The following is a 44,195-nucleotide window of genomic DNA, read 5'->3' on the forward strand; positions in this document are numbered from 1 at the left end:
ACACCACCTGTATTTGCACCATTGTGCATGATAATGGTAGCTGTAACCATACCCATACCAACCATACGTCCAATCGAAAGATCGGTACCGGTCAGGAGGATAAGTCCCGCAACGCCGAGTGCCAGGAACATTCTAGGTGATGCCTGCTGAAGTATGTTCAGTATATTGGTAACTGTGAGGAGCTGTGTGTTCTTCACAATTGGAGTGATGATACAAAGTGCAATGAATATCAACACGATTACTATATACAGACCGTTCTTGTAAAGGAACTGTGTTGTGTTGAATGTGTACTTGTAATTCTCAAATTTCTGTGCTCTGCTCTGCATGAATGTGTACTTGGACATTCTAAGGAGATCTATCAGATGATACTTGTGTGAAAATGCATCATGCTTTCTGTCCTTAATCTCCTGAAGTCTTGACTCATGTGTCATCTGTGCATCAAAGAGCTTGTTCTTGTATACATATTTCTCGTCCTTGATCTCCTCCGGATCAGAGAGTTTTGCAAGTGTCTGCTCATGCTCTGTCTTGAGTGTTGCCTTTACTCTCTCATAGGACTCATTTTCTGCTGCCTTCTCAGTCTCGCAGCTTGCCACTACTTTGCTGTAGTACTCGCTGTCATAATGCTCCTTAAGGTATCCCTCTGCGTCAGCGATAAGCTTTGCAACCTTATCCTTATTGGCTGCCTCAACTGCCTTTGCCTTCTCCAGGGCTGCCTTATCCTTTGCGATTATGCTATCCTTTTCTTCCTTTGATAAATTCTTATCTTCCTTTGCGATAGCTATATGGTTCTTCAAACTACGAACCTTGTCAGATCCATCAACTCGAAGTTCATCGATCTGAGCCTGTATCTTTCCAACATATTCATCAATCGGCTTGAGGAGTTTTTCCTCTGCATCAGCCGAAAGGATCATATTTTTATCTGCCATATCCATGCTCCTCTCTATTACAAATATTTAGCACTAAGTCTTAACAATTCTTCCTGATTAGTCTCCTTGGTATTTACAATTCCGGCAAGGTGTCCATTTGACATAACACCTATACGGTTTGTGATACCCAGGATCTCCGGCATCTCAGAGGAGACAACTATGATAGTCTTGCCCTGCTTTGCCATGTTGATTATAAGTTCATATATTTCATACTTGGCTCCTACATCGATACCTCTTGTAGGATCATCCATCATGAATACATTTGGTGAACGCTCAAGCCATTTTCCGAAGATAACCTTCTGCTGATTACCACCGGACAGGTTGGCGATCATATCGTCAGGTCCCATACACTTGGTGTGCATGACCTTGATCTCCTCAGCTGTGGCACGAACCATGCTGTCATGTGACAGTGCCACGCCGCTCTTGTAGTGGTTCATATTTGCAATGGTGGTATTGAAGGTGATATCTGCCTTGAGGAAGAGACCATTTGCCTTTCTCTCCTCAGTGATGAGGGCAAATCCGTGATCCATAGCATCCTTTGGACCGGTGAAGTTCATGATCTTGCCACCATACATTACATTTCCTGCTGCTCTTGTACGAATACCAAATATAGTTTCCAGGAGCTCTGTACGACCTGCGCCAACCAGACCATAGAGACCGAATATCTCACCCTTCTTCACATCAAATGTGATGTTCTGGAGCTTCGGTGCATACTTTGTGGAGAGTCCCTGTACTGAGAGGATCGTCTCACCCGGCGTATTGTCGACCGGTGGGAATCTGTTATCAAGTGAACGACCAACCATGGCTGATATAAGCTCGTTCATGTTGGTGTCCTTGCTGTCCTTTGTCATGACCAGACTACCGTCTCGGAGAACTGATATCTGATCACAGATCTCGAATATCTCATCCATCTTATGTGAGATGTAGATCAGGGAAATTCCCTGCTCCTTGAGCTGTCTCATCATCTTGAAAAGCTTTGCAACCTCAGGTGCTGTCAATGATGATGTAGGCTCATCAAGTACGATTACCTTGGAATTGTATGAGATAGCCTTTGCGATCTCACACATCTGTCTCTGGGAAACTGACATCCTCTTCATCGGCTGTGTAAGATTGACCGTTATACCCAGCTTTCTGAACAAGTCTGAAGCTTCCTTCTTCATACGGCCCTCATCGATGACTCCAAGAGAGTTCTTTGGATAACGTCCAAGGAACAGGTTGTCAACAACGCTTCTCTCAAGACACTGATTTAATTCCTGATGAACCATCGCAACTCCATTCTCGAGTGCATCCTTAGGGCCAGAGAAATTTACTTCTTTTCCATCTAATATTATTGTGCCTTCGTCCTTCTGATAGGTTCCGAAGAGACACTTCATCATTGTCGATTTACCGGCACCATTCTCACCCATAAGTCCCATGATCGAACCAGGTTTAACATTCAAATTAATATGGTTAAGGACCTTGTTTCTGCCGAATGATTTGCTCATGCCTTGAATCGATAAGATGTATTTATTCTTATCTTCTGCCATATCTCTACTTCCTTTCATTGAACATCAGCCCATTAATAGTCGCCTTCGGCGAGGGCTGATGCTACATATCAAGTTTTCATAGAAAACTTGATACATGCTCTTAGTAAAAGAAGGGTATCAAATGTTTAGTCTGACACCCCTCTGAGTTAAATCATTTCCTATTGATCAATCATCCAGGTAACTTATATTACTTAGAGAGAATTGATGTGTATGATGCTGCATTGTCTGTCTTAACCATGTTGATTGCAAATGCATCGTACTCGCCTGGGTTACCAAGACGGTTTGTGATGTTAGACTCTGTCTGTCCATCACCACCGATGTAATCTACATTCAGGTTAAGAAGGTCATCGTAGTTCTGAAGAAGTGGCTGGTATGTTGAGCTCAGGAAGTTATCTGAAGCGTTGTAGATATCAAGCCATACCTTCTTGCTTGGGCTCTTGCTTGAGTCAAGCTGCTTTGAAACCTTGTCATAAACCTTTGTTGAATCTGTGAAATCCTGATAGTTGTCTGCTGTTACTGCCACATTCAGTGCGTAGTATGATCTCTCGTCTGCGCTGTATCTGTAGTCAACACCTTCCTCAAGCTGGTTTCCAGCCTCGTCTGCTGTACCGATACCAGTATCAACATCTACACCATCAAGTGCGTTACGGAGAACTCTCAGTGTCAGGTAAGCCTGAACATCTGCATGCTGTGAAATTGTTCCGCCGTAGCCCTCTGCAATTGCTGCAACTGCATCGCTGTTAGCATCGTATCCAAATGTAGGAACCTTGTTGTCCTTTGCCCAGGCATTGAACATTGACATTCCCATACCATCGTTATTTGAAACAACTACATCGATCTGATCACCAAATGATGCTGTCCATGTTCCTATTGCATTACCAGCTGTAGCTGCATCCCATGTAGCTCCTGCTGAGTTCTTCATCTCCTGTGATGCAAGCTCTCTGATCGTATATGTCTTGCCATCAACATCAAGCTTAGCATCCTGTACTACTGTTGCCTTACCATCTACGTTTGTTCCGGCTGGTGTTGAATCAACTGCTCCGTTTGCATCAACTCCTGTGCCAAGTGCTGAACGAACACCTCTTGTACGTGCGATTGAATCATTGTGTCCGATATCACCGATTGCAAGTACATATCCGATGACTCCATCACCGTTACGATCGATCGTTGCTGCATTTGCCTTGATGTAATCAAGAACCATCTGGCCCTGGAGCTCAGCACCCTGATTAGCATCAAATCCTACATAATATGTGTCCTTGTTGTAGCTAAGAGCGTCCTTGTCAAGCTCTCCTGTTGAACTGTTAGATGGCTGACGGTTGAACCAGCAAAGTGGCTTGTCCTTGTTGGCTACTCCACTGCTTGAGCTTCCGCCACTTGAACTTCCGCCTGATCCACATCCTACCATTGATAAAGCAAGTGTTGCAGCTGCTGCTACAGCTAAAATTCTTCTTTTTCTCATATTACATTCCCTCCTGTTCTTTGAACATCAGCCCATTTGTAATTGCCTTCGGCAAGGGCTGATGCTGCATGTTAAGTTTTCTGAAACTTAACACATCCTTTGGCTTTGTGTGTTTTATTTTTTTGTCTTGCCTCATTGACTGTACTCATTATAAGTTGATACGGGATTTGAAAGAATAGAATATTTTTGGATTAATTAGCAAAATTTTGCGATTTATTGATTTCTTTATAGATATTTTTACCAATTCACACTGGTTAATAGTTATATGTCAAGTGTATTTTTTGCTTAACACGGGTAAAATTGCATATTGAGTTGGGCAGTTTTGACTCATTCTCGGCATTTTAGTGGAATCTTCTATAACGGCTTGTTTTTATCTTTTTGTTGTTGTTTCGTAGGTTTGTGCATAAAATTATCTCCTTTTTGCTAGAGCGTGGGTTCGACTCACCCACGCTCTTTTTCAGGATTACATATTCACATTCAAGTAATTTCCACAATAAGGACATTTGCTGGAATATCCAGTCGCTGCACGGAAACTCGAACCACAATTCGGGCATCTGACCGCCACAAGTCTCAGCTTATCCGGTGCCACCGGCTTGTCGTCCATGAGCTCTTCCTCACCAGGAAGCCTCTCATCCCTTACTGAATCCGGATCATAGCCGTATTTGCCGTTGTACTCAAATATATCTATCGTCAGACCTATCGGGTACATGCCGGCACCCCTTGTGAATCCCGTTGGTATTATAGCCTCCCGCTCAACATGGTAGCTGTCAAAATAATGCACGATTGTGTCCATCATATATGTATTGTTCACCCTGACAGAAGTATTCTCCGTGTATCCATATATCTTTGCAGGGTACCTCACGCCCTTTTTCACTATCATCTTCTTGTTGTGAACCAATATCGCCACCACTATGTCCATTCCCCCACCGATCAGTAAGAAACTTCCCGGAAGGCTCAGCATAGCCAGGGGGAATTTGCCAGGCTCCGCCACAATTGCAAATATAATTCCCACGAAAACACCGACAGCAAGGAATATACTGCCAACCAAAACCACTATCTTATGAGCTGCATTCATCTTATTTCTCCTTTTCCCCAATATCTGCAAAAACCACCGATTCTCTGCTCATACAATGTCTACATCACCATCTGCCAGATTATGTACAATACAAGCAAGTGTCCCGGATAAAATGCATAACAGAAGTATTTAAACCACTTCTTATGGTATCCCAGTTTTCCATTGTATAGCCATATCACCGGCAATGCGATGAGCGCAAACGCCTGCTGCGGGAATTCAAAGCTATGTCCCGCTATACTAAATGTATAACAATATCCACTAAGCAACTGTGCATTGATATAATACATACACACGAGCTGTGCTATCAATTTCCATGGTTCCTTGCCCCGGAACAGATAGAACATTATAACCATGACAACTCCCGCTCCATAGAAATCAACCATGGTGATCGTTCCTATCACATATCCCACAAGAGTCACAACAATCGCAACCGGGATCCACAGCCATACCTTGCCCGTTTTCCTCACCTTGTCTATCAATGCTATCAGCAGCAATCCTATGAGAAATGTCCAAAGTACATTCTGATGAAACAGATACAGGACACTGTCTCCGGACACAAGATCAAACGGAACTTCAGATATCACCGCAAATATCAGCATTCTGCACAGATATCTGCGGAAATTACTGGTGTGATAAAATCCCTCAACTATCATGAAGGCAAATATCGGAAATGCTATTCTTCCTATGCACGTAAGTATATCCACATACGGAAACAACGTTGCCCACATGTGATCACTGAGCATGCATGCCATCGCAATGATATGCAGCATACAGGAGCTGAATACTCCTGCCTTTATATTCCAGGACTGTTTCCCCGGATCAATCATTTTACCATTCTGTATATCCGTCATATTGATTCCTCCTTTTTATATGACTTCGTCATATTGGTTCCTAATATGTGCCGCCAACTCCTTCGCCCTTGTTAAATCCGAATATGGCGCAGCATATCAGATCTATGATAAACAATACCGACAATGTGATACATATAATGTTCTGCACTTTTTTGCTCTTGGAATTCAGAAATTCACTGAGCTTCGGTGCCGCTATATACACTCCAAACAGGCTGCCCAAACCAAATGCAAGAAGTCCCACCAGACATATTCTTCCATTTACATTAAGAAACTCGTTCTTGTAGTCCCAATACTGTGAATTAAAGAAGAAATCCAGTGCCCAGCTTGCTATGAATTCTATGATTCCACATACCACCATCGCCATAGCAAACAGCTTTGCCTTATCTGCCTTGAAGCGGTCAAGCAGGAATATGATAGCAACGCCGCCGACTCCGTACACAGGCAGCCACGGTCCATACATGGTTCCACGGTTTACAAGAACATGATCCATAACTATATAGAGTACGACCTCCCACAGCCATCCTATAAAACAGAACACAAAGAAGAAGAAAATGAAGTCCCTGAGACTGTATTCACTCTTCACCTTCATTCCCTCAGGCACCTCGACCGCGACATCCTGGAGAATATAGGCCGGTTTAGTCCATACCTCAGCAACTCCCGCGTCTCCTGCCGACTGATAAGCAGCCTCGATAGCCTTTTTGTTATATGGTGCAGCATTGAATGCTTCCTCGACAAAATTTTCCACACCTATATTCTGTCTGAACCAGAAGTACATCTCCACATCAAGCTCCATCTGAAACGGTAATGCTACCAGAAGTCCTGCAACCGGTATAGCCTTGATCATCCACACGTGGATGCACGACAGATCCGTCAGGAACATTTTCCACTTATAGCCTCTCGTCATCTCCCTTGACATGTTCTTCGCATCTCTCCACTTGAGTCTTGGATTCTCCGCCAGGAGATATGGAACCATCCTATACTGATAATACTTGTACACACCACCGATTATCGTGAGCCACCAGAGTGTCATAACAACATTGTAACAGAACATGACCCACATAAGTCTGAGTAAATAATGTCTGTGGAAAGGTGCAAACATCCGGTTGACGGACACCTTGTCACTGTATCTGCACTCCATGGCATAACGGCATTTGCCCACTATCGCCGCACTCTGTATAAAGAAATGGACAACAGCCATGATAAGAGCAGATATCAGGAGCATCACTATGACCTCGCCGGGATTTCTCTCCACATATGCCGTGTTGGCGCCTAAAAGCTTGATGATCCAGGTCTGCTTCGCCGTCACCGAGTCTATCGCACGGGCTACTGTCTCGGCTTTTTTCTCCGACATATGCTCAATCATCGGCATATTCTTTACATACTCCTTGAGTATGGTCACATTGTCAGCCTCATGCTCGGTCTCCTGTCCAAGCACCTGATCTATTCCCTTCACGAATTTTGTCTGGGAAGAATCATCTACCCCAAGATAAGAGAAAATAAAACACACAGCGACCATAGCCATCCAAGCCATAAGTCCACGTTTAAATACCGTGTTCCACGCTCCCTTTTTAAGCTGTTTCCTGTTCCAAGTCATTATAATACATTCTCCCTTATAGAATTTTAAATGTTATCATCTTACGTCTATATCCCGCATTTTTAATGTCACATCACTCAGGCAAACTGTGAAACTCATAACCTGAATCCCCCTAGATGAAGTCGAAGGTTGCCTGCTCATAGGAAAGTTCCTGATATTCCAGTTCTTCCTGATCCGTCTTACTGGTGTAGTCCACCACTACCGTCTGCTGCTTTCCGCCCACCATCTGCTGTCCCAGGATATAGTTCACATCAAAGCGTCCTGTGATGGCCGGTGTCGCGCCACGGGCAGGTACGATGAGCTGCACATGATTAGCTGCCAGCATGGCAAATATAGGCTCCCATATGTATATATCCTTCGCCGCACCAAACGGGTTGTCAATAAATATTGTTTTAGACTGTACCGACTCCTCCGGTGCCAGGCTGTACATTCCTGCAATGTAGTTGATGACAGCAACCAGAAACTGAATGTAGATACCCTGGGACTGTCCCGTACTTCCAACAGCCTCCTCATACCTGAGATACCGGCTCTGCTCCTTTATCCTCTCCCTCTTGTAGAGATTGAGTCTGATGGCATTCATATCTGTGACCATGACACCGAACAGCTTCTTGAGTCCCAGACAGTCACGGATGTACTTGATCCTCTTTCGTTCATCCTCGTAGGCATCCGCACCCTTCACTATGTCATCTATATAATCAGACATCCTCTGCTTTACAAATTCATCCTTCACGTAAGGTATGGTGAGATCGACCATCTTGATCACATCATCGCCCACCGTGATACGTGACAGCTTTGGAAGCTTCTCAAGCTCAGTCTTCACATCCATACATCTCTGTACACACTGATTCTCGAAGTTCTCCTTGATGGCAACCATATCCTCGATACCCTTCTCAACGCGCTCCTTCTCCAGCTTGATGAACTCAATAATCTGAAGAAGATTTGCCAGAAGTTCCTTTGCCTGACTGTAGGTATCCGGAACCTGCACATCCTGTCTGATCGTATTGGCCATCTCGAATACACCCATCTCCACTAGTGTATCCGCCGTCTGTCCCTTGAATCTCATGATTTCATTCTTCGCGCGGTCAAGGGCTTTCATGCTCCTGTCGTACTTCATGAGACTTGTCTCAAATAACTGTCTGAGGGTATCCATGTCTTCATCCAGTACATTTCCACCGGACACATCTATGTCATTTGTATCGACTATTCTCTTTACATCCTTGTACAGATCCACCATGAAACCATACTGCTTATAGTAATCGCTGTACGCCTTCTCAGCTTCTTTGAATATGCGGTTCATATCCGCAAGCACCGCATCGCCATTGGCTATGGCTGTATCTGCATCGGCTGCAGATATCTCCTCACGTACATAGCTGCTATCGCCGTATGTGCGGTTGATGTTCTCTATCGCATACTCTATGCTTCCCTCAAGCTTGCTATACGCCTTCTGGTCAGCCTTCTGCTGCTGCATCAGCGACGCCTCTATCAACGTGAGCCTTGCCAGCTCATCGTCCATCTCCCTGAGATTGTCCTCAGACGTCGGATAGAGCTCTCCTGCCTCGGCAAATACCGCCATGTCAAAGCCTCTCTTCTCTATGGTCTTCTGTATTCTGTCCATTGACTTCTTCAGCGCATCCATGAGCTTCTTCTTGTCCTCAAGATCCGGCGCATGCTCCTTTGAAACCGCCAGCATAGCCATAAATTCCTGTTCAAGCCGTTCATCTGAAATGTCCAAAGTCTCCTTGTATTCCTCCGGTATTCCGTCCTGCCATGCCGCAGCAGCCACGCCTACACCATCTGTATTTTCAGCAACTCCCGCATTCTCAGACTTCGGCAGATACGGTTCGAAATACTCCGTCCACTTGTACTGGATATCCTCTATATTCCTTGTAAGCCCCGCAAGCTTTGACTCAGTCTCTCCAACCGTCGTCGACCACTTCAGCACATCGCTCTGAAGTCCTGACAGCTTTGCCACAAGGTCAGACTTCCTCTGCTTATACTCGGCAAGTCTCTGCTCCTCCGGTCTTGCAAGATCCGACAGCTGCTCTATCATGACAAATGTCTGTCTTCTGTCAGATTCCTTCTGCTGACTCTGCTGCAGGTCTCCATATCTCTCAGTGTTATTATTAAGCTCCGTCTCTGTAACCTTGATCGATGTCTTAAGCTCCTCAAGCTCATCCTTCTTATCGAGCAGTGCCTGGTTCAGCTCTCTCTCCCTGTCCTCGGCACCTGTATATCTCGCATCCACAAGCCTTGTGACAAATGCAAGATCCTCCTGATAAGTCGCAAGCTTCTCATTTATCAGACTGATCTCCTCCGTGAGACCTGCTATCTTATCAGCATTTGCCTTTCTGGCGTCCTCCATGGAGTCCTTAGACATGAAATATTTCCTGTCTCTTCCTATGATAAGCATGTTCTCGGCGGGAACTATCGCTGAGTCTGAAAGCTTATCCATATCGTACACCATTACACATTCGCTGCCGGTGTCTATCGAACCGAGATTTATATCATCCTCCAGACTATCAAATCCCTTTGTCACAACACTGTACGGCAGGTATGGATTTGCCTGAAGCAGCTCCTCCTTTGTATCACCCGGGAGTGCCGACAGATAATCCGCACCATGCATGGCCATGAGCCCATGTCTGGTGGAGATGTAGTTTATCACAGTCTCAGCCCCCTCCGACGGCGGAAATGGTCTGCCATCCTCATAGCATTTCGCAAGCTTTGTCAGTCTGTCGATCTCCTGCTGGCGCTTGATCGTCTCTGTTATGGTGCCCCTAATCCTGTCATTTATAACACCTGTTATATCCTGTGGATTCTCCACAGAGTATACTGCCATGATGCTGTCGAGCTGGCTTCCCGACTGCCTGTACGCCTCGGCGTCAAGCCTTGCATCCTCGCAGCTTCTCTCCAGCGCATCATACTCAGCCTGCACAGTCGTCAGTCTGTATCTGTCATCGTACAGCTTTGTCCTGCCATCTGCTATGGCTATCTCCAACTCTGTCATCTCAGCAAGTATCCTGTCAGACTCCTCCTGAGCCTTGTTCATCATATCCTTCACATCACCCACTACGAGCAGGTTGACCGATGCTGCCAGCTCACTTATGCGGGCACTTATCTCATCAATCTTGGCTGTGGCATCAGCGATATTGTTCTCCGCCACCGCCTGGGCGATCTCGCCCTCCCTCATGACCTTTCTGCAGTACTCCGCCTCCTCAAGTGCGTGATCATAGCTGGTCTGGGCCTCTTCCCTTGCCGCCATGAGCTCTGCAAGCTTCTTCTCATCACGGATGCGTCTGTTGTACGCATACACCGCCATCTTCTCACTGGATGATCCGATGTTGTTTCTTATATTGTCGACTATCAGTCTGCTCTCTTCGTACTGTCGCTTGTTCTCCCTGTATACAAGGTAGTCATTTGCACTCTCCTTGTAGCCGATCTGGTTTTTTAGCTCCGCAAGCTTCTTCTCATTGTCCTCTATCTGCGTGGCAGTGTCATCCATCTTGCGGTTCATGTCCTCAAGGCGCAGATAATCCCTGGTGACCCTGAGATTTGCCAGACGCTTGTTCTGCTGTTCCATCTGCTCCCCGGCGTCAGCCTTTGCCTTCGCCAGCTCCTCCATATGGGTGTCGCCCTCCTGTGTACACGCCCTTCCTGTGGCATACACATCGGCCAGGCCCTTACATATCCTGTCGTTGTCCTCGTAGAGACCTACGCATGAGTTCACCTTGCCCTCGAGCACATTTATCAATTCTATCTGGTGGTCATAGTTGGCTATGTCACGCTTTCTCTGTGCCAGAACGTTCAGCTTGTCCTTGATGTCGAGAAGAGTCTCTGCCATGGTGTCTTCCTCACCGTTTCGTCCTGTCTTTGTGGCAAATGCCTTCTCTATGATCTCCTCTATAAGCAGATCCTCCACGACCTTCCTTGTGGTCCTGTAATTTGTCTCAAAATACGTTCTTACGTGCCCCTCTGTCTTGTTGATTCCACGTATGATTTCCCAGTGGCTCTCGTGGAGACCATAGCCACTTATAAATCTCTGGTACTCGCCCTTCTTGTCAAATACCCTGATCTCCAGGCTCATATCCCTGTGTCCGAGATCCTTGAGATATGTCTTTAAACCGTTGAATGTGATCCTCTCATTCCCCTCCGACAAAGGAAGGTTCACTATGTCATTCTTGTTATATTCCCTGTAGAAAATGCAGTAATTAAAATACTCTATGGATGCAGTGTCCTTCTGTACCTCCCCGGCATCCGCCGTATCCTTTGCCTTTCTGGCACAGAATCCGGTGGTCATGTATCTGTAGCCATCCTTTATATCCGCCTCGTCAAGCTTCCACTCGATCAGCGAATGGATGACTGTGTTGCCGCCGCCCGCACGGAAAAGCTTCTCCACAGGCTGCTTCTCATCCAGAGTACAGTTCGGTATCAGGTTCTGAAGGAGCAGAAGCATGAGAATACTCTTTCCTCCTCCATTTGCCAGATCATACAGCGTGTTCTTTCCATACATTCTCATGGTGAAGTCATCGTACTGCTGTGTACCAAAGTTATATTTTACATTGTTGACCCTTATCCTGTTGATACTAGGCATCCTCTTCTTCACCTCCAAGCAGCTGATACAGCCGTCCTCTGTATTCCTCAAAATAGTTCTCCGACAAAGCTTTCATCCTGTCTGTCGGATAGTACCTGTCCGCATTCTCCACAAATAACCGCTGGGCCGACATGAAGTTGAACACCAGCTTCACATAACCCGCCCGGGATGCCTTGGACGCCCTGGCGCTGTCGCCCTCCTGATTGCCCGTCACCGCCGGGAGCTCATCCCACAGAAGCGCTATCGCCTTGAAGCTGTCCTGCTCCACCTCATCAGTTGACAGAACATCAAGCTTCTTCGTTATGTCCGCAAGATATTTGCTTGTCTCATCTATAATGTTCTCTGACTTCACATACTCCCTGAACTGATAGCTGGATGAATCCTTGTAAAAATAGAGAAGTGTCATATACATAATGAAGTAACACAGATAGAGCTCCTTGTTCAGACGAAGTCCCAGAAGCTTCTTCATGTCGTCATTCGTATAGCCAAATACCCTGTTGCCCTCTCCGGCTGTTATATACAAGCTGTCATTGTACTCGTACAGTGACAGGTTCATCTTCTTCATCATATTCATGACAATATCGTACACCTCGGCATTGCCGTAGAACTCATCGTACAACGGGCCATTGTCGGGATGCTTCTTACAGATCTCCTCACCTGATATTAACTTGGAATATATCTCTATCGCCTTGTCCAGATTCTTACTTTCCATCTTTTTCTCCTATTCTCCGTACAATCACTCTCAGCTGGTTTTGTTAAACTGAATTCCCGTAACGTACATGTCCTCGCCAATCTGTATCTCTTCGTCTGGATGGAATTCCAGTGTAAATGTCATGCCTCTGAACGCATCCAATGTGAGTTCCGGTGCATACATCTCACGGGAGAGACCGGATCTGCTGCCACCAGCCTGATCTCCAGATACAGATGCCGCCAGCGTTTTTTCGTCAACTTTCTTTATTCTCTCTATGTGATCTACCAACATTCCCTCCAGCATAGTGTCCGGCTTTGCCAGTATCTCATCCACGCTGTACCTGTCCTTCTGAGCCAGGTGTGTGAGGAAGGAATAGTAATCTTTGTTGTCGTAGATTTCTTTTCCAAACTTAACTTCAAGTATTCCATTGAATTCCTTGAGACTCAGGTGTCCCCATTTGTTCAGCTGGTCAAGAAGCTCGTGGAACAGCTTTGTGAAGTTGGCACTTATCTGTTCATCGAGCAGTTCATCTTCGTAACGGAAGTTCGGATCAAGCTGCTCCTTCTTCACCTTTGTGGTCTTCGCATTGTCCTCGGACTTCAGCGTGAGCATGTGATCTATGGATGTCATGCTGAACGTTTTCACGATCCTCGGAGCGAAGAGAGGCGCAAGTATGGTGAGTATCTTATCCGGTCTGTCCTCTTTTATGATACTCTGAAGCTGTCCTGCAAAGTCAAATGCAGGTCTAAGCTTCTGCAGCTTTGCCTTGTGTATGATATTGTCCGATATGTTCTGCAGCTCCATGGTGCTGCTTATCAGACTTCCGTGCTTGATGATGGTCCTCTTGAGTTCAAGCTCAAGCTGGCTTATCTCCTCCATAGCTTTCAGGTTGCCCTTGCCCATATTATCATAGCTCGCCTTAGTGATCGCTTTGTCCACCAGAGCTTTGTTCTTGGCAAAGAGCTTCTGCTCGTCAGCGAACCATTTGCCGACGGTCTTCATATAATTCTCGTACTCCTCCGCGCCCTTGAACACGTCGATGGACAGAAGATTTACTATCTCATCCTTCTCGCGGATCAGCCTGTTCACCTCGCTATTGATCCTGCGCACGACCTCGATACCGCCACGGAAGTTCTCTCCAACGATCATCTTTTCCAGAAGAAGCTGCTGCACGTTGATCTTGCTCTCGTCCTTGATCTCCTTGGTGTCCAGATAGAATTCGATTCCATCCGCAGTAATGAAATACAGAACCTTGCCATCCACTATATGGCTGTCTATCAGCTTCACTCGTCCCGTCTTGCGCTGCTTCTTTCCCGGATCATAGAACGTGAATTCAAATGCTCTTCCGTCGTTCTTGATCTTGTCAAATATATACATTATCAGGTCAGCCCTGTCATCTCCCGCGATCTCCACATCGAAATCACGGTCAAGGAGCTGTCCCATGAATTCCTCATATTCATCGTATGACACTTCACGCTCATTGAAGCTGTTCTCCTGAATAAAAAAACGCAGAATCGCCATGGTTATATAACCCATGTCCAGCTGTGCATAACGACCTTCCTTATACTGCGCAAATGTGGTCTCAGCCAGAACAAAAAACGGGTAATATTTCCTCAGATTCTGCATTCTTGCATTATGTTCTTCAATTATGTCATTTATCATCACGTATTTGAGTGCCATGTTTTCTCTATCTCTGTACTTTCCTGATTATAATAGATCTTATACCATATACTTTTCCTGATATATCTGCCCATATTCTGAGACACATATCTTCTCTATCCGCATATGGATATACAGATTTAGTATACCATGACACATTTGTTCACACAACGATATTTATCTTCCGTACTTCAGCTCATTTATCGATCTTCCACACACTGTCAACATGAATTCCGTGGCACTCTCACTGTTCTGTCCCACATCATTCAGCCCGACATATCCCGGCTGATAGCCCTCGCAGTCACCCTCTATCTGAAACTGGACTGTGACCGTCACCTGCTGCCCCTTATATGTGGCATTCCCTTCAAACTGCACTATCTGACTTCCGTCCGTCGCGACAAATGCCTGCCAGTGTTCATCGCTGCAATAGGCATCCAGACCATCCCCATAGGTTGTGTCTCCATCCGGGAATATCTTCTGTTCCTTTATATAATCTATCCTCTTATCCGGAAGATCGGCTGCATCTTTGCCGATCCCCGCCTCACCGATACCTGTCACGCACATTGACAATGTGAGTATGACTGCCAAAAGCTTGCAGAATTTGTTCTCCCTAAACTTCTCCCACCGCTTGATATTCAGTGCAAATGCAAGGATTCCTCCCACGATCGCACCACCCACATGCGCATAGATATCTATATTCTTCTCATTTGTATACAGAGCATATATGACCACAACAACTATGGATACCATCATATCTTTTCTGCTTGCTTTCCTGTTGCCCATGAATGTCAGGAACACAGCAGCACATATGATTCCGAACACCGCCCCTGATGCTCCTATAGAGAAATGCATTCTGTCAGGATCAGTCATATGATACACATTCATGGATATGATCCCGGCAACAATTCCTGATACAAAGTATATGATAGTCGTCCTCAGGGAGCCAAGTTTTCTCTCCACCGTGGAGCCAAACATATATAGTGCAAACATATTGCCAAAGAGATGATCAAAGCCAGAATGCAGGAACATCGCCGATATAAGTCGTCCATACTCGCCATTCAGCTTCACGTACTGATAGTTGAGTCCACCGGTTCTGGAGTAATTGTCCACACCGATACACATGATGCCAGCTATGACATTTGCCACTATCAATGCAATCGTAACTATAGGGATCGTCCTCTTTATCTGTGGCTGCGGGGAAGCTCCACCGCCCATCTGCTCAGGTCTGATCACATAAGCTGTGTCCTGGTCAATATCCTGCTCAAATCTCCCATAGTCATCATGTTCAAAGCCATAGCCGAAATTGTTTTCTTCCATATAATACTCTCCTGACAATGCCCTCCACGGCTGGCATCCACATACTGTTCATTGTTTTACACGATACACTGTTTTTCCACCTTGCAGTACCATTCTTCACACCTTTTTTCTTAGTCGAATACTCTCTTAAGTACCTCGTCCTCATACAGAACCTTCTTGGCAAGTTCTCTGTAGTTCTCCTCGTGAAGGTATGTGTGTCTGTGAGGCTTGATCTGTGGTGCCATGTCTATCGCCTTTGCAAAATCCTCTCTCTTGAGGTCAAGTGTGGCTACATAATCCCAGAAACCAGTCTTTTCAAATATTGCATTTACCCTGACATATCTGTGATCCTGGACAACAGCCATGATATATGTGGCAATTCCCACCTGGATTCCATGGAGCTGTGGCTGTTCAAGCATCTTGTCAAGTGCATGTGAGATCAGGTGTTCACTTCCGGATGTCGGTGTGCTTCCGCCTGCAATCTCATTAGCAACACCGCTCATGGCAAGGGAATCGAGAAGCTCCTTCAGGAAGAGGTCATCCTTGATCGTCTCAAATGGTGTTCTGACGAAACTGTTCACTGCCTTCTTCGCTATCATAACTGCAAAATCGTTCATCTCAGAGTATCCCAGTTCAGACTCGAAGAGCCAGTCATAGAGGGATGTGATCTTGGATACCATATCTCCGATTCCCGAGTAAAGGAATCTCTCCGGTGCAGACTTAATGATCTCCGTATCCGCTATGATTCCGTATGCCATCCTTGCAGGCACCGATGTACGCCGTCCATTTACCATAAGTTATGCGCTGGCACTTGAGAATCCGTCCGATGACGCCGATGTCGGAATACTTATAAAAGGAAGCTTTCTGAGATATGCCGCATACTTTGCCACATCAATAACCTTTCCTCCGCCGATACCCACGATCACCTGGGCCTTCGCATCTATATCAAATGCCAGCTTGATTATATCCTCTATATTGGTGGAATCCAGCTCTCTGTACTCCACAACTGTCACATTTTCTTTCTTCAGAGAATCCATGACCTGCTGTCCAAACATGTCTATGAGTCCATTTCCAAAATAAATAACAGCATTCTTCATCCCGGAAGCACTTATATATTTGCCCAGATCATTCAGGGTTCCCTTTCCGATCTTAAGAATGGTTGGTATTGCTATATGACTTCCTGCCATCTGTTTATCCTCCTAAATACATTTCTACCATTATACATTATATGATCAGCAAAAATAAACAAGACAATACACATTTTGTCTCATACCTTTACTTACCTTTCTAATTTCTAACCATGTCTGCCTTATGCTGTTTTCATATCCTTTAAATTTCTTACAGCATCTTCATATTTTTACCCGAAAAACACATTTTCTACACAACTTCTCCAAAATTAGAACACATTTTCTCGGTATATTATTAACTGTAAACAGCGAGAGCGTAAGCGAGTTGTTTACATCCCCTTTTTCATAAACGACTGCAACACCCTCCCCTCACATAATGTAGTTGCAGTCACTCCCTTTTAATACAAAAAGAAGAGGCTGCCAGAGATGGCAGCCTTTTCTTTTTGTATTCAGATAATTTATAATTACTCACTTCTGAGCGCTATAACAGGATCCTTCTTAGCTGCAAGTCTCGATGGGATAAGTCCTCCGATCAATGTCAGTATAACGCTGATGATTACCAGCATCACTCCACCCTTCCAAGGAAGCGCCGATACACCGGCAACGTTGATATAACTCTCTATCACCTTACTGATCGGTATATTGATCAGCACCGTCACGCCGATTCCTATGAGTCCTGAGAAGAGACCTATTATAAATGTCTCCGCATTGAACACTCTTGAGATATCCTTCTTTGAAGCTCCTATGCTTCGCAGAATACCGATCTCCTTTGTTCTCTCAAGAACTGAGATATATGTGATTATTCCGATCATGATGGATGAAACTATCAATGAAATTGCCACAAATGCAATGAGTACATAGGTTATCGCGTTGATGATCTTGGTCACCGATGACAGCATGATTCCGATGTAATCAGTGTATGTGATCTCCTTGTCAGGATAATCCTCGTTGTACTTGTCTATAAGCTTTGTTATCTCGTCCTTATCCGCAAATTCTGCACAGTAGAGGTTGATGGAAGCCGGCTTTGCAAGCTCTGCATATCCAAGCTTTGACATGTTATCCTCATAAGTAGATGTTGACTCCTGGAAGAAACCGTAACCCTTGAGCATATCGAAGAGCTGATCCTTGGTCATGGACGCCATCTGTGCCTGCATGTCCTCAGTAACCTGACCTGAAGCCATAAGCTGCTGCATAACAGAATCCATATCCACATCATCCGCTGTCAGTTCCTTGCCATCTGAAAATGGCATTCCTGTAAATATGTCAGTATCAGGATTATCCATCTGAGCCTTGAGTACATCTGTCTTCTCGTTCTCTGAAACTATGTAATTGGCAAGCTCCGATGTGTAACCTATATATCCCGGCTGCATGGTAGTTGCATACGCTTTATCCGAAGCCCTGATTACTGCCGACACCTTTACTTCAAGGCCCCCGGCCACGGCAGACTTCAGAAAATCAGCATCAGAACTCATATCTGTGTATGTTCCATCATCATTCTTCTTGTACAGATCGCCCGGAAGCACAACCTTGAACTTGAGATTAAGAAGGTCATCGTATGTAAACACCATCTGCTCAAGCTCCGGTACCTCTCCGCCAGCAAGTATGGTTGAAACCATATCGCTCAGTTCCTTTGAATCCCTAAGTCCAAGAGTATACAGTGTAAAATCACTTATCTCATTGTTCTTGTCGACGACAAGTACAACCTCGTTCTTATTCTCAGGCCAGTGTCCTGCCAGCACATCGTACTGCTGCTTGAGCAGAGTGTCGTTGTCAAGCATCTGTGTCCACATGTCCATTGACGATGAACCGTAGCTGAATGCCGACATGAAATCTGCCGTTGACTCCTGTGCCTCCGCCATACCTCCAAATCCCATATCTGTCATTGTGGTGCTTGGATTTACCTGGGCAACACCGCCATTTGCACTGTTCTCGTTAAACACATATAATGGTGTATCATATGTGTATGTTATATCACTTGTATACTTGGTGAAACCGTTTGCATCGTCTTCTATATAATTCTTAAATGACTCAAGGTCGTTCTCCTTCACATCTGACACCATGGACACGAGCATGTCTCCCATGATATCTCCCGAATATACCTTGTCCTCGCCAGCGTGATTGTGATCTGAATCCTCCTCGTTGTTACCTACCATCTTTGAGAGCAGCTCATCGTAATCCATCGCTTTCTTCGTTATCTGCACCGGATACGTGGCAAGCGTCTCCTCCTGCACATCGTTGATATACTTCTGAAATCCGGATGAAAGCGACAAGATAAGCGCTATTCCTATGATTCCTATACTTCCGGCAAATGCTGTTAAGAATGTCCTTCCTTTCTTGGTCATGAGGTTGTTCAGACTCAGCGAGAACGCTGTGAACATACTCATGGATGTCTTTCTAGGTTCATAACTTCCGTCATCCTCCTTTGCTTCATCCTCATCTGAGAATGGATTGGAGTCATCTATTATATTTCCATCGAGGAGCTTTACGATTCTTGTTGAATACTGCTGTGCCAACTCCGGGTTGTGCGTGACCATAATAACCAGCTTGTCCTTGGCTATCTCCTTGAGCAGTTCCATGATCTGAACACTTGTCTCTGTGTCAAGTGCACCCGTTGGCTCATCCGCCAACAGAATATCCGGATCGTTTATGAGTGCTCTGGCGATGGCAACTCTCTGCATCTGTCCACCGGACATCTGGTTTGGTTTCTTGTGAATCTGATTTTCCAGACCGACCTTCTCCAGAACCTCCTTCGCTCTCTTTCTTCTCTCTGCCTTTGATACTCCTGACAAAGTGAGCGCAAGCTCTACATTTGACAATACCGACTGGTGCGGTATCAGATTGTAGCTCTGGAATACGAATCCGACTGAATTGTTTCTATATGAATCCCAGTCTCTTGACTTGAAATCCTTTGTCGACTTGCCATTGATAACCAGATCTCCACTGGTGTACTGATCCAGTCCGCCCACTATGTTCAGAAGCGTTGTCTTTCCACAACCCGACTGACCAAGTATGGACACGAACTCATTTCTTCTGAAGTTCACAGATACACCCTTGAGCGCCTGAACAACTTCATCACCAGTATGGTAATCCTTCACGATGTTCTTAAGCTGAAGCATTACGTCCTCCCTTTTTAAGATTATATTGTGCAAAAGCATAGTAAGGTGCTTTGCGCCACGTCTGTGTGCATACACATAACGTATTATGTTCTATATGCATTACACTTTGATAGTTTTGTCATTATTACTGGCAAATCATAGCATTTAATTTTTTTCAATGCAATTAAGGCGGGCTATTCTTTATAAATGTTTTATTTTTTTCATTTCTATCGATAAGTTCAAACTAACTATATGTTGAACTTTTGGCTAAAAATTCTTTTATTTTCTTATTATATGGGGTATAATCAGCGTAAGTGGGTACGTTGTATCCAAATATAATTTTACGGAGGATTTTACAAATGTTAGTTTCAGCAACAGAAATGTTAAAGAAAGCTAAGGCTGGTCACTACGCAGTAGGTCAGTTCAACATCAACAACCTTGAGTGGACAAAGGCTGTTCTCCTCACAGCTCAGGAGCTTCAGTCACCTGTTATCCTTGGTGTTTCAGAGGGCGCTGGAAAGTATATGACAGGATTTGAGACAGTTGCAGCAATGGTTAAGGCTATGCATGATTCACTTGGAATCACAGTTCCTGTAGCTCTTCACCTTGATCACGGAACATACGAAGGATGCTACAAGTGTGTTAAGGCTGGTTTCACTTCTATCATGTTTGATGGTTCACACTATCCATTCGAGGAGAACCTTGCTAAGTCAACAGAGCTCGTTAACGTAGCTCATCAGCTTGGCCTCTCAATCGAGTGTGAGGTTGGTTCCATCGGTGGTGAGGAAGACGGAGTTATTGGTATGGGCGAGTGCGCTGATCCAGATGAGTGCAAGACTATCGCTGATCTTGGTGTAGATATGCTTGCTGCTGGTATCGGTAACATCCATGGTAAGTACCCAGCTAACTGGAAGGGACTTAGCTTTGAGACACTTGATGCTATCCAGCAGAAGACAGGCGTTATGCCATTAGTTCTTCACGGTGGTACAGGTATCCCAGCTGACATGATCAAGAAGGCTATTTCACTTGGCGTTTCAAAGATCAACGTTAACACAGAGTGCCAGTTATCATTCGCAGATGCTACAAGAAAGTACATCGAGGCTGGTAAGGATCTTGAGGGCAAGGGATTTGATCCTAGAAAGCTTCTCGCTCCTGGTTTCGAGGCTATCAAGGCTACTGTTAAGGAGAAGATGGAACTCTTCGGATCAGTTGGTAAGGCTAACGACTAATTAACAGATCTTTAACAGAACAATTAACAAATGTAACGATAAACTGTTCGACAGCTTTCGGACAAGTATCGCTCACGTAAACTTAAAGGAACCCCATCACAGCTTGTACAAGCCATGATGGGGTTCTTATTCTTACTTATTTTTCTTTTATATTATTTTTTATCTTCACTAATATAAATTTCTAAATTCTAATCTTGCTTCTCTGCCTTATCCTTTTTTCTGCTGATTGTCCACCATATAGGAACTGATATCAGCATGAAAAGTGCCGCTGCCACGCTGATCCATGCACCGACTCCGAGTCTTGCACTTGCCGCTGCATCTAGCTTTCCAAGATCTATCAATGACAGAACAAATTCAAATATCAATATTCCGCCAACAACTATAGATATAACAAGGTCTGCTATATAACAGCCTGCCTTGTTGATAAATGCACAGATCACGTCTGCTATGATAACTACCGCCGCAACAAGCATTGACAGTACATTTATCCCAAACACTCCAACTATACTTCTGGCATCTGTCCCCATATAAGCATAAGGAATAAATACTGATACAACAGCCATGATAATGCCGATCAGGTTTAACATATTAGGTACATGTGTGGATCCCTTCTTAACATCATCAGGTATGTTCTGCCTGTTCTCATATCCCATATAACCCATAGGGTTGTTGTATGGCGTTGGCTGTACCGGCTGGCCGTACTGCGACTGTGGCTGGTATGGCTGCTGGGTTGGCTGGCCATACTGCGGCATCTGCTGGTATGGTGTCTGCATTGGCTGTGCTCCCTGGCTATACTGTGACTGTGACTGTGGCTGATATGGCTGCTGGGCTGGCTGACCGTACTGCGGCATCTGCTGGTATGGTGTCTGCATTGGCTGTGCTCCCTGGCTATACTGTGACTGTGGCTGATATGGCTGCTGGGCTGGCTGACCGTACTGCGGCATCTGCTGCACCGGCTGGCCATACTGTGGCATATGCTGATACAGTGACTGAGCTGGCTGTGCTACCTGACTATTCTCAGCCATCATAGCCTTTTCCTGCTCCAGATTCTGCTCAGAAGTCGACCCGCCATCAACTCTGTCAATATCTTCTACTCTATTCTGTTCATCCATGTTCGTCATCTACCTCCGATGTAATTATTCGACACATCCCTTACATATCGAGATACCTCTTCAAATACTGTCCTGTATAGGACTGAGGTATCTTCGCAACTTCCTCAGGAGTTCCTCTGGCAATGACCGTTCCACCGCCAGCGCCTCCTTCAGGTCCCATGTCAATAATATAATCTGCGGTCTTGATAACGTCAAGATTATGTTCGATAACCACAACTGTGTTGCCGCCCTCGCTGAGCCTTCTGAGTATATCCACAAGTCTGTGCACATCAGCAAAATGAAGTCCCGTGGTTGGCTCATCAAGCACATATATCGTCTTTCCCGTTCCTCGTCTCGAAAGCTCTGTTGCAAGCTTGATTCTCTGCGCCTCTCCGCCCGACAGAGTGGTGGATGGCTGACCCAGCTTGATATATCCGAGTCCCACATCGCGGAGAGTCTCTATCTTCTTCAGTATCCTTGGCACATTTGCAAAGAACTCGCATGCCTCGTCAACTGTCATGTCAAGGACTTCATTGATACTCTTGCCCTTGTACTTGACCTCCAGAGTCTCCCTGTTATATCTCTTTCCTCCGCACACTTCACATGGCACATATATATCTGGCAGGAAGTGCATCTCTATCTTGATTATTCCATCTCCACGACACGCCTCGCATCGTCCACCAGATACATTGAAGCTGAATCTTCCCTTGCCGTAACCTCTTGCCTTGGCATCCTTGGTTCCAGCAAACAAATCCCTTATCAGATCAAATGTACCTGTATAAGTAGCCGGATTGGATCTCGGCGTTCTACCTATAGGTGACTGGTCTATATTGATAATCTTATCCAAAGCATCATAGCCAATGATATGGTCGTGCTTTCCTGCTTTAATCCTGCTCTTGTTGAGTCTTCTCGCCAGCTTCTTGTACAAGATCTCATTTACCAGAGAACTCTTTCCTGAACCAGACACACCCGTCACACATGTCATGATTCCAAGTGGTATGTCCACATCTATATGCTTGAGATTGTTCTCATAAGCATTCTTGACAGTGAGCCATCCGGTTGGCTTTCTCCTCACATCCGGAACCTCTATCTTCTTCCTGCCACTTAAGTAGTCACCGGTGATAGAATTCTCACATTTCATAATATCATCAGCCGTACCCTCAGCTACCACATATCCACCATTTGCACCGGCTCCCGGTCCTATATCTATAATGTGATCCGCCGCCCTCATGGTATCCTCGTCGTGCTCTACAACGATAAGCGTATTTCCAAGGTCTCTCAGATTCTTGAGCGCTGCTATCAGCTTGTCATTGTCCCTCTGGTGAAGTCCGATACTTGGCTCATCCAGAATATATGCAACTCCGACCAGACCTGAACCTATCTGCGTGGCAAGTCTTATTCTCTGTGCCTCTCCACCTGAGAGCGTGCTTGTACCTCTACTCAGACACAGATAGTCAAGTCCCACATCAATAAGAAAATGCAGTCTCGACCTGATCTCCTTGAGTATGGCCGCACCTATCATCTTCTGTCTGTCAGTGAGTTCCAGATCTTTCATGAACTTTGCAAGTTCTGTGATAGGTAGTTCTGTAAGTTCGGCAATATTCTTATCTCCAACTGTAACAGCAAGGGCTGTCGGCTTAAGTCTCTTGCCACCACAGACCTCACACGGAGTTACAGTCATGAATGTCTCATACTCGGCCTTTGTGGACTCCGCAGATGTCTCCCTGTATCTTCTGGCAACACTCTTTATGAGTCCCTCAAATGTTATATCATACACTCCCTCCCCGCGCTGTCCTTTATAATGCACCTTAACCGGTCGTGAGTTCTTTCCATATAATAAGAGATCTTTTATATCCTGTGGATAATCCTGAAATGGCGTATCAAGAGAGAATCCATACTCCGCACTGAGTGCCCTGAGTATTGCATTTGAATAGCTCTTGCCATCATTGCATGACTGCCATCCCAGAACCACTATGGCTCCATCATTTATCGACAAACTCTGATCGGGTATCATAAGATCCGGATCAAATTCCATCTTGAAGCCAAGACCTGCACATGTCGGGCATGCGCCAAATGGATTGTTGAACGAAAAGCTTCTCGGCTCTATCTCATCTATGCTGATTCCGCAATCCGGGCATGAAAAGCTGTCTGAGAAATTGATAATGGTATTCTCCTTCTGAACACCATTCTCATCCCTCTCCCCGATCACCTCAATCTTCATAAGCCCCTCTGCAAGCTGAAGTGCGGTCTCTATGGAATCTGTGAGTCGCCTCTCCACATCCTGTCTTACAACCAGACGATCGACAACTATATCTATACTGTGCTTCTTGTTCTTATCGAGCTTTATCTCCTCCGACAGCTCATACATGCTGCCATCGACAACCACTCTGACAAATCCGCTCTTCTTTGCCTTCTCCAGCAGCTTTACATGCTCTCCCTTTCGGCCTCTGACCACAGGCGCAAGCACCATGAACTTTGTCCTCTCAGGTAGTTTCATGATCTCATCCACCATCTGGTCAACCGTCTGTCTGCTTATGACCTTACCACAGTTCGGGCAGTGTGGTATTCCCACTCTGGCATAGAGAAGTCTGAAATAGTCGTATATCTCAGTGACAGTGCCAACTGTGGATCGAGGATTTCTGTTTGTTGACTTCTGATCTATGGAGATTGCAGGGGAAAGTCCCTCTATCTTGTCCACGTCCGGCTTCTCAGCCTGTCCAAGGAACTGTCTCGCATAGGAGGACAGCGACTCCATGTATCGTCTCTGTCCCTCCGCATATATCGTGTCAAATGCCAGTGAAGACTTACCTGATCCCGAAAGTCCTGTCACGACAACAAATTTGTCCCTTGGAATCTTGACATTGATATTCTTCAGATTATTTTCACGTGCGCCCTCAATAGTAATATACTTCCTGTCAATATTCCTGCTGGCGTTGAAATAATCATCATCTTTCATGCTCGCATCCGTTATATTCTCCAGATGCTCACCACGTTCATAATTCTTATTGTCTTCCATCTTGATCTAACCTTTTCTCTTTATTATTTATATTTGTTATATCTTAATTATCTACCCTGCATCCATCTATTCTTTATCATAATCTCTCAGTGCCGCCTTATACACCTTGAGCTGATCCCTGATCTCTGCCGCCACCTCAAAGTTGAGGTCTGCTGCCGCCATATTCATCTTCTTGGTCAGCTTGGCGATAACCTTCTGAAGCTCCTTCTTCGTCATGGACTCAGCGTCCTTATCCTCATCTGGAAGTTCCTCCTTCTTCACCTCTATGGTTATGAGATCCCTTATGCTCTTCTCTATAGTCTTAGGGGTTATTCCATGTTCCTCATTATACTTCTGCTGTATCTCACGACGTCTGCTCGTCTCATCGAGGGCATACTTCATAGAACCCGTGATAGTATCCGCATACATGATGACATGTCCATCCACATTTCGGGCTGCTCTTCCTATGGTCTGGATGAGTGATGTCTCCGATCTCAGGAAACCTTCCTTATCAGCATCCAGTATTGCCACCAGAGTGATCTCCGGTATATCAAGTCCCTCTCTCAGAAGGTTGATTCCAACAAGCACATCAAATACGCCAAGACGGAGATCTCTCACTATCTCAACCCTCTCCATAGTGTCTATATCCGAGTGCAGATATTTCACCTTTATATCATTATCCCTCATATAGCTGGTGAGATCTTCAGCCATACGCTTGGTAAGTGTTGTTACAAGCACCTTGTGTCCCTGCTCAGTCTCCTTGCGGACCTCTTTCAGCAGATCATCTATCTGTCCCTCAACCGGTCTGACCTCAACCGGCGGATCCAGAAGTCCCGTAGGTCTGATGATCTGTTCAGCCATGAGCATCTGGTGTTCCTCCTCGTATTTGCCCGGTGTGGCAGATACGAACATGACCTGATCCAGCTTCTGCTCAAATTCCGAGAAGTTGAGCGGCCTGTTGTCAAGTGCAGATGGAAGCCTGAATCCATAGTCAACCAGATTCATCTTACGGGATCGGTCTCCCGAATACATCGCGCCAACCTGAGGCACAGTCATATGTGACTCATCTATAATAAGAAGAAAGTCATCATCAAAGAAATCCAGAAGTGTGCTCGGCGTCTCTCCGGCTGATCTTCCAGCCAGCGGACCGGAATAGTTCTCTATACCAGAGCAAAATCCAGTCTCTCTCATCATCTCCATATCAAAGTTAGTTCTCTCCTCGATACGCTGTGCCTCGATGAGTTTATCCTTTGACTTGAAGTAAGCAACTCTGTCCTTGAGCTCCGCCTCTATCCTCTTCAGTGCCTTCTCCATCTTCTCCTGTCCAACCACATAGTGGGACGCCGGGAACAGACAGGTATATGTCAGATCCCTCTTTCCCTCTCCAGTGAGCGGATCAAACTCTGTGATCCTGTCTATCTCATCACCAAAAAACTCTATCCTTATTCCATCGTCAAATGTTGACACAGGAATTATCTCAAGTACATCCCCACGCACTCTGAATGTGCCTCTCTGCAGATCCATGTCATTCCTGTCATACTGTATATCTGTCAGTTCATCGATGACCTGATCTCTGTCCTTTATCATGCCAACTCTAAACGACAACATCTGATTCCTGTACTCGTCCGGATCACCGATGCCATATATACACGATACAGATGCAACCACTATGACATCCTTTCTGTCTATGAGTGCTGCTGTGGCGCTATGTCTCATCCGGTCAATATCGTCATTAATAGACGAATCCTTTGCAATATAAGTATCCGTAGACGCCACATATGCTTCCGGCTGATAATAATCGTAGTATGATACAAAATACTCCACCGCATTGTTCGGGAAAAATTCTTTCATCTCCCCATAAAGCTGCGCCGCCAGAGTCTTGTTATGTGCAAGTATAAGCGTGGGCTTATTCAGCTGCTGTATGACATTCGCCATGGTAAAAGTCTTACCAGATCCGGTTACACCCAGCAGCGTCTCAAACTGATTACCTTCCTGAAAACCCTTTACCAATTTTTCTATTGCCTCCGGCTGATCTCCGGTGGGCTTGTATTCCGATACCAATTCAAAATGATCCATAAAAGTCTCCTACTCTAGGCTAAAACCTGCATCTATTATATCGAACATTAGTTCCCATATCAAGTAAAAACACGGCAGTTGCTCAAGTTTATTTATGCCCTGAACAACTGCCACTATACTTCATCTGTTTGCTCACAACACCTTCTATACCGCTAGTTCATCCCTACCCAGGCTTATCTCATAGCAGCCTTTCTCATCGACAGTCACCACGACTCTCTCAAATCCTGTGTAAAATCTTAATATATACAGATCATCTGCCCTTGAGATAACCACCTCAGCATTCATCTCCGCAAGATCTGTCATATTGTCTTTCAGCACACCCTCGCTGACTCTGATGATCTGTCTCTCCTTCTCCACCTGTCTCTTCTCCTGAAGCTCCTTATAATAAAGGAAGAGATTCTCCTCCAACGCCTTTGATCTGCAGCTGCATCTGTGAAAATAGCTGCCGATGATCATGTAAAGCATGTATGCTGTCTCCTGCTGTCTGTGTGATGTCTTTTCTGTAAATGAATATCTCATAATCGTTACCTCCATAATGAAAAAATAAACCTAAAATAAATCTACAAAATGTTGTCAATGTGTTATCTGAAGCTTCACCAGCTCACACCTCCATGGTGCCTGCTCCTCGGTCTGTCATTTTTCAGCCGACGACAGTCGCTGTGTCCGTATTCTTTGCTGCCCCGGATACCGGGCAGATGCATATTCAGTTTTCATTTGAAATCTGCCCCATGCCCAAAAGGCAACAAAAAAAGAGTCATGATCGCAGACTTGTAGCACTTGCTACTCATCATGTTTTCAAACTCTTCTACTTATTAAAATATGATTTATTCAATTTTCATTATGGATATCAGCAATCGCTGATGTATATGTTATATCAAAAACTAATTGTGGTGTCAACATATTTATAAATATATCTATAAAACACAAGAGAGCCAGATTTCTCCGACTCTCTTAAATATGCATCCACAAATGCATACCCCATATTAGTATCTATAATTTCCTACCTTATCGCATCCTTCATGCTCTTCACATAATCTGTCACATAAGGCACACAGTCCTTGCCATACTGGGCACACAGCTTGACGATGGCTGAACCGACGATGACTCCGTCTGACTTCTCCGCCATCTGCTTTGCCTGCTCAGGTGTGGATATTCCAAAACCTACAGCGCAAGGGATGTCCTTTGCCTTCTTCACCAGATCGACCATTGCTCCTATGTCTGTGGTGATCTTGGTTCTGGTTCCGGTTACACCGAGTGATGACACGCAGTATACAAATCCACTCGCATCATTTGCGATCATGGATATTCTCTCATGGGATGTCGGTGCGATGAGTGAAATGAGATCCACATCATACTGCTTGCAGATTCCGTCAAACTCATCCTTCTCCTCGTAAGGAATGTCAGGAAGGATCAGTCCATCTATGCCGATCTCCTTGCATGTGCTGATGAATCTCTCCGAACCGTATGAGAACACGACATTTGCATATGTCATGAACACCATAGGTATTGTCACTTTCTTGCGGAGCTTTCTCACAAGGTCAAATACCTTGTCTGTCGTCACGCCGCCTGCAAGCGCTCTTATATTTGCGCCCTGAATAACCGGGCCCTCGGCTGTCGGGTCTGAGAATGGGATTCCCAGCTCTATAAGGTCTGCACCGGCCTCAACCATTGCGTATACTACCTCCTCTGTCACATCCAGCGACGGATCGCCACATGTCACAAATGGTATAAATGCTTTTCCATGTTCAAATGCTTTTGCTATATTACTCATGAAGATCCTCCCCTCTGTATCTTGCGATGGCTGCAACGTCCTTGTCACCACGTCCTGATACATTGATCACTATTATCTTATCCTTGTCCATTGTAGGTGCCAGCTTCATGGCGTAAGCCACAGCGTGGGCGCTCTCTATCGCAGGGATGATTCCCTCGATCCTTGACAGATACTCAAATGCATCCACAGCCTCGTCATCTGTGATCGCCACATACTCTGCACGTCCTATGTCGTGAAGGTACGCGTGCTCAGGTCCGATTCCCGGATAATCAAGTCCCGCTGAGATAGAATATACAGGTGCGATCTGGCCATATTCATCCTGACAGAAGTAGGACTTCATGCCATGGAATATACCAAGCTTTCCAGTTGCGATAGTTGCCGCTGTCTCAAATGTATCAACACCTCTGCCTGCTGCCTCACAGCCGATCAATCTGACACTCTCGTCAGGTATGAAATCGTAGAAAGCTCCGATGGCATTTGAACCGCCGCCCACACATGCCATGACGACATCAGGAAGTCTTCCCTCCTTCTCCATGAGCTGTGCCTTGATCTCTTTACTGATCACAGCCTGGAAATCACGGACGATCTCAGGGAAAGGATATGGTCCCATGACTGAGCCGAGTACATAGTGTGTGTCATCAATCCTGCTTGTCCACTCACGGAATGCCTCAGATACAGCATCCTTCAGTGTGGCTGTTCCAGTCTTTACCGGATGAACCTTTGCTCCTAAGAGTCTCATTCTGTACACGTTGAGAGCCTGTCTGATCGTGTCCTCCTCACCCATGTATATCTCGCACTCCATGCCCATCATGGCTGCAACTGTAGCTGTTGCAACTCCATGCTGTCCGGCACCGGTCTCCGCGATAACTCTTGTCTTGCCCATTCTCTTGGCAAGGAGCATCTGTCCGATTACGTTGTTGATCTTGTGCGCTCCTGTGTGGTTCAGATCCTCTCTCTTTAGGTAGATCTTTGCACCGCCCAGATCCTTTGTCATTCTCTCCGCATAGTAAAGTCTGCTAGGTCTTCCCGCATACTCGTTGAGCATCTCTGTGAGTTCTCTGTTGAACTCCGGATCATCCTTATATTTCTTGTATGCCTCTTCCAGCTCCAGCATCGCATTCATCAGAGTCTCTGGAATATACTGGCCGCCGTGAACGCCAAATCTGCCTTTTGACATATGTTTTTCCTCCTGTTTTTGTCTTCTCAGATATATTTTCAAATGTAATTTCTACACTTTTGTATTGTGTTTCTTCTATATAATATGTTACTCGCCTCTAAGTTCCGCAAACAACTTCTTCTTGTCGGGACTTCTCATAAATGTCTCACCTATGAGCACCGCATCAGTTCCATTTGCCTTGAGCCTGTCTATGTCCTCTTTTGCCTTGATTCCACTCTCAGACACATACACCATCTTCTGGGGTGCTAAAGTGTCAGCCGCAGCTCCTGTACCAATGACAGGTACCTCCGTCCCCATATGGGTGGCTGGCACCGTATCCGGTATCAGCTTTCTAAGACGAACGCTGTTCATGATGTCCACCGTAAATGTTCTGAGATCTCTGTTGTTCACTCCGATGATGCCGGCTCCGCAGGCTATCGCCCGTCTGACCTCCTCCTCATCGTGAGCCTCAACCAGAGCAGACATTCCAAGTTCATGTGCAAGCCGAAGATATGAGACAAGCTGCTCGTCATCCAGTATTGCGCAAATCAAAAGCACCGCCGAGGCTCCTATGACCTTTGCCTCATATATCATATACTCGTCAACTGTAAAATCCTTCCTCAGCAGCGGTATATTTACCTCCTTCTTTATATCCATCAGGAACTGATTGCTTCCCTGGAAATAAAACGGCTCAGTGAGCACCGATATGGCTGAAGCACCAGCCGCCTCATATTCCTTTGCGATCTCAACATAGGGAAAATCCGGTGCGATAAGCCCCTTGGAAGGCGATGCCTTCTTGACCTCACAGATAAACGATATTCCATCCGCTGCCAGATTATCCCTAAATGGGAACTTACTATATGGGCTGCTGCCGTTATCCGTCTCTCTGGCAACTATATCAAGTGCATGTCTCTTCATCTCCTCAAGAGGAACTTTTTTCTTCTGCTCCGCCACACGTTCCTTTGTCTTTGCAGCTATCTCATCTAATATCATCTCTTACCTCTCTATACAACTTTCTATCATAGTCTGCGATAAAACTTATCTACTCATTTGTCAGTCTTACAAATGCATCAAGCGTCTCAGCAGCCTTGCCACTGTCGATCACGTCCTCTGCAACCTTGATTCCATCCGCTATGGAATCTGCCTTGCCTGCGATGTAGATACAAGCTGCTGCGTTCAGTACAACTGCATTTCTCTTGGCTCCTTTGATCTTGCCTGACAGGATATCGCGGGTAATCTGCGCGTTTTCCTCAGGATCGCCGCCCACCAGATCCTCCTTGCTGCATCTCTCAAATCCGAAATTCTCTGGCTTGATCTCGTACTTTGTAATCTCGCCATCTTTGATCTCTGCAACTGTTGTAGGTGCGCTCATGGATATCTCATCCAGACAATCCTGTCCGTATACGACAAGTCCCCGTTTTACACCAAGACCAACAAGTACAGGAGCCATCTGATCAACAAGCTCCTCCTTGTATACTCCCATGATCTGCATCTGAGCCTTTGCCGGGTTGGTGAGAGGTCCAAGGATATTGAATACTGTCGGTATTCCAAGTGCCTTTCTGACCGGACCTGCATATTTCATCGCCTTGTGATAAACCTGGGCAAACATAAAGCTCATGTTGCACTCAGCAAGAACCTTGCCCATCTTTTCAGGTGATATGGAGATATTTACACCAAGGGCCTCAAGGACATCCGCTGCGCCACTCTTGCTCGATACGCTTCTGTTGCCGTGCTTTGCGATCGGTACTCCGGCCGCTGCTGCAACTATACCACTCGTTGTCGATATGTTAAATGAATTCGCACAATCTCCGCCTGTTCCCACGATCTCAAGAACATCTATTCCGTCATGTGGAAGAGACTCCGCATGGTCTCTCATTCCATTTGCACTGGCTGTTATCTCGTCAAGCGTCTCGCCCTTCATGTGAAGAGCTGTGAGATATCCCGCCGTTGTCTCTCCCGGCACCTGGCCACTGAATATCTCATCCATGCTGGCATATGCCTCATCGTATGTAAGATCCTGTCCTGCTGCTACCTTCTTAAGAGTTTCCTGTATCATCGCCATATCCTCCTTATTTTATATCAATTTATATCTCTAAAAAATTTCTGAGCATTATCTTGCCCTTCGGTGTCAGTATCGACTCCGGATGGAACTGAACTCCATATACCTCATAATTCCTGTGTTTCACCGCCATGATCTCTCCATCCTCCGTCCTGGCTGTGACCTCCAGGCATTCCGGGAAATTCTCATCGGCTGCTGCCAGTGAATGATATCTGGCAATCTGTATCTTGCTCTGAAGTCCTCTGAACAATCTGCAGTTCAGATCCACATCAACCAGCGACATCTTTCCATGCATAAGTTTCTTTGCATATGTGACTGTCGCACCATATGTCTCACAAATCGCCTGATGTCCGAGACACACGCCGAGGATTGGTACTTTTCCTGCAAAATATCTCACCGCTTCCTCACACATTCCCGCATCCGAAGGTCTTCCGGGTCCCGGTGAGATGATTATGTGATCAGGATTCATCGCTTCAATCTCCTCACAGGTGAACTCATCATTTCTTATAACCTTTATATCCGGATTTATTGCCCCCACAAGCTGATACAGGTTGTAGGAGAAGCTGTCATAATTATCTATAAGTATTGTCATTTGTTTTGTCCTCCTTGTATTTATTGTGCATGCGCATGAAAAGCGCTCATTGTGAGTGCTGTTGTAACTGCCTTTGCCTTGTTGATACATTCCTGGAACTCATTTGCCGGAACACTGTCCGCCACGATTCCTGCTCCGGATCTGACAAATACCTTGTCACCCTTTTTGTATGCGATCCTTATGGCTATACATGTATCAAGATTCCCTGTGAAATCTATGTATCCTATGGCACCGCCATATATTCCTCTCTTGTTGTCCTCCAGCTCATTGATGATCTGACACGCTCTGATCTTCGGTGCTCCTGAGAGGGTTCCTGCTGGAAGTACCGCATCCACGGCTGACAGCTCATCATACCTGCTGTCATCGATCTCTCCTTTGACCGTTGACCCGATATGCATTACATGTGAGTACCTCTGAACCTTCATGTACTGCTCAACCTCAACAGTTCCGAACTTGCTTATCTTACCAAGATCATTTCTTCCGAGATCCACCAGCATGTTGTGCTCCGCCAGCTCCTTCTCATCCGCCATAAGTCCGGCCTCAAGTCTCATATCCTCTTCCTTTGTCTTTCCCCTCGGTCTCGTTCCAGCAAGAGGAAATGTGTGGAGCACGCCATTCTCAAGCTTTACCAGTGTCTCAGGTGATGCGCCCGCAACCTCTATCTGGTCGCCGCTGAAGTAGAACATATATGGAGAAGGATTTGTGCTTCTGAGAACCCTGTATGTATTGAACAGTGAACCCTCCATCTCAGCCTCAAGTCTGTTGGACAGAACCACCTGGAAGATATCTCCCTCGAATATGTACTTCTTTGCCCTCTCGACCATGCTGCAATATTTTTCTTTATTGAACAGAGGCTTGAAATCACTCTTCATCTTAACCGGCTCTATCTCAGCCATCTCTCCATCGAGGATTAGCTTCTTCATATCTTCTATGTCAGCAAGTGCCTTTGCATATCCGGCTTCTATATCGGACGTGTCAGCATTTGCAATGAGGATCAGCTTTGACTTGAAATTGTCAAATGCTATGACCTTGTCAAAGAGCATGAGATCCAGATCCTGAAATTCCTCATCGTCATCGGCATCGATCACAAGCTTCTTCTCGCTGTACTTTATATAATCATATGAGAAGTAACCGACAAACCCGCCTGTAAATGTTGGAAGTCCTTCTATTTTCGGACTCTTGTAATCCTTGAGAATCTCTCTTATGAATACCTCAGGATGAATGTCATCCGCTTCCTTTATCACATTTCCATCTATATCCTTGAGCTGTATGTGCCCATTCATGCATGTGACATCAAGCTTTGGATTATAACCAAGAAATGTGTAGCGTCCCCACACCTCCTGATTCTCCACGCTCTCAAGTATGTAACAGTGCTCATTCGCCGCTTTCAGCTTTCTGAGTAAGTTGATAGGTGTGATCACATCCGATAACATCTCACAGCACACCGGAACCATCCTGTATCCGTCTGCCGCATATTTCTTTGCCTCGCTAAGTTCTGGTCTTATCATGTCTCATCCTCCTTATTTTTGAACACTATCATGCATTCAATAAATTTCCCTGTGCTCATCTCTTTCATATATGTCTATCAGGCTATCGTCAAAGGATCTATCAAATGTCACATGTCTTTCTGCAAACTAAAAAAGCACCACAGGACATAAAAAAAATTCCTTATCCTACTAACATTAGGACAAGAAATCTAATCTCCTGCGGTGCCACCTAATTTCATCAATAAATAAAAAAAAATATATATAAATAATTTATATATATTTATATATATCGATGCCCTCGACCATATACAATCATATATGTACCTTCTATAACGGTAGGTCTCCGTCTCCCCTACTTGAATCTCAAATCTTTCGGTTTGCCCTCACAAGTCCATTCACCTGCACTCCCATCGCTGCAATCACACCACCTGCAACTCTCTGAACATGTTATATGCCGCTACTCCTCTTGATCAACGGTTTATCTTATATCTGTAACCATAATGCGCTTTCCTAGTAAATTTGTCAAGATTAAATTTTCAAGTTTCTGCCATATTTTCACTTGTTTTTTACTGTTTGCCGCATATTTACTGGACTTTTTCCACTTATCATTTATTTTATACTTTCTTAATTATTTCCTGATTGACTACTTCACCCAACTGAAATATCCTAGGGGACGGAGGGGACAGGTATCTCCGTCCCCATGATGAGCGACGAAGTTTTCAGCAGATTTTATAAAGTTATCAACATTAAGGAGTAGTTATGAACACAAGTACAATTTCTTCAAATTCCGAAGAGAGGATGGGCACGGCGCCGATATTTAAACTTATGCTCTCCATGGGCATTCCGACATTTGTGGCGCAGCTCATCAATCTCTTATACAACATAGTGGACAGAATATACATAGGACATATCCCGGAGATAGGCGCAGCATCCCTCACCGGAATCGGACTGTGTCTCCCGATCATCACCCTTGTAAGTGCATTCAGCGTGTTCGTGGGCGCGGGCGGAGCACCTCTGGCTTCCATTGCTCTCGGTAAAGGCGACAGGGACAAGGCACAGCGCATCCTGTCAAATGGCGTAACCCTGCTCATCATATTTACAGTTATTGTTATGGCTGTCATCTACACATTGAAGAAACCGCTTCTGTATTTCTTCGGTGCCAGCGATGCCACCTATCCACATGCCGATGACTATCTGAGCATTTACCTTATAGGCACTATATTTGTCATGATCACCACCGGACTGAACACATTTATCACAGCCCAGGGACAGTCAAAGACCGCCATGTTTTCTGTGCTCATAGGAGCCATATTCAACATCATCCTCGATCCGATATTCATATTTGCACTGAACCTCGGAATCAAGGGTGCGGCCATAGCGACCGTCATATCCCAGGCGATAAGTGCGGCATGGGTTATCAGATTTCTGACATCCGACAAGGCTAGTCTTCGCATATCAGCGCAGATGATGCGCCCACAGGGCAAATTGATACTGTCCATCGCAGCTCTCGGTGTGTCACCATTTATCATGCAGGTCACGGAGAGCCTTATAACCATCGTGTTCACACATGGACTCCAGAAGTACGGCGATGACCTGTACGTGGGATCGTTCACCATACTTCAGAGTATCATGCAGATTATATTTATCCCGATGAGCGGCTTCTCACAGGGAGTCCAGCCCATCATCAGCTACAACTACGGCAAGGGCAACGTGGACAGAGTGAAGAAGACATGTACCATACTGATAACCATGTCCATCATAGTGTCATTTGTCCTGGCTGGGGCCGCATTCCTGTTTCCGTCCGTGGCAGCCGGAATATTTACCTCGGATGAATCCCTCAAAGCACTCTGTGCAAAAGTTCTTCCGATATACATATTCGGAATGATGTTCTTTGGCATACAGAACGGATGTCAGCAGTCCTTCATATCCATGGGACAAGCAGGCAAATCCCTTATATTTGCACTGCTGAGAAAGGTCATACTGATAATCCCACTCGCGATCATCCTGCCATACTGCACGCACTCAGTCATGAGTATTTACTACGCCGAGCCTATCAGCGACATAGTGTCCGCATTCTCATGCGGCGCAACATTCATGCTGACATTTAAGTCAATGATGAAAGGTGCAGGGAAGAAGTAACCCTCCTCATTTTCCTTCTCAGCAACACCATGCCCACCACGCACGACACGATCTCCGTGATCGGGAATGCCCACCATATCAGTGATACATCCGCCTGACCGCCTCTGACCAGAGCCGCAAATGCTCCGGCAAGCGGCAGGATGATTATCAACTGTCTGAGCAGCGATATCACAAGCGATTCCACACCGCCTTCAAGGGCCTGATATATTCCCTGAAATGCAACATTTACCCCGGCAAATACGAAACTTAGGGAGATTATCCTCATGGCGTCTATAAAATACACTCTGGACTGTCCCGCATTAAAAAGTCCGGCAAATGCAGCTGGAAACAGCTCTGTCACAGCCATTCCAAACACCATCAGCACTATTGTGTAGATTATTCCATACTTAATCGCATCATTTATCCTCTTTCTGTCACCCATTCCATAGCTGTATGCCGTGATCGGGGTGATCGCATCCCTGAGTCCAAATGCGAGAAACAGCACAAACTGCTGAACCTTGTAGAACAGACCATATGCAGTCTGCGCCGACTGGTTAAACTTGAGAATGAGATTCAGCGCGTATACCATGATGGACATAAGTGCCTGGGCTATGATGGCCGGGAGTCCTATGGCATATATTCCCCGGATGATTCTCCAGTCAGGCTTCATGTATGCACATCCATGTTCAAATTCCTTATTAAGTCTCAGATGGAACACGCACAGCAGAACCGCAGACGCTATCTGACCTATAATAGTCGCATAGGCGGCTCCTCTGACACCCATCTCAGGAAATGGTCCCACTCCGTATATGAGAAGCGGATCAAGTATGATGTTTATGACAGCTCCCATCACCTGACCTATCGTTGAATACATGGATCTGCCAGTTGCCTGAAGCAGCTTCTCAAACAACGAGAAGAATATTATTCCAAATGAATACACACAGCATATTCTTAGATAATCCACAGCCATCTCTGTGACCTGCGTGTCCATAGTCTGTGAGACTATATAAGTCCTCACTCCCAATATTCCAAATAACAAACACACCACATATATTACAGCACCGAGAAACAGACTGTTGCCAGCCACCTTGGCAGCTCTTTCCTTATCACCCTGACCAAGGGTTCTGGCAATAAACGCATTTGTGCCGACTCCCGTGCCTATGCCCAGAGCAACCATGAGCATCTGCACCGGAAATACCAGCGTGAGGGCATTTAACGCAGCCTCACTTCCCACCTTCATATTTCCCACAAATGCGCTGTCTACGATGTTGTACACCGCCTGAAGCGCCATGGAAAGAATCATAGGAATACCCATCTGGATCATCAGCTTTCCAACTGGCATATCTTTCATCTTATTTCTCTCTCTGTTTTCCTCTTTGTTCTTATCCATTTCTTCCACTCTTCAAACTCCTTTCCCTGAACAAAAAAAGCAGCTATCGCCTAAGTTAGTTGGACTTACGCTGAATAGCTACACACTAGAAAATTATTATATATACACATAAAAAGCGAGTGACAAAACTGGATTTACGCAATCTTTGCCACTCGCTTTCGATGTGTATTATACTTTTTGTTTTTGAAAAAGTAAAGTTGTAAAATTTATAATGGACTGAACATGTTATCCAGAATATCCTGATAATTTCTGTCACCAAGTGTCTCTATAGCTATTATCATCGTATACTTTCCGTCATCTGATCTTACTATTACATTTGTCAGAGAGTACTCAGTTCCAGACATATCAGCCGTTGCTGTACATATGTAGTGCTCTTCGCCAAATACTGTACACTTGGAATAATCAGTCTCAATATTGCTTGCTTCAGCGCCAATTCTACTTGCTGTAGATGTAATAACAGTATCCATCTGAGCAACAGTTGCCTTTGCTACTGTATTCTCATCAGCCCACACATCATAACCGTAATTTCCACCACCCTTAGGGGACTTTATTTTGAGCAGAATATAGTGTGTACCATCATTTGCACAGAATGCATAATCGTTTCCTACCGTAAAGCTATTGTCCAGATTATCCAATGCCCTCTGTACAGTCTCATCGCTATTGGAATCCTCCACAACCTCAGAGATATCGGTGGCAGTCAGTAATGAACCTCTTGTCTGAATTCCATAGCTTCCTTCAAGGTTGATCTTAAATCCAAAATACGAATTCTCATAACCATTCTTGGTGTATACACCTACTATTGAAGGATCAGCTTCTGCCTCTTCACTGTCCTCTGTATCTTCCTCTGTGTCCTCCTCATCAATGGCGACCGAACTGTCCTCAGTATCATCTGCAGTGTCCTGTGTTTCAGTATCCTGCTTCTCTGTTGCTGCTTCTGTCTCAGCTTCAGTTGTAGCCTTAGTTACAGAATTGTCATTGCCCCCACAGCCTGTCAGCATCAATCCCATCATCATTGCAGCCACTACAATATAACTTGTTCCCTTTTTCATATTGTTCATTTCCTCCTAAATGTATAAAATTAGCAACATCTCTATTATAAGGTAACTATTATATTATGCAAGATATTTATGATTGCAAACTATACAAACCTGACGGCTGTCCACTATAGCTATGAACTTTTCTTTATTATATACGTCCACCATATACAGGAAAACCACTGCTCGCTCCATAGCTCTCGATCTTCTTGAAATTCTTAAGAGCCTCCATATCCTCTGCACTTATCTCGAAATCGACCTCTGTATTGCTCTTCATGTGCTCTGGATTGGCCGTCTTTGGCAGTGAAATTGTTCCGAGCTGGATAGTATATCTGATGCAGAGCTGTGGAACAGTCACACCATACTTGTCCGCCATAGCCTTGATCTCAGGCTGATTGAGTATCTCACCATGTGCGATAGGTGAATAAGCCTCAACAAGTATATCGTTCTTCTGACAGTAATCCACCAGTTCTATCGGAGTATTGCTGATGTGAAGAAGTATCTGGTTGACCATAGGCTTGATCTCAGCAGTCTCCATAAGGCTCTCGATATCACCGATCTGGAAATTGGATATACCAATAGCCTTGAGCTTGCCTTCCTTGTATGCCTCCTCAAGTGCTCTCCATGCTGCTCTGTTGCCCTCCACGTATCTGTCATCGCTCTGATTTACCTTTACCCAAGGCTGTGGGCTGTGAATGATCATCATATCGAGATAGTCAAGTCCCATCTTCTCAAGCGTTCCATCGATTCCCGCCTTGGCCTCCTCATATGTCTTGTGCTCAGCCGCAACCTTTGAGACTACGAACAGTTCTTCTCTTGGAATACCACAGGTTCTAACTCCTTCGCCTACTCCGCGCTCATTGCCGTATGCCTGTGCAGTGTCAATATGTCTGTAACCTATCTTTACGGCCTCCCTCACGGCATCTGCTACCTTGTCATCGTCGATGAACCATGTTCCAAGTCCAAGCTTTGGAATTGCTACTCCATTGTTAAGTGTGTAAGTTTCTTTTAACATTTTTATATCCTCCTGTTTCTTTTTATTTCAATTTCAAATTATTTCCAGCTATGTTTATTACATCTGTTCAGTTACTTATCTGACACATTACTGTCCAAGGCCGAGCCCGCTTATCCAGTCGGCCACATCCTGCTGTGTCACACCCGACGAGAATCTCTGACCATCCTTCCAGTCTCCGCTTCCTGCCTCAGAAGCCAGATCATCTGCACTGCTTCCCAGTCCTGAGCTCGCCGATGTGCAGAACGGATATACAGTCTTGCCAGTGAAGTCATTTGCCTTGACAAATGAATCTACCGGCCATGCAGACGTTCCCCACCATATAGGATAACCTACAAATACCGTATCATACGATTCCCAGCCAGGAACTTCAGTGGTGGTAAGCTCCACATCCCTGAGGCTTTCGTCATTGTGTTCCTTTGATACCCTGCTGCTGTCATCATTGTAGTTCAGATCATCCGATGTATACTCCTGGGCCGGGGTGATCTCAAATATATCTGCTCCTGTCTCTGCCGCTATATATTCTGCAGCATCTTTTGTATTTCCAGTTGCTGAAAAATAGATCACCAGAGTCTTACCTGTCTCTGTGTCAACATTGTCTGTCTCATCAGCGCTGCTTTCCTCGCTGGTCTGTTCCTCTGATACCGTAGAGTCAGCGTTGTCGTTGCTTGTATCGGCCTCATTGACCGCATCCGTAACAACCTCTGTCTGGGTTTCTGCCTGTGTGGTACTTTTACTTTCTGTGCTGTCACCACTTCCGCATCCAACAAGTCCAAAAGCCATAACAGCACACACTAAAAATGCTCCTAATTTCTTCATTAAAGCGTCCTCCTGTCTGTTTTAACTACCATATTTTCGAAAAACGTCAGGAACTGTTTCTCTGACATATCTAATAATACTCTTTGGAGTTCACTTCAAGGCAAGGACTTTTTTTGTATTCTTGATTTTTCTATCGTCTGCTCATTTTTGCTGTATTTTCACTCCACAAATCAAGCACCATATATTTTGTATCTTTTTCCTTCTGAATCACCCATTTTAGGAAAATATTATCTCCTTTTCCATATAAAAAGGCCCGAAAGACACAAAATCTGTAAATTTGTATCTTTCGAGCCAATTTCAATCTTATTTGCGAAAATATTGTATCTTTTCTGTTGTAATCTGCCTGATGGAAACAATTTTGAGATAATTTTCTTCCACCGGATTTCAGCCAATCTTTATGATAAAGTCATATCTCCATCCTTAACCCAGCCGAGTTTTCTCACCACCATGTTGATGAGCGGGCAGAGAACTGCAGGAAGTACAAATGAGATTAGGATCAGACCAACCCAGTCCATAGCTGTGACCGCTGTCTTGCTTCCCGCCTCGATATCATTCATCCAGCCTGTGTATACTCCGATCTGTCCAACCAGACCACATGTACCCATACCTGATGATACAGGAGTTCCATTCATCTGAAGCTTGAACAGACATGTTGCAAGAGGACCTGTGATCGCAGAGGTAACTATAGGTGCGATCCAGATTCTCGGATTCTTGATGATGTTACCCATCTGGAGCATTGATGTTCCGATTCCCTGTGAAACAAGGCCACCCCATTTATTCTCTCTGAATGACATAACTGCAAATCCAACCATCTGCGCACAACATCCCGCCACAGCAGCACCGCCGGCCAAACCTGTAAGTCCGAATGCCGCACATATCGCAGCGGATGATATCGGAAGTGTAAGTGCCACACCGACGAGAACTGATACCGCAATACCCATCCAGAACGGCTGAAGGTTTGTAGCCAGCATGATGAGATCTCCGACCTTCATGGCTATGGCACCGAGTGTAGGTGCAAGAAGTGCAGACACAGCCACACCACTTCCGATGGTAACCAGAGGTGTCACCAGTATGTCAATCTTTGTCTCCTTTGAGACAACCTTTCCAAGTTCAGTTGCAATAACTGCAATAAAATAAACTGCCAGCGGGCCTCCTGCGCCGCCCAAGGCATTTGCCGCAAATCCAACTGTTATCAGTGAGAACAATACGAGCTGTGGTGCCTTAAGAGCATATCCTATAGCCACCGCCATCGCAGGTCCTGCCATAGCAGATGCGAGACCTCCAACTGTATAATCTGTCCCATTCACGGTCGCAACAACCGCTTTAAGAAATGGCACACCAAACTGATTGCCAAGTGTGTTCAGGATAGTTCCGATAAGCAGAGTACAGAACAATCCCTGTGCCATGGCACCCAGGGCATCTATTCCGTATCTCTTGACACTGAACACAATGTCCTTCTTCTTCAAGAATCCTTTTACCTTTTCCATCATTCTTCTCCTTATTGGAATTATATTGCTGTCAATTACTTCAATTTCTCAAGTATACCCAGTGTATACCTCCATGTTCTCTGTACACTGGCAACATCCATAGACTCTCTGCTGGTATGGATATTTTTCATATCCGGGCCAAATGATACGCAGTCCAGACCAGGCAGCTTACCGGCAAAAAGACCACACTCCACTCCGGCGTGAATCGCCTGTATAACAGGCTTTCTTCCATACTGCTCTTCAAACACATCCACCATAATATCTCTGAGAGGAGAATCATGTCTGTACTCCCATGCAGGATAATCCCCCTGCACTTCCAGACTTCCACCAGCCGAGACAGATACACATCGGAGCTGATCTATCAGATTTTCCTTTTCAGACTGTACACTGCTTCTTACTGAAAAGCTTGCTGTGACCTCATCCTCAGTTGTATTCAATATTCCAAGATTCAGCGATGTCTGCACAAGCCCTTCTATATCATTGCTCATCTTCTGAATTCCATTTGGCATCATCATAAGACTCCTGATAACTATATCCGATGACTTTTCTGTCATAACTCTGTTGATCATGGTTCTACCATACATATCGTTCTGCACATCATCCGCGTTATTATATGAACCCAGATCATCTGACAGATCCGTTTCTACTTTCACTATAAGCTCTGGATCAGTATTTCCAAATTCATGCCTCAGAATATTCTCATTCTTTTCCGCAGATTTTACAAAGTTATCCACATCCTCCGGATCAATACCCACATATGCCTTCGCCTTGTTAGGTATTGCATTGTCCTTAAGACCGCCCTGTATAGATATCAGTCTGTATGGAACATCCCTTCCTATATTATATAGAAGTCTTGCAAGCTGCTTGTCGGCATTTGCCCTCTGTTTTATGATCTCCACGCCGGAATGTCCACCGGTAAGACCCTCTACAATAATTTTCACAACTGAATGATCATCTTCTGCATTCTCATATTCAACCGGAATATGGCACGTAGCACACGCACCTCCGGCACATGACACCAACAGATACCCCTCATCCTCAGAATCCAGATTGAGCATGATCCGTGACTTAAGTGGACTACAGTCAATCGCCGCAGCTCCCAGCATTCCTATCTCCTCATCAACCGTAAATACACACTCAATCGGTGGATGTGGTATATCATCGGCATCCAGTATAGCCAGTGCAAATGCCACAGCTATCCCGTCATCTCCGCCAAGGGTGGTTCCATCAGCGGATATCACTCCGTCCTCAAGCACTAGTCTCAGTCCGTCCCGCTCAAAATCAATATCACAGTCAACATCTTTCTCACAGACCATATCCATATGTCCCTGTAGCATGACAGGGGCACTGTCCTCATACCCGGCAGTTCCGTCCTTGAATATGATCACATTGTTGCTCTCATCCTGTATATATCTCAGATTTTTGTCTATGGCAAACTTCACCAGATAATCACTTATCTTCTTTGTATCCGACGATCCGTGTGGAATCCCGCATATCTCCTCAAAGAAACGAAAAACTCCATATGGCTCGATATTTGATAAAACTCCCATGCTATATTCTCCTTTTTATAGTATTTTTCATGCCCAATTACTTTATTAGAATACTTTCTATCAGGTATTTCATTTCAACTCTACAATCCGTATACTATCATGTCTCTGATTATATATTTGACACCCGTCAATTTCAACTCACCTCTCAAATTTCATAGTACCTGCCTTCGTTGACTTTGTAACCTCTTAATGATATATATTAATCAAATGCGTAACTTAGCATACAACACAGATTGCACAGACATCCATGTGCAGTAGATTGGAGAGTATCATGTCAGAGAATTGTACACACAACTGCAGTACCTGTGGTCAGAGCTGTTCCAGCAGAACAGAACCACAGAGTCTTATCATAGAGCCACATCCAGGTTCACATATAAAACATATTATTGCCGTGGTCAGCGGCAAAGGAGGAGTCGGCAAATCCTCAGTAACCTGTCAGCTC

29 protein-coding genes and 2 pseudogenes are annotated in these 44,195 nt (G+C 45.2%); 3 read left to right on the forward strand and 28 right to left on the reverse strand.

The genetic code is table 11. From position 1 onward, the window contains the following. The 12 genes and pseudogenes from CCU_RS09000 to CCU_RS09055 all read right to left on the reverse strand — a co-directional run. Positions 1-926, reverse strand: a pseudogene (locus CCU_RS09000) (galactoside ABC transporter permease); the annotation flags it as partial. 17 nt (positions 927-943) lie between these two features. Further along, a complete protein-coding gene (locus CCU_RS09005; protein WP_015534393.1) occupies positions 944-2,452 on the reverse strand; it encodes a sugar ABC transporter ATP-binding protein in 1,509 nt (502 codons plus the stop codon). A 187-nt stretch (positions 2,453-2,639) separates the two neighbouring features. Further along, a complete protein-coding gene (locus CCU_RS09010; protein ID WP_015534394.1) occupies positions 2,640-3,911 on the reverse strand; it encodes a substrate-binding domain-containing protein in 1,272 nt (423 codons plus the stop codon). A gap of 463 nt (positions 3,912-4,374) precedes the next feature. Further along, entirely contained in the window at positions 4,375-4,986 is a 612-nt protein-coding gene (locus CCU_RS09015) for a zinc-ribbon domain-containing protein (RefSeq protein ID WP_015534396.1), read from the reverse strand. 59 nt (positions 4,987-5,045) lie between these two features. Then, positions 5,046-5,837, reverse strand: coding sequence for a TraX family protein (locus CCU_RS09020; RefSeq protein WP_015534397.1), 792 nt, complete (start codon positions 5,835-5,837; stop codon positions 5,046-5,048). Between the two features lie 40 nt (positions 5,838-5,877). Then, positions 5,878-7,431 (reverse strand): DUF975 family protein, encoded by a 1,554-nt coding sequence (locus CCU_RS09025; RefSeq protein ID WP_015534398.1) that lies wholly within the window; start codon positions 7,429-7,431, stop codon positions 5,878-5,880. 112 nt (positions 7,432-7,543) lie between these two features. Continuing rightward, on the reverse strand, positions 7,544-12,019 hold the full coding sequence (locus CCU_RS09030) for a hypothetical protein (protein ID WP_015534399.1): 4,476 nt from the start codon (positions 12,017-12,019) through the stop codon (positions 7,544-7,546). Beyond that, on the reverse strand, positions 12,012-12,731 hold the full coding sequence (locus tag CCU_RS09035) for a DUF6063 family protein (RefSeq protein WP_004852816.1): 720 nt from the start codon (positions 12,729-12,731) through the stop codon (positions 12,012-12,014). Before CCU_RS09035 ends, CCU_RS09030 begins: the two co-directional genes overlap by 8 nt. A gap of 30 nt (positions 12,732-12,761) precedes the next feature. Then, entirely contained in the window at positions 12,762-14,390 is a 1,629-nt protein-coding gene (locus CCU_RS09040; protein WP_015534400.1) for a hypothetical protein, read from the reverse strand. Positions 14,391-14,546: 156 nt separating this feature from the next. Then, complete coding sequence (locus tag CCU_RS09045) at positions 14,547-15,686, reverse strand: rhomboid family intramembrane serine protease (protein WP_015534401.1); 1,140 nt, start codon at positions 15,684-15,686, stop codon at positions 14,547-14,549. Positions 15,687-15,796: 110 nt separating this feature from the next. After that, positions 15,797-16,852, reverse strand: a pseudogene (locus tag CCU_RS09050) (iron-containing alcohol dehydrogenase family protein). Positions 16,853-17,256: 404 nt separating this feature from the next. Next, complete coding sequence (locus CCU_RS09055; RefSeq protein ID WP_015534404.1) at positions 17,257-19,908, reverse strand: ABC transporter ATP-binding protein/permease; 2,652 nt, start codon at positions 19,906-19,908, stop codon at positions 17,257-17,259. A gap of 338 nt (positions 19,909-20,246) precedes the next feature. Between CCU_RS09055 and fba the strand changes: the two genes are divergently transcribed. After that, on the forward strand, positions 20,247-21,116 hold the full coding sequence (fba, locus tag CCU_RS09060; RefSeq protein ID WP_015534405.1) for a class II fructose-1,6-bisphosphate aldolase: 870 nt from the start codon (positions 20,247-20,249) through the stop codon (positions 21,114-21,116). 188 nt (positions 21,117-21,304) lie between these two features. On the opposite strand, the gene CCU_RS09065 is transcribed toward fba, so the two are convergent. From CCU_RS09065 to CCU_RS09110, 10 genes are all read right to left on the reverse strand, one after another. Then, a complete protein-coding gene (locus tag CCU_RS09065; protein ID WP_015534406.1) occupies positions 21,305-22,228 on the reverse strand; it encodes a hypothetical protein in 924 nt (307 codons plus the stop codon). Positions 22,229-22,268: 40 nt separating this feature from the next. After that, entirely contained in the window at positions 22,269-25,163 is a 2,895-nt protein-coding gene (gene uvrA / locus CCU_RS09070; RefSeq protein WP_055146387.1) for an excinuclease ABC subunit UvrA, read from the reverse strand. 126 nt (positions 25,164-25,289) lie between these two features. Continuing rightward, a complete protein-coding gene (gene uvrB / locus CCU_RS09075; RefSeq protein ID WP_015534408.1) occupies positions 25,290-27,278 on the reverse strand; it encodes an excinuclease ABC subunit UvrB in 1,989 nt (662 codons plus the stop codon). Positions 27,279-27,422: 144 nt separating this feature from the next. Next, positions 27,423-27,797 carry a hypothetical protein gene (locus CCU_RS09080; protein ID WP_015534409.1) on the reverse strand — a complete coding sequence of 125 codons (375 nt, stop codon included), beginning with the start codon at positions 27,795-27,797 and terminating at the stop codon, positions 27,423-27,425. Between the two features lie 481 nt (positions 27,798-28,278). Beyond that, positions 28,279-29,049, reverse strand: a complete 771-nt coding sequence (trpA, locus tag CCU_RS09085) for a tryptophan synthase subunit alpha (protein ID WP_015534410.1) — start codon at positions 29,047-29,049, stop codon at positions 28,279-28,281. Next, on the reverse strand, positions 29,042-30,226 hold the full coding sequence (trpB, locus tag CCU_RS09090; protein ID WP_015534411.1) for a tryptophan synthase subunit beta: 1,185 nt from the start codon (positions 30,224-30,226) through the stop codon (positions 29,042-29,044). The genes trpA and trpB overlap by 8 nt, the downstream gene beginning before the upstream one ends. An 87-nt stretch (positions 30,227-30,313) precedes the next feature. Next, positions 30,314-31,198 (reverse strand): indole-3-glycerol phosphate synthase TrpC, encoded by an 885-nt coding sequence (gene trpC, locus CCU_RS09095; protein WP_015534412.1) that lies wholly within the window; start codon positions 31,196-31,198, stop codon positions 30,314-30,316. 49 nt (positions 31,199-31,247) lie between these two features. Beyond that, positions 31,248-32,261, reverse strand: a complete 1,014-nt coding sequence (gene trpD / locus CCU_RS09100; protein WP_015534413.1) for an anthranilate phosphoribosyltransferase — start codon at positions 32,259-32,261, stop codon at positions 31,248-31,250. Positions 32,262-32,289: 28 nt separating this feature from the next. Further along, positions 32,290-32,856 (reverse strand): anthranilate synthase component II, encoded by a 567-nt coding sequence (locus CCU_RS09105; protein ID WP_015534414.1) that lies wholly within the window; start codon positions 32,854-32,856, stop codon positions 32,290-32,292. A 20-nt stretch (positions 32,857-32,876) separates the two neighbouring features. Further along, positions 32,877-34,364 (reverse strand): anthranilate synthase component I family protein, encoded by a 1,488-nt coding sequence (locus CCU_RS09110; RefSeq protein ID WP_015534415.1) that lies wholly within the window; start codon positions 34,362-34,364, stop codon positions 32,877-32,879. Positions 34,365-35,102: 738 nt separating this feature from the next. Here CCU_RS09110 and CCU_RS09115 point away from each other — a divergent pair. Next, on the forward strand, positions 35,103-36,482 hold the full coding sequence (locus tag CCU_RS09115; protein WP_015534416.1) for an MATE family efflux transporter: 1,380 nt from the start codon (positions 35,103-35,105) through the stop codon (positions 36,480-36,482). Here CCU_RS09115 and CCU_RS09120 read toward each other — a convergent pair. The 6 genes from CCU_RS09120 to CCU_RS09145 form a co-directional block, all read right to left on the reverse strand. Next, positions 36,448-37,851 (reverse strand): MATE family efflux transporter, encoded by a 1,404-nt coding sequence (locus CCU_RS09120; protein WP_055272510.1) that lies wholly within the window; start codon positions 37,849-37,851, stop codon positions 36,448-36,450. The genes CCU_RS09115 and CCU_RS09120 overlap by 35 nt on opposite strands. 206 nt (positions 37,852-38,057) lie before the next feature. Beyond that, entirely contained in the window at positions 38,058-38,900 is an 843-nt protein-coding gene (locus CCU_RS09125) for a hypothetical protein (RefSeq protein ID WP_015534417.1), read from the reverse strand. A gap of 136 nt (positions 38,901-39,036) precedes the next feature. After that, positions 39,037-39,900 carry an aldo/keto reductase gene (locus CCU_RS09130; protein WP_015534418.1) on the reverse strand — a complete coding sequence of 288 codons (864 nt, stop codon included), beginning with the start codon at positions 39,898-39,900 and terminating at the stop codon, positions 39,037-39,039. Between the two features lie 87 nt (positions 39,901-39,987). Further along, positions 39,988-40,716, reverse strand: coding sequence for a flavodoxin (locus tag CCU_RS09135; protein WP_015534419.1), 729 nt, complete (start codon positions 40,714-40,716; stop codon positions 39,988-39,990). A 395-nt stretch (positions 40,717-41,111) separates the two neighbouring features. Further along, a complete protein-coding gene (locus CCU_RS09140; RefSeq protein WP_015534420.1) occupies positions 41,112-42,203 on the reverse strand; it encodes a PTS transporter subunit IIC in 1,092 nt (363 codons plus the stop codon). Between the two features lie 35 nt (positions 42,204-42,238). Continuing rightward, entirely contained in the window at positions 42,239-43,753 is a 1,515-nt protein-coding gene (locus CCU_RS09145; RefSeq protein ID WP_015534421.1) for an aminoacyl-histidine dipeptidase, read from the reverse strand. A gap of 271 nt (positions 43,754-44,024) precedes the next feature. Here CCU_RS09145 and CCU_RS14780 point away from each other — a divergent pair. Next, on the forward strand, positions 44,025-44,195 hold a 171-nt coding region (locus CCU_RS14780; protein WP_208896372.1), incomplete at its 3' end, for a P-loop NTPase.

It is taken from the genome of Coprococcus sp. ART55/1 (assembly GCF_000210595.1).
Taxonomy (GTDB): Bacteria; Bacillota; Clostridia; order Lachnospirales; family Lachnospiraceae; genus Coprococcus; species Coprococcus aceti.

Bases quoted from the DNA above. Each gene is read 5' to 3' on its own strand.
- uvrB (WP_015534408.1), bottom strand. From the start codon at position 27,278: ATGGATCATTTTGAATTGGTATCGGAATACAAGCCCACCGGAGATCAG.
- CCU_RS09120 (WP_055272510.1), bottom strand. From the start codon at position 37,851: ATGGATAAGAACAAAGAGGAAAACAGAGAGAGAAATAAGATGAAAGAT.
- CCU_RS09010 (WP_015534394.1), bottom strand. From the start codon at position 3,911: ATGAGAAAAAGAAGAATTTTAGCTGTAGCAGCAGCTGCAACACTTGCT.
- CCU_RS09140 (WP_015534420.1), bottom strand. From the start codon at position 42,203: ATGGAAAAGGTAAAAGGATTCTTGAAGAAGAAGGACATTGTGTTCAGT.
- CCU_RS09145 (WP_015534421.1), bottom strand. From the start codon at position 43,753: ATGGGAGTTTTATCAAATATCGAGCCATATGGAGTTTTTCGTTTCTTT.
- trpA (WP_015534410.1), bottom strand. From the start codon at position 29,049: ATGAGTAATATAGCAAAAGCATTTGAACATGGAAAAGCATTTATACCA.
- fba (WP_015534405.1), top strand. From the start codon at position 20,247: ATGTTAGTTTCAGCAACAGAAATGTTAAAGAAAGCTAAGGCTGGTCAC.
- CCU_RS09065 (WP_015534406.1), bottom strand. From the start codon at position 22,228: ATGGATGAACAGAATAGAGTAGAAGATATTGACAGAGTTGATGGCGGG.
- CCU_RS09135 (WP_015534419.1), bottom strand. From the start codon at position 40,716: ATGAAGAAATTAGGAGCATTTTTAGTGTGTGCTGTTATGGCTTTTGGA.
- CCU_RS09055 (WP_015534404.1), bottom strand. From the start codon at position 19,908: ATGCTTCAGCTTAAGAACATCGTGAAGGATTACCATACTGGTGATGAA.
- CCU_RS09105 (WP_015534414.1), bottom strand. From the start codon at position 32,856: ATGACAATACTTATAGATAATTATGACAGCTTCTCCTACAACCTGTAT.
- CCU_RS09080 (WP_015534409.1), bottom strand. From the start codon at position 27,797: ATGAGATATTCATTTACAGAAAAGACATCACACAGACAGCAGGAGACA.
- CCU_RS09015 (WP_015534396.1), bottom strand. From the start codon at position 4,986: ATGAATGCAGCTCATAAGATAGTGGTTTTGGTTGGCAGTATATTCCTT.
- CCU_RS09025 (WP_015534398.1), bottom strand. From the start codon at position 7,431: ATGACTTGGAACAGGAAACAGCTTAAAAAGGGAGCGTGGAACACGGTA.
- CCU_RS09035 (WP_004852816.1), bottom strand. From the start codon at position 12,731: ATGGAAAGTAAGAATCTGGACAAGGCGATAGAGATATATTCCAAGTTA.
- CCU_RS09005 (WP_015534393.1), bottom strand. From the start codon at position 2,452: ATGGCAGAAGATAAGAATAAATACATCTTATCGATTCAAGGCATGAGC.
- trpC (WP_015534412.1), bottom strand. From the start codon at position 31,198: ATGATATTAGATGAGATAGCTGCAAAGACAAAGGAACGTGTGGCGGAG.
- CCU_RS09110 (WP_015534415.1), bottom strand. From the start codon at position 34,364: ATGATAAGACCAGAACTTAGCGAGGCAAAGAAATATGCGGCAGACGGA.
- CCU_RS09040 (WP_015534400.1), bottom strand. From the start codon at position 14,390: ATGGCACTCAAATACGTGATGATAAATGACATAATTGAAGAACATAAT.
- CCU_RS09130 (WP_015534418.1), bottom strand. From the start codon at position 39,900: ATGTTAAAAGAAACTTACACACTTAACAATGGAGTAGCAATTCCAAAG.
- trpB (WP_015534411.1), bottom strand. From the start codon at position 30,226: ATGTCAAAAGGCAGATTTGGCGTTCACGGCGGCCAGTATATTCCAGAG.
- uvrA (WP_055146387.1), bottom strand. From the start codon at position 25,163: ATGAAAGATGATGATTATTTCAACGCCAGCAGGAATATTGACAGGAAG.
- CCU_RS09115 (WP_015534416.1), top strand. From the start codon at position 35,103: ATGAACACAAGTACAATTTCTTCAAATTCCGAAGAGAGGATGGGCACG.
- trpD (WP_015534413.1), bottom strand. From the start codon at position 32,261: ATGATACAGGAAACTCTTAAGAAGGTAGCAGCAGGACAGGATCTTACA.
- CCU_RS09045 (WP_015534401.1), bottom strand. From the start codon at position 15,686: ATGGAAGAAAACAATTTCGGCTATGGCTTTGAACATGATGACTATGGG.
- CCU_RS09020 (WP_015534397.1), bottom strand. From the start codon at position 5,837: ATGACGGATATACAGAATGGTAAAATGATTGATCCGGGGAAACAGTCC.
- CCU_RS09030 (WP_015534399.1), bottom strand. From the start codon at position 12,019: ATGCCTAGTATCAACAGGATAAGGGTCAACAATGTAAAATATAACTTT.
- CCU_RS09125 (WP_015534417.1), bottom strand. From the start codon at position 38,900: ATGAAAAAGGGAACAAGTTATATTGTAGTGGCTGCAATGATGATGGGA.